This window comes from Pseudomonadota bacterium (genome assembly GCA_039028935.1).
Classification (GTDB): Bacteria; Pseudomonadota; Gammaproteobacteria; order Steroidobacterales; family SZUA-146; genus SZUA-146.
This window is the reverse complement of record JBCCHD010000034.1, coordinates 1-41602: the sequence shown is the minus strand read 5'-3', so window position 1 is coordinate 41602 and position 41602 is coordinate 1. Positions and strand designations below refer to the sequence as shown.

Annotated in this window: 33 protein-coding genes and 1 tRNA gene; 16 read left to right on the top strand and 18 right to left on the bottom strand. The window is 57.1% G+C overall.

Going from position 1 to position 41602, the window contains the following annotated elements; genetic code table 11:
- The 3 genes from AAF465_14050 to AAF465_14040 all read left to right on the top strand — a co-directional run.
- A partial coding sequence (locus tag AAF465_14050; protein ID MEM7083847.1) for a transglycosylase SLT domain-containing protein occupies positions 1-1943 on the top strand: 1943 nt, incomplete at its 5' end.
- A 143-nt stretch (positions 1944-2086) separates the two neighbouring features.
- On the top strand, positions 2087-3049 hold the full coding sequence (locus tag AAF465_14045; protein ID MEM7083846.1) for a complex I NDUFA9 subunit family protein: 963 nt from the start codon (positions 2087-2089) through the stop codon (positions 3047-3049).
- A gap of 142 nt (positions 3050-3191) precedes the next feature.
- On the top strand, positions 3192-3956 hold the full coding sequence (locus AAF465_14040; GenBank protein ID MEM7083845.1) for a HupE/UreJ family protein: 765 nt from the start codon (positions 3192-3194) through the stop codon (positions 3954-3956).
- 52 nt (positions 3957-4008) lie between these two features.
- Here AAF465_14040 and AAF465_14035 read toward each other — a convergent pair whose 3' ends face one another.
- The gene (locus AAF465_14035; GenBank protein MEM7083844.1) at positions 4009-6177 is read right to left on the bottom strand and encodes a M3 family metallopeptidase; all 2169 of its coding nucleotides are present in this window, start codon (positions 6175-6177) and stop codon (positions 4009-4011) included.
- A gap of 619 nt (positions 6178-6796) precedes the next feature.
- Between AAF465_14035 and AAF465_14030 the strand changes: the two genes are divergently transcribed.
- Entirely contained in the window at positions 6797-7564 is a 768-nt protein-coding gene (locus tag AAF465_14030) for a hypothetical protein (GenBank protein MEM7083843.1), read from the top strand.
- Positions 7565-7704: 140 nt separating this feature from the next.
- On the opposite strand, the gene AAF465_14025 is transcribed toward AAF465_14030, so the two are convergent.
- On the bottom strand, positions 7705-8775 hold the full coding sequence (locus tag AAF465_14025; protein ID MEM7083842.1) for an aminopeptidase: 1071 nt from the start codon (positions 8773-8775) through the stop codon (positions 7705-7707).
- 77 nt (positions 8776-8852) lie between these two features.
- On the opposite strand from AAF465_14025, the gene AAF465_14020 reads away from it, so the two are divergent.
- A complete protein-coding gene (locus AAF465_14020; GenBank protein MEM7083841.1) occupies positions 8853-10085 on the top strand; it encodes a multifunctional CCA addition/repair protein in 1233 nt (410 codons plus the stop codon).
- Here AAF465_14020 and AAF465_14015 read toward each other — a convergent pair.
- Complete coding sequence (locus tag AAF465_14015) at positions 10062-10859, bottom strand: undecaprenyl-diphosphate phosphatase (protein MEM7083840.1); 798 nt, start codon at positions 10857-10859, stop codon at positions 10062-10064. The genes AAF465_14020 and AAF465_14015 overlap by 24 nt on opposite strands.
- Before the next feature lie 54 nt (positions 10860-10913).
- Entirely contained in the window at positions 10914-12128 is a 1215-nt protein-coding gene (locus tag AAF465_14010; GenBank protein MEM7083839.1) for an SAM-dependent methyltransferase, read from the bottom strand.
- 98 nt (positions 12129-12226) lie between these two features.
- On the opposite strand from AAF465_14010, the gene AAF465_14005 reads away from it, so the two are divergent.
- A complete protein-coding gene (locus AAF465_14005; protein MEM7083838.1) occupies positions 12227-12991 on the top strand; it encodes a pteridine reductase in 765 nt (254 codons plus the stop codon).
- A 113-nt stretch (positions 12992-13104) separates the two neighbouring features.
- Here the strand turns inward: AAF465_14005 and AAF465_14000 are convergent, their stop codons facing one another.
- The 3 genes from AAF465_14000 to tsaD form a co-directional block, all read right to left on the bottom strand.
- The gene (locus AAF465_14000) at positions 13105-14433 is read right to left on the bottom strand and encodes a S41 family peptidase (protein MEM7083837.1); all 1329 of its coding nucleotides are present in this window, start codon (positions 14431-14433) and stop codon (positions 13105-13107) included.
- An 11-nt stretch (positions 14434-14444) separates the two neighbouring features.
- Positions 14445-15314, bottom strand: a complete 870-nt coding sequence (gene folK / locus AAF465_13995; protein ID MEM7083836.1) for a 2-amino-4-hydroxy-6-hydroxymethyldihydropteridine diphosphokinase — start codon at positions 15312-15314, stop codon at positions 14445-14447.
- A 114-nt stretch (positions 15315-15428) separates the two neighbouring features.
- Positions 15429-16445 (bottom strand): tRNA (adenosine(37)-N6)-threonylcarbamoyltransferase complex transferase subunit TsaD, encoded by a 1017-nt coding sequence (tsaD, locus tag AAF465_13990; GenBank protein MEM7083835.1) that lies wholly within the window; start codon positions 16443-16445, stop codon positions 15429-15431.
- Positions 16446-16596: 151 nt separating this feature from the next.
- On the opposite strand from tsaD, the gene rpsU reads away from it, so the two are divergent.
- A complete protein-coding gene (gene rpsU, locus AAF465_13985; protein MEM7083834.1) occupies positions 16597-16812 on the top strand; it encodes a 30S ribosomal protein S21 in 216 nt (71 codons plus the stop codon).
- 91 nt (positions 16813-16903) lie between these two features.
- Positions 16904-17347: a GatB/YqeY domain-containing protein gene (locus AAF465_13980; protein ID MEM7083833.1), complete on the top strand. Its 444-nt coding sequence runs from the start codon at positions 16904-16906 to the stop codon at positions 17345-17347.
- Between the two features lie 238 nt (positions 17348-17585).
- Here the strand turns inward: AAF465_13980 and AAF465_13975 are convergent, their stop codons facing one another.
- Positions 17586-19550: a S9 family peptidase gene (locus AAF465_13975; GenBank protein ID MEM7083832.1), complete on the bottom strand. Its 1965-nt coding sequence runs from the start codon at positions 19548-19550 to the stop codon at positions 17586-17588.
- Positions 19551-19722: 172 nt separating this feature from the next.
- Here AAF465_13975 and AAF465_13970 point away from each other — a divergent pair, with 172 nt between their 5' ends.
- Complete coding sequence (locus AAF465_13970; protein MEM7083831.1) at positions 19723-20457, top strand: SDR family NAD(P)-dependent oxidoreductase; 735 nt, start codon at positions 19723-19725, stop codon at positions 20455-20457.
- A 123-nt stretch (positions 20458-20580) separates the two neighbouring features.
- On the opposite strand, the gene nei is transcribed toward AAF465_13970, so the two are convergent.
- From nei to AAF465_13940, 6 genes are all read right to left on the bottom strand, one after another.
- Positions 20581-21405: an endonuclease VIII gene (gene nei, locus AAF465_13965; protein MEM7083830.1), complete on the bottom strand. Its 825-nt coding sequence runs from the start codon at positions 21403-21405 to the stop codon at positions 20581-20583.
- A gap of 119 nt (positions 21406-21524) precedes the next feature.
- Positions 21525-21842 (bottom strand): DUF2007 domain-containing protein, encoded by a 318-nt coding sequence (locus AAF465_13960; protein ID MEM7083829.1) that lies wholly within the window; start codon positions 21840-21842, stop codon positions 21525-21527.
- Positions 21843-21846: 4 nt separating this feature from the next.
- A complete protein-coding gene (locus AAF465_13955) occupies positions 21847-23145 on the bottom strand; it encodes an aminotransferase class III-fold pyridoxal phosphate-dependent enzyme (protein MEM7083828.1) in 1299 nt (432 codons plus the stop codon).
- Between the two features lie 13 nt (positions 23146-23158).
- Positions 23159-24283, bottom strand: coding sequence for a mandelate racemase/muconate lactonizing enzyme family protein (locus AAF465_13950; GenBank protein ID MEM7083827.1), 1125 nt, complete (start codon positions 24281-24283; stop codon positions 23159-23161).
- Entirely contained in the window at positions 24280-25380 is a 1101-nt protein-coding gene (locus AAF465_13945; GenBank protein MEM7083826.1) for an alcohol dehydrogenase family protein, read from the bottom strand. The genes AAF465_13950 and AAF465_13945 overlap by 4 nt, the downstream gene beginning before the upstream one ends.
- Before the next feature lie 106 nt (positions 25381-25486).
- Complete coding sequence (locus AAF465_13940) at positions 25487-27958, bottom strand: FAD-dependent oxidoreductase (GenBank protein ID MEM7083825.1); 2472 nt, start codon at positions 27956-27958, stop codon at positions 25487-25489.
- Between the two features lie 127 nt (positions 27959-28085).
- Between AAF465_13940 and AAF465_13935 the strand changes: the two genes are divergently transcribed.
- Positions 28086-28973 carry a MurR/RpiR family transcriptional regulator gene (locus AAF465_13935; protein MEM7083824.1) on the top strand — a complete coding sequence of 296 codons (888 nt, stop codon included), beginning with the start codon at positions 28086-28088 and terminating at the stop codon, positions 28971-28973.
- Positions 28970-30070 (top strand): aromatic ring-hydroxylating dioxygenase subunit alpha, encoded by a 1101-nt coding sequence (locus tag AAF465_13930; GenBank protein MEM7083823.1) that lies wholly within the window; start codon positions 28970-28972, stop codon positions 30068-30070. The genes AAF465_13935 and AAF465_13930 overlap by 4 nt, the downstream gene beginning before the upstream one ends.
- 292 nt (positions 30071-30362) lie before the next feature.
- Here AAF465_13930 and AAF465_13925 read toward each other — a convergent pair whose 3' ends face one another.
- A complete protein-coding gene (locus AAF465_13925) occupies positions 30363-32336 on the bottom strand; it encodes a S9 family peptidase (GenBank protein ID MEM7083822.1) in 1974 nt (657 codons plus the stop codon).
- A 242-nt stretch (positions 32337-32578) separates the two neighbouring features.
- Between AAF465_13925 and AAF465_13920 the strand changes: the two genes are divergently transcribed.
- Complete coding sequence (locus AAF465_13920; GenBank protein ID MEM7083821.1) at positions 32579-32971, top strand: carboxymuconolactone decarboxylase family protein; 393 nt, start codon at positions 32579-32581, stop codon at positions 32969-32971.
- A 17-nt stretch (positions 32972-32988) separates the two neighbouring features.
- Here AAF465_13920 and AAF465_13915 read toward each other — a convergent pair whose 3' ends face one another.
- A complete protein-coding gene (locus tag AAF465_13915) occupies positions 32989-33639 on the bottom strand; it encodes a class I SAM-dependent methyltransferase (GenBank protein ID MEM7083820.1) in 651 nt (216 codons plus the stop codon).
- 119 nt (positions 33640-33758) lie between these two features.
- Here AAF465_13915 and dnaG point away from each other — a divergent pair, with 119 nt between their 5' ends.
- A complete protein-coding gene (gene dnaG, locus AAF465_13910) occupies positions 33759-35525 on the top strand; it encodes a DNA primase (protein MEM7083819.1) in 1767 nt (588 codons plus the stop codon).
- Between the two features lie 102 nt (positions 35526-35627).
- Entirely contained in the window at positions 35628-37439 is a 1812-nt protein-coding gene (gene rpoD, locus AAF465_13905) for an RNA polymerase sigma factor RpoD (protein MEM7083818.1), read from the top strand.
- 116 nt (positions 37440-37555) lie between these two features.
- Here rpoD and AAF465_13900 read toward each other — a convergent pair whose 3' ends face one another.
- Together AAF465_13900 and AAF465_13895 are read right to left on the bottom strand one after the other, a co-directional pair.
- Positions 37556-38275, bottom strand: coding sequence for an HAD-IA family hydrolase (locus tag AAF465_13900; protein MEM7083817.1), 720 nt, complete (start codon positions 38273-38275; stop codon positions 37556-37558).
- 39 nt (positions 38276-38314) lie between these two features.
- Positions 38315-40018 (bottom strand): NAD-dependent malic enzyme, encoded by a 1704-nt coding sequence (locus AAF465_13895; GenBank protein MEM7083816.1) that lies wholly within the window; start codon positions 40016-40018, stop codon positions 38315-38317.
- A gap of 303 nt (positions 40019-40321) precedes the next feature.
- Here AAF465_13895 and AAF465_13890 point away from each other — a divergent pair, with 303 nt between their 5' ends.
- Complete coding sequence (locus AAF465_13890; GenBank protein MEM7083815.1) at positions 40322-41188, top strand: NAD-dependent protein deacetylase; 867 nt, start codon at positions 40322-40324, stop codon at positions 41186-41188.
- Between the two features lie 41 nt (positions 41189-41229).
- Positions 41230-41306, top strand: a tRNA-Ile gene (locus tag AAF465_13885).
- Positions 41307-41602 lie beyond the last annotated feature (296 nt).

Below are 41602 nucleotides of genomic sequence, written 5' to 3'. Positions count from 1 at the left end.
CTTTAACACTCTCAGTTGGGTGCATCCTGACTACGAACTCAGCGTTTGGCTTAGAAAACGGCTACAGCGACCAGGTACGCAGTGAGTTTCGCGAGGCGTATGCCCTAGCCTCCCAGGGGGACAGCCGCGCTCTGCGCAACGCCAGCAGCGACCTCAGGGCCTATCCGCTCTATATCGACATTCAGGCCACCTACTACCGCACTCGACTCGGCCATATCGACGACCACACCATTGAGCGACTCATCAACGAACACGCGGGCAAGGCATCGGTCAATAGTTTGCGCTATCGATTTGCCAGCCATCTGGCCAAACGCGGCAAATGGACTCAGCTCAATGCATTGCTCGATCGGCACTACGCCGATTCCGGAGACGACGTGATTCAGTGTCTCGCCGCACGCGCCAAACTGCGTGTGGCACCAGGTGCCGCCAGCCAGCAACGCGCACTCGATTTGTGGATGAACGGCGAATCACTACCGGATGAATGCGATCCGGTCTTCGCTCAACTTGAACAGGCAGAGCTACTCACTGTGAAGCGCCTGCGCCAACGCATCGACCTGGCGCTTAACGCCGGCAACACCAAGCTGGCCACGTATCTTGCCAAGTCAGCCCACCGAATTGATGCCGATCGTGTAAGCCGTTGGACCCGCATGCGACGCAATCCGCTTGCCGAGTTGGCGGCTTCACGCAAACTGCGTGACAACGCCGCAAATCGCAAGCTGGTTCTTTATGGGATAAAACGTGCGGCCAGACGCGACCCACAAACGACCTACAAGGTGTGGCCCGCATTCCGAGAGCGCTATCGATTTAGTCGCGAAGAGCAACGCGATGTCGAACGTGGACTGGCGCTATCGGCGGCACGTGACCATTTACCCGTCGCGCTCGATTGGATGGAAGCGATAAAGGATCACACCGATGATTCCGGTGCGTGGCATGTGCGGCGTGCCTTGGCCAGCGGAGACTGGCCGCGTGTCATGCGCGCGCTCGATGCCTTGCCAGAGAGCATCGCAGGAGACGCGACCTGGCAATACTGGCGCGCCCGCGCGCACGAAGCCACAGGGCAAAAATCCGCCGCGGCCGACATCTACGCCGCGCTGTCGAGCGAACGTTCTTACTATGGTTTTCTGGCCGCCGATCGATTGGGTGTGCCCTATGAATTTGGCCATGATCCACTCGAGCGGGACGAATCCACTCTCACACGCTTGCAACACGATCCGCGATTAATCCGCGCCCGTGAGCTGTTCGCAGTCGGTCGTAATGGCATGGCGCGATCGGAGTGGAACCGCGTGCTCAATTCGCTGTCGCGCACCGAGCGCGGACAAGCCGCACTGCTCGCACATCAATGGAACTGGCATTCGCGCGCCATCAACGCGCAGGCGCGCTCTGACGGTCGAGACGTAATGGTGTCATACCCGACCCCATACAAAGCACAGTTTGACGAAGGGGCACTGGCCAACGGCATCGAGCGCACTTGGGCATACGGAATAGCGCGCACGGAGAGTCTATTCATGCCAGACGTGCGCTCCAAGGCCAACGCCTATGGTTTAATGCAAATTATTCCAAGCACAGGTCGACTGACTGCAAAACAGGCACACATTCCCTACCGTGGTACAGCGACGCTACTCGATCCACATACCAATATTAAGCTCGGCACGCACTATCTTGGGCAGGTATTCAGTCGATTCGGCAGCAACATGGTCCTTGCTACGGCCGCCTATAACGCTGGCCCGCACCGGGTAAAAAGCTGGCTACCCGAATCCACCTGGCACGCGGACGTTTGGGTCGAGAACATCCCGTTCAACGAAACGCGACGCTACGTCAAAAAAGTGTTGGCGGCACAAGCGATATTTCATTGGCGACTGACCGGCAAAGAGCAGCGACTAGCCGGCATGATGCCGCCTATTCTGAACAACCCGGTGGACGCCAATCGTTTCGCACAGCGTTAAGGCAACGCCTTAGGCCCAATCCTAATTGCCACAGCGAGACACGCCGAGCCGACGGCGTGTTCGCGCTGTTACGCCGAATGCGCGGCTGTCAGTCGGCCAGAGTTGTTTTATACTGCGCGGCATAGCTCTTCGGAATTCATCACATGTCCGGTAAACACATCACCATTCTAGGCGGCAGCGGCTTTGTCGGTCGCAGCCTTGTGGCGCATCTGGCCAATCAAGGCTATGCGGTAAAAGTGCTCACGCGCTACCGTAACGCGTGTCGCCAATTGCTCGTGCAGCCGCAAGTACAGGTAGTTGAGGGAGACGTTTATAACGCTGCCTTCCTCACACGTGAGTTCACTGACACACATTGCGTGGTGAATCTGGTCGGCATTCTCAACGAGTTTGGCGGCAAAAACGAAAAATTTAAGCGCGCGCACATCGACCTCACAGAAGTGACCGTTGGCGCGTGCCTGGCGGCCGGCGTAGGACGCCTTGTTCATATGAGCGCCCTCAAGGCCGATGCGGAGGACGGGCCGAGTGCCTATCTGCGCAGCAAAGGCGAAGCCGAAAACGTGATTAAGCGACAGGCGACCACTCTGCGTTGGTCGATCGTACAGCCCTCGGTCATATTTGGCACGGAAGATTCGTTTGTGAATCGATTTGCCGGCCTGCTCAAACTGCCCGCTCCGTTTTTACCGCTGCCGCGTGCGCGGGCGCGATTTGCGCCGGTCTTCGTCGACGATGTGGTCAAGGCCATCCACGCCTGCATCACCCGAGACGACACACACGGTAAAACCTATCAGCTGTGTGGACCGCATGTGTATTCCTTGCACGAGATTGTGTCCAAAATCCGGGCTCAACTGGGTATTCGCCGTAAAATTGTAGAAATGCCCGATGTGCTTGCGCGCGTTCAGGCGCGGTTTATGGATTTTGTGCCGGGCAAACCGTTTTCATCCGACAACTATAAATCCCTGACTGTGCACAGTATTTGCGATACGGATGGCTTCGCTCGGCTCGACATCGCGCCGCAGTCACTGGATGCGGTAATGCCCACCTATCTGGGCGACGGCGTGAAGTCTCGACGATTTGGACGGATGCGCGCCAAAGCTGGGCGCGACTAATGGCTCGCGCCGACTGCCGAGCGGCACAACAGGCGCCAAACGCATTGGACTCCAAACCCTGTTGCTGTGGGTCGCTCTGCGCGTGTGTCATCGCGCTGTAGGGTAGACGAATCCAGTGAGGCCCTTTGAGTTACGTCACACCGTGCGAATAGCCGCGACTCTGCTTTTCGCTATGGTGGTGCTCTCGGCTCAGGCCCATCCAGAGGACGAATTCTGCACGCCAGGGGAATCGGCACTCGACCCCGCGCTGTGCGAGGCACTCAACGCAATGCAAAGCGGTGAACCCGTGCGGCCGCTGGTGGATGCGGACGGCAACGAGCGCAGTGCTTTCTCGACCATCGGCCTTTACACCCAGATTGGCATCGGTCATATCCTACCCGGCGGACTCGACCACATTCTTTTCGTACTGGCGCTGTTTTTAACGTCGACGCGATGGCGCGCATTGATACTGCAAATCACCATGTTTACGTTGGCGCACACGCTGACACTCGGATTAGCCGCCGCGGGACTGGTCACCGTCAATGCCGCCTGGGTGGAAGCGTTGATCGCCGCCACAATCGCGATTGTGGCAGTCGAAAACGTGTTTGTGAAAAGCCTGCCGCGCTGGCGACTGCCGGTTGTGTTTGTGTTCGGTCTGCTGCACGGACTGGGGTTTGCCGGATTCTTCGGGCAACTCAACCTGCCCGACAATCAGTTTGTTGCCGGTCTTATCGGCTTCAACATTGGCGGGGAAATCGGACAGATAGCCGTGCTGGCGCTAGCCTTTGTGCTGGCGGTGTTCATACGGCGGGGGATCGAAACCGATGCCACATCCGGTCGCTACCGCCGGTTTGTGGTGGTGCCCTGTTCGCTAGTGATCGCGCTAATCGGCTCACTCTGGGCGATTGAACGCCTCGCTTCGGTGTGACAGGCCGTCGCCGTGCGTGCGACGGCCTGCCCCAACGTTATCGCGTCAATCATTAGCCGCCGGTCGAGAATCCTCGTCCTTCCAGCAAAGGCTCAATGCTGGGATCTTTTCCGCGGAACTGACGGTACAACTCATCCGCCTCACGTAGTCCCCCAGACTCATAGATCCATTTCTTCAATCGCGCCGCCGTTTCCGGATCGAATATATCGCCGGTTTCAATGAACGCATTAAAGCCATCTGAATCCAAAATTTCGGACCAGAGGTACGCATAGTAGCCCGCTGAATAACCACCCGCGAAGATGTGAGAGAAATACTGTGAGCGGTAGCGAGGCTCGATCTCATCGATCAAGCCGTACTCGGCCAGCACCTTGTCTTCAAACGCCTTGGCATCGGTGATGGTATTGGCCTCTTCAGAACTCAGTAAATGCCAGCGAAGATCAAGCAGTGAAGCCGCGATAAACTCGGTCGTGGCAAATCCCTGATTGTGATTCGCCGCCGCGAGCAATCGCTCAACGAGTTCGTTGGGAATGACTTCACCGGTTTCATAATGCGTCGCGTAACTTTCCAGCATCATGGGCTGCGATGCCCAATGCTCGAGTATTTGCGCCGGGAACTCCGTGTAATCGGTCGGACCATCCAAGCCCGAGAAGGTGGGGTAATCGATACGCGTCAACAGTCCGTGTAAGCCATGCCCAAACTCATGAAACAGGGTTTCCACTTCTGAGAATCGCATCAGCGCAGCACCACCGGCGGGCGGTTTGGACAGGTTCATGTTGTTCGTCACGACCGGGCGAATACTATTGCCGTTAATATTGGAAGAAGAGCGATAGCTATTCATCCACGCCCCGCCTCGCTTCGAATCACGTGCGAACATATCCATCATGAACACGCCTAGGTGTTCATTGTTCTCGCCCGTAATTTCATACGCGGTCACGACATCGTTCCAAACCGGCACATCGATTTCTGTAAAGTCGACATTGAACAACCGCTTTGCCATATCAAACGCGCCCTGGCGCACGGCGCCCAGCTCGAAATACGGCTTCAGTTGATTCTCATCAAGATCGAATCGCTGCGCTCGCAGCTTTTCCGAGTAGTGCCACCAATCATGGCCTTCGAGCGCAAACTCGTCACCCACTAGCTCCTGCATGTCGGCGCGCTCTTGTTTCGCCTGTGCCAGACCCGGTTGCCAGACACGCAGTAGGAAGTCTTCCGCGCCTTTTGGCGTCTTGGCCATCCGCACATCGAGTTGGTAGTGCGCGTGCGACGCATAGCCCATGAGCTCGGCACGCTTTGCACGCAGCTGCGCGATTTCAATCAAAATGGGGCCGTTGTCAAATTCACCCGAATTGGCTCGATTGGTATAGCCGTCAAACAAGCGCTTGCGCAGCGCGCGATTCTGCGATTGCGTCATGAACGTTTCATAGACCGAGCGATTGAGACCCAAAACCCACGCTTGCTTGTCTTCGTTCCAGATGTTGGCTTTGAAGTCGTCTGACAGACCGACAGTATCGGCCTCGTCGGTCAGCTCGATCGAAAACGCTTTGGTGGCCGCGAGCAAATTCTGACCAAACTGCGTTGACAGCTGGGACAGTCGCGAATTGATGTCGGCAACTTGCTGCTTCGCGTCATCGGACAACGCCGCGCCCGAGCGAATAAACCGTCGATGCGCCAGTTCCAGCAGTCGCGCTTGCTGCTCATCGAGATCCAGTGAACCGCGTTGGTCATACACCGACTGCACGCGCTCGAACAGTTTTTCATTGAACGTGATTGCGTCCGTTTCGCGCGACCACATGGGTCCGATCTCACGCTGAAGGGCGCGCAGGTTGTCGTTGAGTTCCGTACCCGTCAGTGGATAGAACGTAAACAGCACCTTCCGCGCCGTATCGCCGGCGGTCTCCATCGCCAGAATCGTATTGTCGAATGTGGGCGGTTCGGGATTGTTGATAATCGCATCGTATTCCGCACGCAGATCCAAAATGGCTTGCTTGAACGCCGGCATGTAGTGCTCGTCTTTGATTTCGGAGAATGGCGGAACGCCGAACGGCGTATCCCACTCCTTAAAAAACGGATTACCTTCCAGCTCAGCCGCTGAAACAGAAATATCCGGAACCGCAGAGGAGGTCGGTGCCTCGCTGGTAACCGCCTCGTCGTCACCACCGCCGCTACACGCGACAAGTACAACGCACATCGATAGAACAGGAATTAGTCTCTTTAAAGTCATGATCGTATCCGTGTTGAATTCGGGCTGCCTCCAGAGAAGCCTGGAAGAGCTAATCGGTCATTTTGACAGAACTACCGAGCAGAAGGTACCCGTGAAAGCCGAAACTTTGCTCGCAAAACGGTCAATGGCGACTTCCCCGCGTCAAACGCCCGCGTTCGTGGCCGTATTATCGACGCCTGATGCCGCCTTCACGCGGCGCTCACCGGGTCTTTGGCCGAGGCACGAATCTCGAGATGCGATTTGAATGACTTTCATTCAAGGACCACCGTCGGCGGCGATGCGTGAATCAACGTATCGCGCAATTTATCGGCGAATAACGCCGTTGGGACCCTCGATAAAAAAAGAATCGTTTTTTTCTCGAGCAGATATTGGTATCAAACCCACTATTGTGTCTGCGCCACACCGACCATCCAATCACCAATTAAGCGACTGACGTAAGTGAAAAATTAGTGTCCTACAATATTTCTAGGTCACTAAGCTCACCCTGTTCGAGGTTTTTTTCCAACACAAAATGTCGCGGCGCAAAGCACATCGTTGCTGGAAATTTCACACCACAATCGGAACAATTTTGTACGCGATCACTCGTAGCCACTACTGACGCGACAAAGGACGAATGTTTATGGATCTGCCACACTCACAGCGACCGATCGGTGCTCTCCTGCTCGCTTTTGTCTTGATCTGCGGTGCGTGCAGTACCGAAACCACCGAATCTGAGAACATCGCCTCCCCCGGCATCTTCGCCCGCATCAATGTCGATGCGTTAAGCACCGGATCGTCAAAAGTCACGGTCGAACTCAATGTCGGCGGCTCAAACGGCACCAACATTTCTTTGACGGCGAACGAGCGACTTGAAGCCAGCAACGGCATCGAAACCAAAGTCATGAACCGCGACACCGATTTGTTCGATGTGGACTACGAAGTACGCTTCGATTCGTCAGAAAGCAGCATGCCCTACCGCGTGACGCTATTTCGGGCAAATGGCGAAATTATCGACGGCTCGTCGGTGTTTCTACCGCCCAATTTTAGCATTACGCTGCCGTCGGTCTCTGACACCTATTCGGTCAGTGACAATTTGCTGGTAGCGTGGTCGCCCCCCGACCCTGGGCGCTCCATCACGCTTGGTATCACCACCCGATGCACCAATAACGGGGGCTCGACGACAGTGTCATCCCAATTTTTTGATCTCAGTGACGACGGGTTCGAGAGTTTTCCGCTCAGTCAGCTCAGTGCCGCATCGTCTACCGAGGTCGATCGTACACGGGATTGCGACCTCAGCCTGTTTCTTGAGCGCACACGCTCTGGCAATGTTGACCCAGACTTTGGATCGGGCGGCACGATGAACGCTCGGCAGGTTCGCGAAGTGGAGGACATGACCCTCCGATTCTAGCGCGGCGTGGCGAGCGGCCGACTGCGCGACCAAGCCGACCACGCGCGGTGCGCCTATGCCAGCGACGTGGCAATCAGAACAACGGCGGTGTGCTGCACGCAGCGCGATGTGCGCGTCTTGTCCGATCGACTATATCGCCGCTAGGGAGCGGATCCCTCATACTGCGCGGCCTGAGACATCAATCGCTCCAGTTCGCGCGCTAGCGGTTCCGCGTCCATTTTTTCGAGTTCGGCACAGCGACGAAAAAACGCATCAAAATCATTATTCGACTCACGCAGTACTTGGGCGAATGCTGGCACAAATCGATTGTACGTCGCCACCGACGCCACATGCGCGTTGTTGAGCGGTCGATCAAACCAGCCGTCGTACCCTGCGTAGCCACCCCACTGCGCTTTGAGTGTCCGATAATCGTTTTTTAGCGACTCGAATGCGCGCACTTTGGCCTCACGCATCTGCGCAGGTGGCCATTCGCGCGCGTAAATATCCGCGAGCACGGTACGGGTTCGACTGACCAATTCAACAAACTGGGTGTTGCGCACTTCCGCTTGGCGGTAGACGTCGATCAACTCGGTATTGCCGGTCCTAAGCAGCCAGCGTCGCACACCCTCCATCTGCACAAATGACGCCAACGATTCACTGAACTCGCTGTCGCCGACCCGATACACCACTTGGTGTGTCAATTCATGAAACAACAGTCCCGCAAGCTCGGTATCACCACGACGGAGCATGGTGTTGAGGACCGGATCGTCAAAGCGGCCGAGGGTTGAATACGCGGCAACACCACCGACAAACGCGTCGTAGCCTTGCTCGGTGAGCCGTCGTCGCTCACGCTCGGCATCCGCCTCAGCGTAATAGCCACGATAGCCCAGACAGCCGACAAACCAATAGCACCACGTCGTCGGCACGACCGAAAACTCTGGGGTGGCGAACACGTTCCACACGACAAACGGCCGCTCAAGATCCGCATAGCTTCGATAACTGCCATTGTCGGGCAGCCGCAGTTCCGACACGGCGAATGCGCGCGCGTCGAGGACCTGGCTCAAGCGGGTTTTGAGCTGCGCATCAACCGTCGGATCGGCCAGCAGATCATCGATTGGCACCCGTCGCGACATCAGGTCGAGATGACCGCGTGTGACCTGACTGTAGTAGCGCACGCTCGTGCAGCCCTGAGCGAGGACCAGGACAACGAATAACAAAACGAATCGTTTCATGGTCCCAATGTGCAACATCCGGCGAGTAAGCGCTAGATAAAACGCGCATTTCTCCAATCAAACTTCTACAATGACGCATGGATGTTTACTTGGTCGGCGGCGCGGTGCGCGACAGATTACTTGGCATCGAGGTTGTCGACCGCGATTGGGTGGTGGTGGGCGCGACGGCTGCGGAGCTAGCGGCACTTGGCTATAAATCGGTCGGCAAGGACTTCCCAGTCTTTTTACATCCCGACAATCACGAAGAGTATGCGCTGGCTCGCACGGAACGGAAAACCGGACCCGGTTATGCTGGCTTTGAATTCGATGCGTCTGCCTCGGTGACGTTGGAAGATGACTTGTCGCGGCGCGATTTGACCATCAACGCGATCGCTCAAACGGCTGACGGCGCCCTGATCGATCCCTACAACGGCCAGCACGATCTCGATGCGGGGTTGTTGCGTCATGTGTCCCCAGCATTTAGCGAAGATCCGGTGCGAATCCTACGCGTCGCACGGTTTGCGGCGCGTTATCACGCACGAGGTTTCACCGTGCATGACTCGACGCTTGCGCTCATGAGCGAAATGGTGCGCAACGGCGAGGTGAATCATCTTGTGCCGGAACGGGTTTGGAGCGAAACCCAACGCGCATTGGCCGGCCCAACACCCAGTGTGTACTTCGACGTCTTACGCCGCTGTAATGCCCTGGCCGTGCTCTTCCCTGAGCTCGACGCGCTGTACGGCGTACCTCAACCGCCACGCTGGCATCCGGAAATCGACACGGGGGTGCACACGATGATGGTGATCGATCAGGCGGCGCAACTGAGCGACAACCCTGAAGTACGGTTTGCCGCGCTTGTGCACGACTTGGGCAAAGCGACAACACCGGCGGACATTCTCCCGAGCCACCATGGGCACGAGCAGCGCAGTGTCGATTTACTCAAAACACTGTGCGCGCGACTCACTGTGCCAAAACGCTATCGCGATCTGGCGATTCTCGTTGCGGCCCATCACGGCAAAGTCCATCGCGCTTTTGATCTCAAAGCCAGCACTGTGCTCAAGCTGCTTCTAGCAACCGATGCATTTCGCAAACCGGAGCGTTTTAAGGACTTTATCACCGCGTGCGAGGCCGACAGTCGTGGCCGCTTAGGACTTGAGAAGAACCCCTATCCTCAGGCGGACTATCTGCTCCACGCCCTGGCCGCCGCAAGTGCCATCAATCCACGCGATTTCATCACGCCTGACATGGAAGGCGAACAGATCGCTCAGCAGCTACATCGTCGTCGACTCAACGCGGTGAAACAGGTATCAAACGAGTACCCACAAAATTAAGGCACCGAGCGCCACGCGATAGAGCGCAAACGGCAAGAACCCAATTCGATCGATAAAACTCAGGAACAGGCGAATACACAGGTACGCCGCTACCGCCGAGCACACAACACCCAACAACAGCATCGACCAATCGACCGATTCATTGGCTTTGATCAGCTTAAGCACCTGCAGGCCGCTCGCCAACAGGATGATCGGAATACTCATCAGAAAGCTAAAACGCGCGGCCGCCTGACGACCCAGCCCCAGCGCTAGCCCGGCCGTCATGGTAATGCCGGATCGCGATGTGCCGGGTATCAGGGCCAGCGCCTGCGCCGCCCCTATGAGCAACGCGTCTTTGTAGGTCAGGTCGCGCTCGACTCGATGCTCGCGCTTGAACACGTCACTGAGCCAAAGCAATACACCGAATCCGATAGTGGTCATGGCAATGACAAAGGGCGATCGCAGAGACGTCTCAATAAAATCGCTCAACAGCAGGCCCGCTAATCCTGCCGGCACTGTCGCCAGCGCAACCCACATGAGCAAGCGCGCCGAAGGCGTAACCGGTTCACCGCGCAGCACCCCAATACCGGCACCAGCCATATCGATGATATCGCGACGGAAATACAGCATGACCGCAAACAGCGTGCCGAGGTGTACGGCGACGTCAAACGCCAAACCTTGGTCGCTCCAGCCTAAAAAGTGTGGCGTGAGAATCAGATGACCGGAGCTCGAGATGGGTAAAAACTCAGTGAGTCCCTGCACCAGGGCAAGCACAATAACTTGGAGTGACGTCATGATTCAGTCTGCCTTTTTGACATGGGCGTACGTGTGTTCGCACGCCCTCGCATCCTACAAGCGGTGCGTCAGCGATGTATGGTGTGGCGAGAAGACGCCGTTGTCCAGTCCCCGCCGCATCGAGAGTGCCTTAAATCGTTCGCCCATATCACCGGGCAGAGTCAACTGCCGCACTTCGCGAGCAAGTGCAGACTGCTCGGTGCGAGTTGCCTGCTCGAAGCGCGCACTCACCACGCTGTCCAAACCCGTATCAATGAGCATATGCGCTTGGGTTGTGTAGCCATCAATCGTGAGGCCCAGGTCATGCGCTGCGTTCGCCAACGCCGAAAAGTCGACCCAACTTGTGATGTCTTGAAGGCCCGGCCACAGCAGCGCATCGTCGTGCGCACGGTGTTGGAAATGACACAGCAGTGTGCCGCGCGACCGGTCACCGCGATAGAGCGCCAACTCGTCGGTGCCATAGTCAACGAACAGTGCCGCTCCGCGTGTAAGATGATCCGTGACGGTATGCAGCCAGCCCGTTAGTCCCGGTCGAAATTCATGCGTATAAAACGGCATCCAGACCTCATCCCGATCACGCAGGCGCGATTGCAATGCCAACACGCCCTCAGCAACCGCACGCGTGGGCGCGTGAGCGGTTAGCGTCAGCGCCTCAGGCTTTTCGCCCAGCTCCACCCGCGCCTGCACCACGTCTCCGTGCTCATTGATACCAAAGCGCTCCATCGGTAGTGCATCGATCACCTCATTGGCGAACACGACACCCTCGAACGGGGCCGAAGGTGGTGCATCCAGCCATTCGACGCGAGATGAAAGTTCAGAGGGCAAAGACTCGAGCCGTTCTTTTTGTCTGGTCTGCAAAGTTGGGCTGACTTCGAGGATTTGATAGCGCTGGGGCAACGCTTCCAAATGTTGCAGCGCTGTCAAACAATGCAGCGCAAACTCTCCGCTCCCCGCACCGAGCTCCAGTACCACTGACTTCGAGGACAATTGTCGAAGCACGCGCGCGATGCCGCGCGCAACACAATGCGCAAACACCGAACCCAATTCAGGCGCCGTAATGAAGTCACCCTGCGCGCCAAATTTCTGTGTGCCCGACGCGTAATACCCAAGACCCGGTCGGTACAGTGCCTCATGCACATAGGCACCAAACGTGAGTGGCCCGGACTGCGCAATGTCCGCCCGAAGTTGATCGACGAGCGTCGCACTGTGGGTCAGCGCCTCAGCAGGGGGAGTGGGCAGTCGAGAAGTGTCGGTGTTGGACTCAAACATCGGTTGTTTACCCGCCGCAATCGGTCTGGTCGCGTGGACAAACGACCGCGCGCAGCTTATAACAGCGACTATTCAGAAGCCAGAATGTCCACCGCACCATGCCAAACGATATCGCTCCGTCCCATTCGCTCGACAATAAGGTCGTGTTTATTACCGGCGCCGCGCGCCGTCTCGGCGCCGCGATGGCGGCGCAATGTCACGCCGATGGGGCACGGGTGATTATTCACTATCGCCACTCGGCAACGGACGCTGAGGCGCTGTGCGCGGAATTCAATGCCCAGCGCAGCGCATCAGCGCGCGCGCTTCAAGGCGATCTCGCTGATACCGGCGCTCTCGACACACTCGCTCGCACAGCCATAGACGTGTTTGGACGTGTCGATGCACTGATCAACAATGCGTCATCATTCTACCCAACGCCGATCGGTAGCGTGACGCTCGAACAGTGGGACGACCTAATGGCGAGCAACTTACGCGCGCCGTTTTTTCTCAGCCAAGCGCTGGCTAACGAACTGGCGGCGCGTCGGGGGGCCATCTTAAACATGGTCGATATTCATGCGTCTCGCCCGCTACATGAGCACCCCGTTTACTGTGCCGCAAAAGCAGGCTTGGTGATGTTGACTCAGTCACTGGCGAAGGAGCTTGGGCCGCAAGTCCGGGTCAATGCGATTGCGCCTGGGCCGGTAATGTGGCCGGAAAATGCGATGTCGGACGAGAGCAAAGATTCGATCGTTGACAGCACGCTGCTCAAACGCAGTGGCCACCCGCACGACATCGCGCGCGCAGCACTATTTTTGCTTCGCGATGCCACCTACACCACCGGCGAGATCATTGCGGTCGACGGCGGTCGACGCCTACGCAGTTAGGCCGGCGACGCGAGAACGAAGACACGCTCTGTGTGTCAGAATGGGAATGCACGCCGTCACAACAAACGCACTGCGCGCCGACGAGGCGGTGCGAAGGCGAGCATTCTGAAGCGTTAAAAGGCGCCGATCAGCGCCACAAATTCCGGTTCGCCGCGCAGCACGCGTTTGGCGCTTGAGCGGGGCATACCGTCGGCTTTGGCAGCGGTGGCACGCGTAGAGCAGCTACCGGTTGCCATGACCGTAATGGCCTCAGCCAGCATGCCTTCTTGCTCACTGCCGAGCGGCTCGGAGAGATCGTCTTCAGCCGGACAGTCCACTTCAAAGCCATCAAAATAGTCGCCCACGCCGACTGCGTTGACAAGATTGAAGGCGATCGGAACGGCGGTTTTGTCGCAAAAATCGTAACCGTACGAGCCCACAGGCTTGCCAAACGACTGTTCGCCGACCAACGTCACGTCCATAAAGGGCGCCAATCCATTGATCACCAGCTCACTGGCTGAGGCGGTCGAGCCGGAAGTGATCACAACCACTTTAGTGAGATTGAGTGCATTCACTTCGGTAGTGAAATTCGTGTCCTGATTGAGCGACGTATTGAGACGATTGTGGGCGCGACGCGCAAGCAATTCGCCATCGGTCGTAGAGCCACCCATCAAAGAGGAGAGGAAGCCGGCCACACTCAGCAACCCACCACCGTTGTAGCGCACATCCAAAATCATCTCGGTCGCGCCCTCATTGGCAAACAGTTCAAACGCCTCACGCAATGCATCAAACGAAGGCTGAACAAAATTGCGAAACCCCAGATAAGCCGTTGGCGTGTTGTTGATATCAATGACTTTGGCCGTGGTCACCGTTTCGATCGTTACGAGGGCTTTCGCAAAACTGACGCTCGCCTCACTGCCGGTCAGATCGCGGTAGCGAATATCAACGTTAACGCCAAGTTCGTTCGGTCCAAACGCGTCGCTCACGCTTTCGCCTGCGGCGATCATGGCTGCGACATTGCGGCCGTTAATCTCCAGCAGCTCGTAACCGCGCGCGAGTCCTGCTGCAGCGGCCGGACCATCACCGAACACCTGCGCCAGCAAGACCCGATCATCGTCGGTAAAGGAGAGGGTAATGCCCACACCGATAAACTGACTCTCCGAAAAAAAGGCATCGTTTGCCGCCTGATCGCGAATACCACTAAAACGGTCCAATGAGTCGAAGGTCATGGCGGCCATGGTCGCCGAGGGAGAATCGTAGTCTGCCGCACTAATGTTGGCAGGTAGCTCGTCCAGCCAAAAATAAATGTCGCGCATCAGGTCGATAACAAACTGATTTTGTTCGACGATCGTGCAACCGGCGACAGGCGGCGCAGCCGGTGCAGGTGCGTCGCCCCCACTCCCACCACACCCCGTAAGAAGGGCCATCAGAATAAGAGGATTCAGACGCTTAAATATTGTCATGACTGTACTCGTTACTCGTCGCTATCGAGATCCACTGGACGCATGGCATGGCCATCTTTCGTATCGTCGCGAAGTTCGGTCCACAGCTGCGCAAGGGTGTAGTCTAGCGTTGGATGCCGCAGATCGCCCGCAAGTTCCGCAAGGGGTCTTAACATAAAGGGAAATTTAAGAATCTCAGGGCGCGGAAGCAGCGTCGGCCCGCTGGTTATCACCGTGTCGCCGAACATCAACATATCGATGTCGAGCGTGCGCGGCGCAAATTTCTCCGCCCCCCGCACGCGGCCACAAACATCTTCAATGTCGGTAATGGTCTGACGAAGCGCATCGAGACTATGGCGGGTGCGAAAGCCCACGACCATGTTCAAAAAATCGTCGCCTTGGAATCCGACCGCTTTGTTTTGATACACCGTGGATTGACGCAAGGATCCGTAGTGTTTTACCAAAAGCTCCAGTGCGGTTTTTAGATGGCGCTTGGGTTCGATATTGCTGCCCAACGCCAGATAGACATCGTGTTGTCCTTTGTCATCTGTAACGCCTCGCCGTATTCGGATACCGACGTTTTTTGAGCCACGAATTGCGCCGGGTTTGCTGACGCTCACATCCACCCAGCTGACTTTAAATTCGTCGAGAATGATGGCCGCAACGCGCTCGACGAGAGTCTCAATAAGCTGAAACTCGGTGCCTTCCACATACGAGATAATGCGCTTGGCAATATCTTTGTAGTTGAGCGTATCGGAAATATCATCAGAACCCGATGCCCGTGAGGCATTTGCGGGCATTTGCAAATCCAAGCGAATGGTCTGCTTGGTGGTGCGCTCCCAATCGTAGATACCGATGATGCCCTCAATTTCGAGGGCCTCGAGAAAAATTATATCGCTCATGCTGTTTGTCCGAATAGTGGTGACGCGATGGCCAAGCGTTCGCCGCCAACATCGCGTTTGTTCAATAGATTCATAAAGAGTGTAGCGTACCTGCGGTGCAGAAGCGCTGCGTACTTACGTGAGCGCTTCAAGCGACCAACGAGCACGAACCGGCGCGTAATAATCGGCATGCAAACCGTCTCGCTGCAGTCGTAGCCATCCGGCATAGGCAATCATGGCACCGTTATCGGTGCAAAGCCGCATAGGGGGAAAATAGACGTTCGCGCCGATGTCGTCACACATTCCCGCCAGCGCTTCGCGCAAGCGCGTGTTCGCGCCCACGCCACCGGCGACCATTACGGTCGTATGGCCAGTCGACTGCAGTGCGCGCTTGACCTTGGTGGTTAACGTGTCGACGACCGCCTCCTGAAAACTCGCCGCAATGTCGGCACGGGTTTGTGGCAGCTGGTCGCTGGACTGCCACGTCAACAAAACGCTGGTTTTAAGTCCACTAAAACTGAAATCGTGTCCGGGTTTTTTGAGCATCGGCCGCGGAAAGTTGTAGCGCGCCGAATCACCCTCTTCGGCCAATTTCGCCAACTGGGGCCCACCTGGATAAGGAAGCCCCATGAGCTTGGCGGTTTTATCAAACGCCTCGCCCACCGCATCATCGAGAGACTGTCCAAGTACGCGATAGTGACCGTGCGCCTGTACATCGACCAGCAGGGTATGGCCACCGGAGACCAGCAACGCGACGAGCGGGAACGACGGCCGGTCCGCCGCGAGCATGGGGGACAGCAAATGGCCCTCCATGTGATGCACACCCATGGCGGGCACTTGCCAGCCGGCGGCCAGTGATTGCGCGACGGTCGCGCCGACAAGCAAGGCACCCACCAACCCGGGCCCCGCCGTATACGCCACCGCGTCGACCGGTGCGGCCGCTTCACGGGGCCCAGCTGCTCGTAACACCTTGTCTACTAAAGGTAAAACCTTGCGGATATGATCCCGAGACGCCAGTTCAGGGACCACCCCCCCATAACGGGCGTGCAGTGCCACCTGGCTATACAGCTCTTCAGCCATAAGTCCTTGTTCTGAATCGTAAATTGCGACGCCAGTCTCGTCGCATGAGGACTCGATCCCGAGCACCCGCATAGTTGTCTCCAAAGCCAATCGGCACGCGGCCTTTTCTTTTGCGAAGCCGCGTTTTAGAATGCGCCTCCTTTCCGGCTGGGTCGGCGGCGCCTTGGCGCGTCCGAATCAGGCGGAAACCACGAAACCTTAAACTAAAGACAGCGGACACACTATGCCCAGCGTACGAATTCGAGAAAACGAATATTTTGATTCAGCTTTGCGTCGTTTTAAGCGCGCCTGCGAAAAGGCCGGTATTCTCACCGAGCTGCGCCGACGTGAGTACTATGAAAAGCCCACACAGGAACGCAAGCGTAAGAAAGCAGCGGCCGTAAAACGCCATGCCAAAAAAGTGGCGGGCGAGGTCGCGCGCCGTAAGCGGCTGTACTAAGTTTGTTGTCTCGCCGGCCATCCTGGCCGGCTGAACGAACAAAACAGCATAACGACCCGTTTACGATACTCTCTTCCACTGTGCGTCCCCCATGACTTTGAAAGACACTCTGATCGCTGACATGAAAGCGGCTATGAAAGCCGCGGATAAAGAGCGCCTGAGTGTTATTCGAATGACCGTATCGGCCATCAAGCAAATCGAAATCGATACGCGCAAAGACCTCGAAGACGCCGGCACACTTGCTGTCGTTGAAAAACTGGTGAAGCAGCGTCGCGAGTCCGCCAAGCAATATCGCGATGCCGATCGACCGGAATTGGCTGACAAAGAAGAAGCGGAAATCGAGTTCCTGTCGCACTACCTGCCCGAACAGCTCAGTGACGACGAGGTGGGAGCGCTCATCGACGACATCATTGCCGCGACTGGCGCGAGCGAGATGAAAGACATGGGTAAGGTGATGGGCCAGCTCAAAGCCAACGCTCAAGGCCGCGTCGACATGAGCGCTGCCGGTGCGTTGGTTCGCGCCAAATTAGGCTAATCCCGCCCTACCCGCCTCCATTCGCCCGACGCCAAGTACGCCTGCCGCGAGCGATCCGCTCTGTGTATATCGAAAACCGTGATACACGTGCAGACTCGACCCGCCTGCGCACCACTATGGTCCATCGCCGCGAATAACACGATCTCATCGACAGCCATGCCCGTGCACCGTCACTGAGACGCAAGGGCGAGACCCAGACCGGAATGGCCGGGCGGTTTAGCACCCAATGAATGTGGGGTTATTCGCCCTTGATGTGGGTTTGGAGAAACGCTTCGATGCGCTCAAGCACCGTCCGCCGAGCCGCCGTGTTGTTCATGCTGTGTCCACCGAGATCCACAGTCACAAGCTCAACGGCTTTATCTAACTTACGCAGCTTTTTCTCCATACTGGTGGCGTGGTCAATGTTGACGATCGTGTCATCCTTGGACTGGATGAGCAGCAGTGGCGCCTCGATTTGCTCCGCCAAATGGTAAGGCGAGATGACCTCCAGCTTGTCGCCTTCCAATCCGATGTCGTGCACCCACGGTCGCCCACCGGTGGACTTGTTATCGTCGGCCACAAGTCGTGGCAAATCCAACACACCATTGATACTCACCGCACAACGATAGAGCTCAGGCGTTTGGGCTAACCCCATGGCAGCCGCGTAGCCTCCATAAGACCAACCCACAATGCAAATTTTCTCGGCCTGCGCGACGCCGGTCTCGATCAACCACTTGACGCCATCGGTCACGTCATCCTGCATGCGTCCGCCCCATTGGCCTTTGCCGGCCTGACGATGCGCCGCCCCATAGCCTGCGGATCCACGAAAATTGGGTTCGAACACCGCGTAACCGCGCGACACTAAGTACTGAGACAAATAATCGAACGACTGACTGACGCGAGAGGCCGGCCCGCCATGAGGAATCACGATAGTCGGCAGATCGCGCGCTGCTTGATTCAGCGGGGTGGTCAGATAGGCCGGTACCACGTAGCCATCGCGCGCCTTGTAAGAAACCGGTTTGACGGGGCTGAGTAACTCCGGCGCCAGACCCGGCATCAGCTCACTCACCACATCCATGCTCTTGTTCGATCGATCCCAAAAGTACAGGACACCTGGATCCGTATCCGATGACACTTTAACCAGCACTTTCTGTCGATCCGCAGAAAAACTAATTAGGCTTACATGCATGCCGCCAAATGCGTTGTCCACCGTGCGCTGAAGCTTATCGACGACCGCATCAAAGTACTTCACACGCGGCCGGTGATCGACGTACCGCACGCCAACCGGTCGACCCGACACGGTATCAAGCACAACACCACTGACGTCATAACCGTCGATCGAAAAAATGTCCTCAGTAAATTCACCGGTTTCGACGTTGAGTGTTTTGATGACGTCGAAACCATCCGCATCCGGGCCGATGACATACACCATCGCTGGATTGTCCGTAAACGCAATCGGCTGCCAACCATCACCCCACCAGGACGTGGCGGTCAGATCGATCCATTGCTCTTGCGCGCCCCAATACGTGGCAACAAATCCGTCTTCATCGTAGCCGTACCCGAGCCGCACCGCATCGCTCGAATCGGCAATCCAGTCCTGAACGCCGTCCAATCCTTGCCGCACAATCGTGTAATCGCCATTGTCGATGTTGATCCGTCGAACTTCGTCTTTTAGATCGAAATTCTCGTCGAGCGAAACCAAAATATGGTCGGGTTCATCGGCCAGCCAACTGATCACGTTATCTTGAATTTGAGGGGGAATATCGTGCGGCTTATCCGATGTTGAGTCCGATTCCGCGTCGGGCTGAGCAGGCTTAACAATCCAGACCAAATCCGAGCCATCGCTTTTGATCGAGCCAAGCCGAGTTTCAACGGTCTCTTGATTGAACCGTTCCCCTGAATACGCACCAGCAAACACGAGCCGCTCATTGTTCGCCCACTTCAACCAGCGAAAATCGAGCTCACCCACCGGCGGTACGATGCGTCGTTGATCTCCGTCTGCCAGCGGCTGCATGACAATATGATCCCGTCCTTCGAGCGGATAGAAATACGCCACAAAGCGACCATCTGGTGACAACTCGGCGTTGCGCATACGGGGTAATTGCGCGAACGATTCCAACGCGAGATCACTCGGCGACGCCGATACGGTCTCATCGTTCGCGACCGTCGCGGCCGACTCGCCCCACATCAAGGCGATCATCAGACCGCGCACCAGCGTTTTCATCAATTTTCTCGTTTTTTGGTTCATCTCGCCCTATGGTAGCAGACGTCGTCGCTCTCGCCTCCGCGTGGGTTCCTGCCGCTCACACGATGTTGACCTACGGCTCAGTAGTGTCGCCAGAGCGCCGCAGAAACGACGCATCGAAGGCCGGCTAGGCGGCATCAGAGGAACCAACATGACCGAGTTTAACAATGGCGCAAACGCGCTGGTTATTGGCGCAACCGGTGGTATTGGGCGCGCGCTGGTCGACGCGCTCGCCGCGTCCGGGCAATTTGAACGCGTGTTTGCAACAGGTCGACAGCCGCCCATCTTTACACTGCCCACGGTACGCGCGCTGGCGCTCGACCTAACGGATGAGTCCTCAATCCAAACGGCGATAGAACACGCCGCGCAGCAACCCATCTCCCTCGCTATTGTCGCCACGGGCCTGCTTCATGACGGTGCGTCAATGCGTCCGGAGAAAACCTGGCGCGCCATTTCGCCCGACGCCATGGCACGCGCGTTTGCCGTCAATTGCACCGGTCCGTCACTGGTTCTTAAGCACCTGCTGCCGACTCTTTCCCGAGACGCGCGTAGCGTCGTGGCGTGTTTATCCGCGCGTGTCGGGAGCATCGGCGACAACCGCCTTGGTGGCTGGTACGCCTATCGCAGCAGCAAAGCCGCCCTCAACATGATGATCAAAAGCGCGTCGATTGAACTGGCCCGCACACATCGTGCCGCCGTGCTGCTGGGGCTTCATCCCGGTACCGTCGACACACCGCTATCGAAGCCCTTTCAGGCCAACGTGCCCGACGAGGCACTGTTTTCCCCAGAACGGGCCGCTGAGCAACTGCTCGCAGTCCTGGAGGGCTGCACCCCCGCGCAAAGTGGTTTGGTGCTCGACTGGCAGGGTAAAGCGGTACCGCCCTAACGTGCGCGATGTCACCGCTCCCCTTGTCAGGTCTGCGGCGAACGTATGCGCGCCACTGGCATGACCCACACACGCGTGACACGCTGAGATAGCGCTCAACGGCGAACGCGTTGATCGGATGGACTACGCTTCGGATTGGCAGCTTGGGCAATGATAGAGCCGGCGGCCCGCCACCACCGACTTGATAATTGTATCCCCACACACGTGGCAGAGCTGACCGTCACGAGAAAACACATAGTGACGGTATTCGCCGCGCGTCCACCCCCGGTTCTTCAGGCGTTTCGCCAGCGCCGCTTCATTTGTGATGCCACCGGTTTGATACGCCCGCTCGGTCATCAGAATGATGTTGCGCGCCAGTCGGCGACGTCCGTGGCCATCCAAATCGCCCGGTTTGCACGACGGCAACAGACCCGCACCAAACAAAATTTCTGAACGCAGATAATTACCAATTCCGGCAACAAAGTGCTGATCGAGCAGCAGGCCACCCAGCGCTCGACGCGCAAATCGAGATTCGCCGACGTAATCGCTCAGGGCTTTAAGCGTAGGTTTATCCGACAACACATCCACGCCTGCTTTGGCTAAAAACGGATGCGAGTCGAGTTGATCAGACGGCAGAACATCAATATCTGAGGCGCTGTACAACAAGGCTGAGTGCGTCGGCGTATCCAGTCGCCACCGCACAGAGCGATTGGTTTTGGGCCGTTCACCGAATGGCTTGAAAAACCAGCGACCGTAGAGTTGATTGTGGCTATAGACTGTGAGACCACAGTCAAACTCTGTGAGCAGCGCCTTGCCTTTGGTGCGCACGGCCACCACTTTCGAGGCGCCAAGTGCGCGCTCGTACTGATGCAGATCAGGCCGAGCAAACCAAACCTCATTGAGAGGCTTGCCACACACGATGGCTTGAAGACGATCGGCCACTCGGCGGATTTCTGGCCCTTCAGGCATGGTTGTTGATCCGTCTATTTTTACCCACTGGCAGTATGGTGGGCGAGAAGTGAGCGGTCAGTGAAACAGGCGATCCACACGAGGCAACCTCGCACTCGTTGTGCGTTATCGAATGACGATCACGATCGCGAGGCGCGCGCGTCGGTCTGACAGTTCCAGCAAAAATCGAATGACGGATCGTTGCGCTCGCCACATTCGTGGCACAGCCACTCGGGCGCGTGCGAATCGCTGATCGAGGTCGACACGAGCGTGCGGGCCCGATTGTAATCGGCTTGATTAAATACCCACACTTCGAGCCAAACCTCAAAGGGCGAAATCTCCCCCATCGCGCCAACGGCATACTCGTTTCTCAGCAAGGTTTTAATCCCTTCGCGCTCAAGCAAGTTTTGCACGTTGAGTACCATCATGCGATTGGCATTGGTGTAGGCCAGCTTCATGACATCATAAATGCTGTGCCGCAATCGCCTCGGCCGCACCGCGCAACGCCCGTTCGGTGCGCTCAAGATCGTCCTCTGTAAGCGATACCGACGCGTAAAACTTGGTCGGCGATTTAAGTATGCCGCGCTGTCGAAGCTCGGTGTTAAACACCGCGGCCTGCTGGGCGTTCCCACTAATCGTGTGCCGATAGTTGGTCACGGGTTGATCGGTAAAGACGATGTCAAACAGCACGGGATCACCCACTATCTGATGGGCAATACCATGCTCGTTCAAGGCGCGGGTCGCCGCATCGATGACACGCTGACCGTTGGCACGCAATCGTTCGTACATCCCCTCGCGCGACAGAATCTCCATGGTTTTTAGGCCCGCCGCCGACGCCAACGGGTTACCGCTCAGCGTACCGATTTGCAGCGTGAACCCCTTAGCACCGACTTTGGCTTTGTCAAAATGCGCCATAATGTCGGCGCGGCCCGCTACGGCCGCCAGCGGCAAGCCGCCGCCGATGATCTTGCCCAACGTGCACAAATCGGGCACCACGCCATAATGCGCTTGCGCGCCCCCATAGGCTAGGCGAAAGCCTGTGACCACCTCGTCGAAAACAAGCACGATGCCCGCACGGTCTGAGAGTGCGCGCAGCCCTGCCAAAAAGCCGGGCGCGGGCGGCACAATACGCTGTAGCGGCTCGACCAAAATACAAGCGATATCCTGACCGTGTTCCGCGACCAGACGCTCGACGTAGTCAAGATCGTTGTAAGGCGCAATGAGCATCTCACGAGCGACGGCATCCGGAATGCCAGCGCTATCCGCTTGGGCATTGGGTAAGTCGGCGGCCTCGGTCGGAAACAAACTCATCAGCGCTTCACCGGACATACCGTGATAACCGCCCTCAAATTTGAGAACTTTGTCGCGGCCGGTAAAGGCCCGTGCGAGCCGCATCGCGTACATATCGGCTTCGCCGCCACTGCTAACAAACCGCACCTGATCGGCGCACGCCATCGCATTACAAATCGCTCCTGACAGCTCAATACCCAGCGGATTACTGGTAAAGAACGTCTGTCCTCGCGCCGCTTGCTCTTGAATCACCGCGACCACTTCAGGGTGAGAATGCCCGACCAGCATCGGACCAGAGCCAATCAGAAAATCGACATACTCCGTGCCATGGATGTCCCACACGCGGCTGCCTTTGCCGTAACTGATCACGACGCCCGGATCGAAATTACCAAAACCGCCCGCGGGGAGGGTTTGATGGGCTTGGTCCAATACCTGTTCAGCTAAGGTGGGATTGATCGGCTTGCTGCTCATAATTCACTCCGCATTAACGTACATGGACGGCAAAGGGTTCGCCAAGCCAGTCCTCTGGTGGCGCAATTCCCAAACCCGGCTCAGGTGCGAGCTGGATGTGACCGCCCACCGCGCGGGCACCCTGACCCGGCAAATAATCATCGGTCAGGTGTGCGTGACTTAGCCAAGACGCCAATCGATTGGGCGCGGGCGTCGACCACGCCAAATGCATCGCGGCGGTGTCCGCTAAGACAGTGCCACCCAAATCCTCCACATGCATTTGCCAACCGACACTCACCCCAAAGTCGCGCACTTGACGCGCCTTCGTGATGCCGCCCAGCCGGTTGGGTTTGACCTTCACGCCTTGGCAGACAGCTTGTCGCCACGCGCGCAGATGATCATCAAACGTGTGTAAGCACTCATCGAGCATGATTTTTTGCGTTGTATTGTGCGCGACGCTTTCGCACTGCGTTAGCGTGTCGCAAGGTTGCTCGAACCACTCTTGTGTCGTGACGGAATTCATGACTTCAATGGCGGTTGCCGGCATCCAAGCCCGATTCACATCAAAGGTCACGTGCTCGTCGTCTTGCGTGAAGGCGTCGATCGCGTTGATGCGAGCGATATCCAGCGCGGCATCCGAGCCACCGATTTTGGCCGAGTGCGTGCGATAGCCTTGGTCACGTGCGGTTTGAATATGAGCGATCATCTCGTCGGGCGTGCCGCTAGAAATCGAGGAATTAATCTCGACGGCGTCACCATCTGCGCCACCGAGCAGCGTGTAGAGCGGTACGCCGGCGCGTTTCGCAGCGATATCCCACAACGCAATATCCAGCGGCGACTTGGCATACAGATGGCCCGGGAGCTGAACGTCCATCGCCCGATTGAGCACATCGATGCCGCGCGCATCGGCGCCAATCAATACCGGTACCAATAATTCAATCGCGGCACGCAGTCCGGGCCCAAATGCAGGAAGATACGTGTGCCCCCACGGACAACCCTCACCCCAGCCGCTCAGTCCGTCAGCGCACTCCACGCGCACGATCGTCGAATCGAGCGCCTCTACCCGCAAGCGGCCACCCGATAGAGCGTACGGATGTGTGAGCGGCAGCACTTTATGCCAAACGGTCACGCGCTCGATGATCGAATCGCGCGAACTCACGGCTCAACCACTATGTTTCCGAGGTGTTCTTTCGCCACAAACGCTTTTTGAGCCTCATGTAGCGCCTGCAGCGGGAAAGTCTTGGCCAGCAGCGGCTGCACCTCGCCGCGCTCAATGTACGACACTAGTCGCGCAAATAAGCCCGGCGGAACAATTGTGGCGCCGGTAAAGGTCAGGTCTTTTAAATAAAACGTACGTAAGTCAAATTCGACAATCGGCCCGGCGATGGCGCCAGCGCACGTGAAACGCCCGCCGCGATCCAGCGCGTCGATGAGCTGACCAAACAGCATTCCGCCCACGACGTCCGCCACCACACTGACGCTGCGCACGCCAAGCGCGTCCTCCAGGGCGTCCGCTAAATGAACGGGCGAGCGTGGCAGAATGGCCGCCGGGTTCAACGCGGCGAGCTGTTCGTGCTTGCTCTCGCCGCTCAACGCCACCACGCGCGCGCCACGACGATGCGCCAATTGAATAAGCGCCGAACCCACACCACCCGACGCACCGGTCACCAACACTGTGTCACCGTCTGCAACGTTTGCGCGTTCCAGCATGTTTTCTGCCGTGATGTACGACGTCGCGAAGGTCGCAAGTTCGGCGTGACTCAGCGCGCAATCCACCACGTGAACATGGCGCTGATCGATTTTCGTGTACTGCGCATACCCACCATCGAGTTCGCTGCCGTAGTAGCCGGTGCGATTCATATCAAGGGGGTGATCCCAATCTCTAAGCCAGGTATCAATCATGACCCGTTGGCCAAGCAGCGACGGGTTGGCACCTTCGCCCAGCGCGACGACAGTACCGGCCACGTCGGCACCTTGAATACGTGGGAACGTAATCGATGTGCCGCCCCACCCCGCATCCTCATCGTCGGCGTTATCCTGAGCGGTATCGCTCGTGTTTGAGGTAACGCCTTTTGAATACCACGCTGTGCGCGTGTTGATATCGGTATTGTTCAGCCCACAGGCGTGCACCTGAATGAGCACTTCACCGGCCATGGGCACAGGCGTTGGCACGTCGTCACGAAAAACGAGTTTGTCGTAGCCGCCGTGTCCGGTCAGCAGCATGGCCTGCATGGTGGGTGGGACGGTCTGTTGCATCGTGTTGTTATCCCTGCATGAAGGCCATTAAAAATAATCGGGTGTGGCGGCAACAGCAAGCGCTACGGGTCGTTGGCATGCCAAGCGAGCCGCTTCCGCGCTTACGCTAGCCATCCACACGGGGCAACAGGCTCTCGGCATCATACGCAGGCTTATCGAGAACACGCGCAGCGCGGCGTTCGTTCATAATCAGCACCTCAAGCTCGGTGCCAGGACGTGCCGCATCGGGTTTGACGTAGGCGAACGCGAGGCCCATACCCACCGAGTGGCCAAACACCATGGAGCTTGTCGAGCCGACCGCCTGACCATTAAGTAGTACCGCCTCGCCACCGTGTCCATCGCTCATGAGTGCAGAATCCGTGGGTGGATCGATGCCTAAATACACGCATCGCCATGGCGGATTGGCATCTGCGGCACTGCGCTCCGTCGCCGCTTTGCCAACGAACGTCGGTTTGTCGAGTTTCACAAACCGCATGACATCGGCTTCGGGCAGTGTCACCTCATTGGTGAGTTCGCCGGCCCCTTTGAATCCCTTCTCCATACGCATGACATTCATCGCGAACGAGCCGTAGTCGACCATTCCGTGTGGCACTCCAGAATCGGCTAACGCGGTGTACACCGCGCCCATCGATTCGCGCGGTCCATGCAGTTCCCAACCAAGTTCCCCCGCGTACGACAGTCTCAATGCCCAAAGCGGATGGCCCGCCACCGAAATCTCTTGTGCTGTTAGCCAGCGAAAACCCGCGTTACTCAAATCGGACGAGGTGTTATCGGCCAACACGCTTCGACTTCTCGGTCCCTGCAGCGCCAACGCCGACCAGGTGCTTGAGCGATTGATGATGTCGACGTCTGGACCGGGCTCAAAGCGATGCAGATGATCGAGCAATCGCTGTTCGAAAAACGCGGCGCAGGTGAGGTAGTAACGAGCGTCTTCGAGACGCGCAATAGTGAGCTCGAGTTCAATGCGGCCGGCGTCACTGAGAAGGTGCGTCAAAATAATACCGCCCACCTTGCTCGGCAAGCGATTCGCAATCAGCGCATCGAGAAATTTCGCCGCTTCAGGACCGGCGACTTCGACCTTGGCAAACGCGGTGATATCCATGATCCCGACGCGCTCGCGAACGCCAGCCACTTCAGCCGCCACAATGTCATGTACAGCGTTGCGCTGAAACGAATATTGGTCCACCGGTTCGGTACCCGCTGGTGCAAACCAACGCGGCCGCTCATGACCAAACACCTCTTCAAACACCGCGCCTTTGTCTTTCAACACGTCATACATCGGACTTGGTTTGATCGGCCGTCCTTCAAGGCGGTTAAAGTGAGGAAACGGAATTTCGTGTCGCAGACAGTAGTCTTCTTTGGCCTTCACAATCTGCCAGTCGGGTGTGGCGTAGTCGCCAAATCGCCGCGGATCGAACTCGCGCATCGAGATGTTGGCGGCGCCATGGACCATCCAAGCTGCCAGTTCGCGCGTGAGACCCGGCCCCCAGCCGATGCCGATCTGCGTGCCACAGCAACACCAATAATTGGGTGCACCACCGACTGGACCGATAAGTGGATTACCGTCAGGCGGATGGGAAATCGCCCCATGCACATCCTGCTTAATGCCCACTTCGGCCAAAATCGGCATCCGATCCATGGCGTTCTCCAACCACGGCATAATGCGGTCGTAGTCCGCTTCAAAAAGCTCGTTCTCAGCCTCCCACGGACAATGCGTTTCCCACACGGTGTTGGGATCGGTTTTTTCATAGATACCGATAAGGCCTGACTTTTGCTCCATGCGAATGTAGCCGGACACCAAGCGGTCGTCGCGCACTACCGGCAACTCGTGCTCCAGGTCAACAAACTGTGGAACCGTATCGGTGATTAAATAGTGATGGGTCATGGACGTCATGGGCAGCTGTAGCCCAGACCACTCACCCATCTGTCGCGCATAGGTGCCGCCAGCGTTAACGACGTGCTCGCAACGGATTGACCCGCGCTCGGTATCCACCTGCCATTCGCCATTTGCGGTACGCGTGATATTGGTGGCGCGACAACGCGTCACGATGCGCGCACCAAGTTGTCGCGCACCTTTGGCCAACGCCTGCGTCACGCCTGACGGGTCGACATGACCATCCTCAGGCGTATGCAGCGCGCCCTGAACGCCGTCGAGGTTGTAAAACGGATGCAATTGACGAATGCGCTGCGGGCCCACCATCTCCATCGGAAAACCTAATGAGCTGCCGACACTCATGGTGTGGCGCAACCAGTCCATTTCGTCGTCGGTGTAGGCCAGGCGCAGCGATCCGCAACCATGCCAGGTGACCGATTGCCCGGTTTCTTCTTCCAACAAGCCCGAGTACAAGCCGATGTTGTAATCGACACACCGACCCAGCCCATAGCTCGATGTGGAGTGGGTGATCTGCCCAGCGGCGTGCCAAGTCGAACCCGATGTGAGCGCGGCTTTCTCCAGCAACACGATGTCTGTCCAGCCGGCGTGTGCCAAATGGTAGGCAAGCCCACACCCCATAATGCCGCCACCCACAATCACGACGCGTGCCTGCGATGGCACCGACTTACCGTTGTGTTCACTCACCCGCGAAAACTCCTGCCGCTACGCTTGCTGCCACCTGGACACGCTAATAGAACATTTGTACCATTGTCAACGAATAATAAAACATTTGTACTTTTACGGGACAGTCACAAGGCAGCCATTCACGACGATGACCACCGCCACGCTCGACGATACGCTCAGAGAACTCTTTGTGCAGCTTCCGGAAATGACCCCCGAGCTTCACAAAGCAGCGGTGTATGCCCTTGAAAATCCTAATGATGTTGGCGTGAGCTCCATTCGCGAATTAGCGGGCCTGGCGGCCGTCAAACCCAACACTTTAGTGCGTTTATCTCGGGCGTGCGGCTACAGCGGCTACGATGAGTTTCGCGCCCCGTTTCGTGAGGAGCTTCGACGCGGAGGCTTAAGTTTCCCCGACCGCGCCCGTTGGTTGCAGTCGCTTGCGCAAAACAGTCGTCTTGACGGTCTCTACGCCGCGATGGCCGATTCCGCTATGCATAACCTACAGCGCACGTTCGCGGCAACTGGCGCGCCGGATATTAAGGTCGCCGCCGACGCGATCATCGGTGCCCGCCATACCTTTGTGCTCGGCGTGGGCATCAACCACACGCTAGCCCGCCAGTTTGCCTATCTTGCCGACATGGCCCTCGACAACGTGCACGCCATCCCACGCGCCGGACAGCTCGCGACCGACGACATTGCGCGCGCGGGGCCAGAAGACGTGTTGCTCGTGATGACATTCAAACCCTACCGAGCGGAAGTTCTCAGCGCGGTTAAATTAGCGCGCGCCCGCGGTGTCCAAGTCATCGGTATTTCAGACAGTCCGGCGTCGCCTGTGGTCATGGGTAGCCCCATACGCTTTGTGGTACAAACGCAAACACCGCAGTTTTTTACATCGACGCTCGCCACAAGTGCGTTATTGGAAACGCTCATGGCGTTTGTCATCGCCGAAGCTGACCCCGACGTCGTTGACAAGATCGAACAGTTCCACGCCCGCCGCACTGAGCTTGGCGTTTACGTGGATGATGAGGACGCATGAACCATTCGCCCACCGAACCACGCAAAGCACTGGCGGCCCGGTACTACACCGATCCGGATGTGTACGCGCTGGAAAAAAATACGGTGCTGGCCTCCACCTGGCAGTTTGCCGCACACGAGAGCGAATTAACCAAGCCGGGCGACTATGTGAGCTTTACGGTGGCCGGCCAAGCGCTGTTTTGCGTTCGCGGTAAAGATAACCAGATCAATACGTTCTACAACGTGTGCCAGCATCGCGCCCACGAGCTGGTCAACGGCAATGGCAACGCCCGTCTGCTTGTGTGCCCGTATCACGCCTGGACATACGAACTGAGCGGTGAACTTCGCGCCGGTCCCAACATTAACGTGACCCCGGGCTTTGACAAAAGCCAGATCTGTTTGACGTCTGTTCGCACCGAGATCTTTTTGGGCTTTGTGTTTGTGAATCTCGATGAGAATGCGCGCCCGATGGATGAGTGGTTTCCTGGTGTGCGGGACGAGCTCAGTGCGTATGTGCCGCATCTTGACCAACTCAAACTCCAGCAATGGGTCAGTGTCGCGGAAGACTGCAACTGGAAAGTGTCGATCGAAAACTACTCGGAGTGTTACCACTGCGAACGCAATCACCCGACCTTTTCCAAGGGGGTGGTCAAGCCATCAACCTACGACATCCAGCCGCAAGGTCATTGCCTGCGCCACACGACCGAATGCCAAAACCTCGACAGCATGACCTACCCGATCGATCTGGACGGCCACGCAAAAGCCGGCAACTACTCTTCATGGTTCTTATGGCCCATGTTTTCGTTTCAGGTGTACCCCGGAAACGTGCTCAACACCTACCACTGGCGCGACCTGGGCGAAGCCCGCGTTGACGTGATTCGCGGATGGTATGAAGGTGGCCACATCGATCCCGACGTGGCTCGACAATTGGCCATTCAGGACCGCGACACGACCGTGGCCGAAGACATACGTCTTGTTGAATCCGTGCAGCGCGGCCTCAATAGCCGCGGCTATCGGCCGGGGCCGCTCGTGCTCGATCCCGCCGGCGGCGTGCGCTCTGAACATTCCATTCGCGCGTTGCATGATTGGTATCAACAAGGGCTGCCGGCCGACAGCTAGTTCGACGGATCGTCCGGCCACTATCCACCGCTATCACAGTCCGGCTGGACGCGCGCCGTCGGCGTCAATTTTCTCAGTCTGTCGCCGGCACGGAGACATAGTGGCGTACTGCCATTCGGAACGATTCTCTATCCGTTCAACAGACGAGCACGACGCCGTCTGCAAAAAAAGAAAAAAACTCAAACACCTTTGCCGCGGTGTCACACCGTCAGCACCACACGACTCACCACTATGCGCATAAAAAAAGCCGCGGCCTCGTAGGCCGCGGCCGCAGGTTGCGTAACTGGTTCCGTCAGGTGCCGATATTGCTATCGAGGAATCGTTCTACCGACTCCAAAATAATGGCTCGCGCGGGCTCGTTGTTCATGCTGTGCCCGCCGTGATCGACGGTAATGTACGTATGGGTTTTACCCAGCTTATCGAGACGCTTGGCCATACTCGAACCTTGCTCTTTATGCACGCGCGCGTCATCTTTGGCCTGGATAATCAGCATGGGTATGGTGATTTTCTCAGCCTGATGTAAAGGCGAAATATCCTTAAGGCTCGCCCCCTCCAGCGATATCGCTTCCGACCAGGCTTTACCACCGACGTATTTGCGACCGTCGTTCACCTGACGCGGAATATCCAACACGCCGTTTATGCTCGCGGCACAGCGAAATAGGTCCGGTGTTTTCACCGCGCCCATTGCGGCGGAATACCCACCATACGACCAGCCCACGATGCATATACGTTCGGGATCGGCAATCCCGCTACTGACAATCCACTTCGCGGCATCGGTGACATCATCCTGCATAAGACCGCCCCACTGCTTCGCACCGGCATTCTCGTGCGCGGCTCCGTATCCGGTCGAACCACGAAAATTGGGCTGAAGCACTGCATAACCCCGTGAGGCCAGAAACTGTGAGAGAAACCAAAAACTCTGATCATCTCGCGCACTCGGCCCACCGTGCGGCATAATCACAGTAGGCAGATTTTTATCGCCCTTGCCTTTCGGTAACGTCAAATAACCAGGAATGTCATAGCCATCGCGAGCGGCATAGCTTATCGGCTTAACCGAACTCAAGAGCTCTGGCAGCAGCCCGGGCATCATCTCCGACAGCACATCCATGCTCTTGTTTTCACGATCCCACATGTACATCACACCCGGATCATTGTCGCTTGAGACTTTGATGAGCAGTTGCTTTCGATCAGCCGAATGACTGACCTGCTGCACATTCATGCCGGCAAACGCTTTTTCAGCCGAACGCTGCAGCTTATCGAGTTCAGCGTCAAAGTACTTTGTTTGCGGAAAGTGCGACGTGTAGCGCACGCCCACAATACCCCCGGTATAGCCTTCGCTTAATAGATAGTCGGCATCGTATTGATCGTGGCTAAAGACCGGTTCTAGTACGTCTCCAGAGGAAATATTAATTTTAGAGTAAATGGCACGACCCTGGTCGTAGCCACTGGCGATAACCACCTCGGGATCGTCGGTAAACGCGCCGGGACGCCATCCTCGGTCCCACCAATCGGTGCGCACCGCACTTTTCCAGTCGCCATCTTGATTCAAGTAAATCACTTTGAATTCGGACTGGTCATAACCCCAACCTAAACGCACGACGTGGTCAGCGTCGGATTTCCAGTTCTGAACGCCCTCGAAGCCACCACGCACAATTTTGTAATCGCCGTTATTGACATTGACTTTGCGCACTTCCCAGCGCGCATCAAAATCCTCATCCAGCGCCACCAAAATATGGTCGGGATCACTCGGCAACCAGTCGATCACGTCGTCTTGCAGCTGTGGTGCCACGCTCTCGGCGGTTCGCGATAACCGAGACCCGGCTGTGGACTTCGGTGCCGCGGGTTTGATGATCCATTTCACATCCGTGCCATCGCGCTTGATCGACGCCAGTCGTGTTTCAACCGTCTCGACGTTTGAACGACGATCAAAATAATTGGCCACGAACACCAATCGCTCATCGTTCGCCCAGCGCAACCAATCAAACTCGAGCTCACCGGGCGGCGGAATGACTTTTCGCTGATCCGCATTGAACACGGGCTGAATCACGATGTGATTGCGTCCGTCGATGGGATACATAAACGCGATGTGCGTACCATCCGGCGAGAGCTCAACATCTTGCATCAGCGGAAGCTGAGCAAAGGCTTTGAGCGGTAGCTCAGCGGGTGACGACGGCCCTTCCCCCCAAGAAGGCACCGTCATTAACAGACTCAGCGCCAGTATGAGTGGCGCGTAAAGATATGTCGTTTCATTCGTTATTGTCTTCATGTTCTATTCTGCCCTCCATTATTTTTCTGTCGTGAGTCTAGCAGCAACACGGCAAGCGCAAAACGCTGCACTGCGACGCCCAACAGCCAGGCGCTGGGTCGTCGGGACTCATGTCGGCCAAAATATCTTGTGATAGTGAGCCTATCGGTATGGTGGCTATGCGCTGGACCGTGTGTCGACGCGCATTGCAAATCGCGTATAGTGTCGTCCACTCTTCGTAGACGCACACTGAGGATCACATTATGAGCAAGCAGTCATTGGACACCCTTTTTGACACCGGTCTCACGAAACGCAAAGCCACACTGGGTGCGGAGTATGTGGAAAACAACCTCGCCGCGGCCGACGACTTTACGCGACCCTTTCAGGAAGCCATGACCGCTTGGTGTTGGGGATTCGGATGGGGCGATGACGCCATCGATGAGAAGACCCGATCCATGATGAATCTCGCCATGATCGGCGCGCTAGGCAAAATGCACGAGTGGGAAATTCACTGTCGCGGCGCGCTGACCAATGGCGTCACGCCCGAACAGATTCGCGCGATCATCCACGTGGTGGGTATCTATGCGGGTGTACCTGCCGCACTGGAGTGCTTTCGCGTGGCACGCAAAGTGCTCGAGGAAAACGGCTTGCTTTGACCGTATCGCTGCGCACGTCAACGCGTGAGCAACGCCTGATACTTCAGCAAGTGCATTTTCCAGCCGCGTCCCAACATGTAGTCGATCACGAGCTTACCCTTACCGCCGGCGGGTAGATCGCAGTCGTCAATGAGCACAAAGGACCCGTCGTGAAGACGGGATTCAATCGCTTTGAATTCTTTGAGGTGGTGCTCTTGGCTCGCCTGCTGAATCGACGTGTCATGCCGGTGGTAGTCGTAGCTGTCGAGATACAGAAAATCGACCGGCTCATCGAACGCTTCGAGAAACGCGACCGAGTCAGAGGTATGCAGCTTGACACAATCAGTGAGATGCAGGCTATCGAGCGTGGTCTTAGCGGTGGCGATCGCGCCGCCGTCAATATCCACCGTATGAAGTCGCGCATCGTGCGCTTTCGCCCACAGCGCAAAAACGATGGTCGAGGCACCGTCACCCTTGGTTTTTTCCAGACCGTTGCGCGCAACGCCGGTTTCGACCAGCACACTGCAGCGACGCTCGGTCAGGAGCCGCAGCGTTTCACGCAGGGTTACTCCGCGTTTGCCAAAGTTGTATTTGCGTGGCAGCAGAGGACTTAAGTGACTGTAGCGCAAGCCCTTGCGGATGATCGCGGCAGCGGCCAAAGCCAGCAGCGATAGGATCACCATTCTCATGCGTCGCACTCCGTCTCAAAAATGGGCACCACCCTATCAGGGAATCTCGCGTCGGTCACCGCCACCCGATCAAATGTTTTATAGTCTGCCTGTGTTCCAGCCACTGTCCTCGCTAATCCATGGGTAAAATTCCTCAACACTTTATCGACGGCCTCATGGCCCGCGTCGACATTGTCGAGGTGATCGGCCAGCGCGTGCCGCTCAAAAAAGCGGGGCGAGAATTTAAGGCGTGCTGCCCGTTTCACGACGAAAAAACCCCTTCTTTTCACGTGGTACCTCACAAGCAGTTCTATCACTGCTTCGGCTGCGGGGCACACGGCACGGCGCTCGGTTTCTTAATGGACTACGAGCAGCTGAGTTTCGTCGAGGCCGTCGAGGACCTGGCCGGCCAACTGGGCATGGACGTGCCCCGCGAGCAGGGGCGTCGCGCCCCGAGTCAGCCCGAATTTGACCTGTATGGCCTCATGGACCAAGCCAGCGATTTTTTTCAGCGTGAGCTGCGAGACGCACCCGTCGCCATCGACTATCTAAAACGTCGTGGCTTATCCGGCAAAATCGCCAAGCGCTTTGCCGTCGGTTTTGCGCCAAAAGGCTGGGATGGACTGCTCAGGCACTTCGACCACATCGACAACCAGCACCTGGAGACCGCGGGGCTGATCATTGAGCGAGAGGAAAGCGGCGGCCACTACGATCGCTTCCGCAATCGCGTCATGTTTCCCATTCGAGATCCGCGCGGACGCACCATCGCCTTCGGTGGTCGGGTCATCGAAGACGAGAATCCAAAATACCTCAACTCACCCGAAACGCCGGTGTTTCAAAAAGGACGCGAACTCTACGGTCTATACGAAGCACGCCAGGCACGATTTGATTTGAGCACGGTGCTCATGGTGGAAGGGTATATGGATGTCGTGGCGCTGCACGAGGCCGGCATCGGCAACGTTGTGGCGACATTGGGCACGGCCTGCACGCGCGATCATCTGGTGAAACTGTTTCGCATTTCACAAGAAGTGGTGTTTTGCTTTGATGGCGACAATGCGGGCCGCAAGGCGGCATGGCGCGCGTTAGAGACATGCTTGCCAGAAGTGCGCGACGGTCGCACGCTGTCATTTTTGTTTTTGCCCGACGGTCATGATCCGGACAGTCTGGTCAAAGAGGAAGGCCGCGAGGCGTTTGAACGCCGCGTGCATCAGGCTACGCCACTATCCGAGTTTTTAATCAACCATTTAAGCGCCGACATCGACATGAGCCATCTCGACGGGCGCGCACGCTTTGCTGAGGCGGCCAAACCGCTCATCCAGCGGGTGCCCAACGGCATTTATCGGGACATGCTCATCGACAGCGTGGCCCGCGCTGCGTCCGTCTCCGCTCGTACCCTCACACAACATATTCCACAACAGGCGGCATCGCCCTCCTCGGCCAGGCGTCCCACGCCGCCCAAACCCGAGGCGCCGGGCAAGCTGAGCGGCTACCGCAAGTGGGTGCACGCCGCGATCGAACGAATCGTGCACTTCCCGCAGATTGCCGCCCGCTTAGAATGGCCGTCCAAACTCGAGGATCTACCCATACCCGGTATTCCCTTACTGATCGAGGTACTCGAGGAACTTCAGGAGTCCGACATTCATAATTCGGCCATGCTCGTGGAACGATGGCGGGACAGAGAGTCCAAGCATTATGAGTACCTGATGCGAATCGCGTCGAAGCGCTCAGAACTGGAGGCAACAGAAGAGACTGGCATAGAAATTGCAGAAACTTTTGACCGACTCGTGCAAACCTACGAAGCCGAAATTCGACGTGACGAATTGCAACAGCTGTTGTACACCGGCTCAATAACTAGTGAACAAAATCAGGAGCTTACACAGCTAAACCGGTTTTTAGCCCGGGCTTGAAAAATGCTTATTTTGTAGCCATTTATAAGCTGTTCCTATATCATGGCCGGCTTGGCTGAAGCACGGCTACGGCCCATGGCAGATTGAGGTAGAGCACACTCCATGCAACCAGAACAAACTAATGTGACGACTGACAAACAGTCGCAAATCAAACAGCTCATTGCCAACGGCAAGGAGCAAGGGTACCTGACCTACGGGCAGATCAACGATCACCTCCCCAACGACATAGTCGACCCGGAGCAGATTGAAGAAATCGTAAACATGATTAATGACATGGGCATTACCGTTTACGAAAAAGCCCCCGACGCCGACTCCATCGTGCTGTCTGACACCGCCGTCAACACCGACGACGATGCCGCTGTGGAAGCCGCAGCCGCGCTCGCAACGGCCGATAGCGAGTTTGGTCGTACGACGGATCCAGTTCGCATGTACATGCGCGAAATGGGCACCGTGGAGCTGCTCACACGCGAAGGCGAAATCGAGATCGCAAAGCGGATAGAGGACGGCCTCAATCAGGTGCGTCGCGCGATGGGTCGTTTTCCATCCAGCATCGATTTCCTACTCAACGCCTATCAAGAAACCGTGGATGGCGAAGGTCGACTGGCCGACATCATGACGGGCTTTTTGGATCCGCACGCACCTGATGAGCCGATTCCACCCGGCGGCGTGCAAAACGATGATGACGATGAGCCCGATACCGGCCCCGATCCGGCCGAGGTCAAGCGCCGCTTTGGAAAAATCAAGCGGCTGCACAACAAGATTCTGACCAACATCGAAAATGGCGAAGGCTCAGACCCCAAAACCGAAAAACTACGTGATCAGGTAGTCGACGAGCTCATGCACCTGAAACTGGCGCCGAAATGTTCGGATGCGCTGGCTGAGAAAGTGCGTTACGCGATCGACGAGATTCGCACCCATGAGCGTCAGGTCATGCGCTACTGCGTACAGCAGGCCGGCATGCCGCGCCGTGATTTCATCAGCAGCTTCCCGGCGAACGAAACCAACCTTGAGTGGATCGACAAACACATTCGCGCGAAGCGTAAGCACTCGTCGATTTTGTCCAAGCTCAAAACCGACATCCTGCGAGCACAGCGTAAGCTGGTGCTGATTCAGGAAGTGTCGCGCATGTCGATCAACGAGATCAAAGAGATCAACCGACAAATGTCGATTGGTAAGGCCAAAGCCCGTCGCGCCAAGAAGGAAATGGTGGAGGCGAACTTACGTCTGGTGATTTCGATTGCGAAAAAGTACACCAACCGCGGTTTGCAGTTTCTGGATCTCATTCAGGAAGGCAACATCGGCTTGATGAAAGCGGTCGATAAATTCGAATATCGTCGAGGCTATAAGTTCTCCACGTACGCAACGTGGTGGATCCGACAAGCCATCACGCGCTCGATCGCCGACCAGGCCCGCACGATCCGCATTCCGGTGCACATGATCGAAACGATCAATAAGCTCAACCGCATCTCGCGACAAATGCTCCAAGAAATGGGCCGCGAGCCCACACCCGAAGAGCTATCAGAGCGCATGGAAATGCCGGAAGACAAGGTGCGCAAGGTACTCAAGATCGCCAAAGAGCCCATCTCGATGGAGACACCGATTGGCGACGACGAAGATTCGCACCTCGGCGATTTCATTGAGGACACCGGCGCTGACAGCCCCATTATGTCGGCCACGTCCGAAGGGCTCAAAGAAACCACGCACGACGTGCTCGCCGGTCTTACCCCGCGCGAGGCCAAAGTGCTGCGCATGCGCTTCGGCATCGACATGAATACCGACCACACACTTGAAGAAGTGGGCAAGCAGTTCGATGTGACACGGGAACGTATTCGTCAGATTGAAGCAAAAGCGCTGCGCAAACTACGCCACCCAAGTCGTTCGGATCAGCTTCGCAGTTTCTTGCTTGAGGATTGATGGCAGCCCGCGAAGGAAACTGACTGCACGCCCACGGCGAGCCAATCTATCGGCGGCTCCCGGCGGCGACCCAGACAAAAAACGGAGGCTTCGGCTTCCGTTTTTTTTGCTCGACGCTAGCGCTGTTCGGTGGCGGCCAGAATATGGCCAAGCTGGGTCAGCGAATTAATCACAAAGTCAGGCCGAACATCCGACTCCGCTAACCATGGCCGGCCAAAGCGATTAACCCACACAGTCGGAATGGCGAGCTGGGCCGCCCCCTGCACGTCGCTATACAGATCATCCCCAATATGAAGCATCTCATCGGGGGCGAGCGTGTGCGCCGCAAGCGCTGTCTCAAACATTATCGGCTCCGGTTTAGCCGCGCCGACCTTAATGGCGTTGAGGTACGTGTCGAAGGTGTCTTTGAGCGGCGTGCGCGCCACGCTCGCATTGCCATTGGTGAGTGCAAGAAACACATAGCGCGACGCAAACTCGTCGAAGAATGGCACAACATCATCAAATAGCTCGATCGTGTTGCGCGCGTAGCAAAACGCTTCGAATGCACCGTCTACGCCCTCGCGCGTGTAGCCTGCGTCCTCGAGCACTCGACCAATGCATTCCTTGCGCAAAAAGCTCAAATCATGATGACGATCGGGATAGTCGGCTAACACCGCTTCGCGCAAGCTGAGTACGCTTTGCGTGGCAAAAAAGGAGGCGGTGTCGGGGTAATGGTCGAGCAACCAATCGCGCGACGCTTTCTCCGCTTGATGAATGATGGGCATGATGGCCCACAGCGTGTCGTCCAAATCAAAACTTAGCGCTTTGATCCTCGACAGATCGACTCGATTGCTCATCGAAGGGTCCGCATCGCTGTACGCTTACGCATCGAAAGACTACTCGGCAACGTATTCGCGGTAGAGCGGTTTCCACATCGCCGCTTCGACAAATGCCTCGATATTGTCGCCTGGCTGCGCACCCACGTTTTGTTCAACGGCCTCGCGAATCACGGCACAAGCAACCTGATGGCTCACCGCTCGAAGTCGCTCAACTCGCGGAAACAAGAGCCCTTGGTCGAGTTCGTCATCGGTCAGCGCCTGCGCTAAGGCATCGGCCGCCGCTGAGATCATCTCATCGGTTATCGACGTCGCGCCGCACAGCAGCGCGCCGAGCCCGACACCGGGAAAAATAAACGCATTGTTACCCTGTCCAACTTTGTACGTTCGGTCATTAAACGTCACGTCGGCAAACGGGCTTCCGGTGGCCACCAGCGCTCGACCATCGGTCCAATCGTACACGTCACGCGGCCGGGCTTCCGACAGATCATTGGGGTTCGAAAACGGCAAAATCACCGGGCGCTCCGTGTGGCTCGCCATGGTGGTGATCACGTCCTGCGTAAAAGCACCGGACTGACCAGATGAGCCAATGAGAACGGTCGGCCGGAAGTTCTGAACGACGCTCAATAGATCGCGATTGGATGGGTCCGAAAGGCCGTAGCGTGCGGCGATCTCTTCGGACCAGGCCATTTCCTTTTTGTATTCATCACGAAGCGGCGCGTCACTCACAATCAACCCACGACTGTCGAGCACCGCCACGGCAGCGGACTGCGCGTCGGCGTCGAGTCCCGCCTTCGCCAGGCCATTTTTGATTTGACGTGCGATGCCCAATCCCGCTGCGCCAGCGCCCAAAATGACGATGCGTTGCGCTGCGAGCGATTGCCCACTCACACGCAGCGCCGATTGGATACCGGCGAGCGCCACAGCGCCTGTGCCTTGAATATCATCATTAAAGGACGCGATGCGGTGGGTGTAACGATCGAGAATAGCCAGCGCGTTGTCTTTGCGAAAATCCTCCCACTGCAGCATGACATTGGGAAAGACCTCGTTCACCGCGTCGACAAACTCCTCAACGAGCGACTCGTATTCCTCGCCGCGCAGCCGCCGGTGACGCCACCCAAGATAGAGCGGATCATCGAGCAAGGAAGCGTTTTCGGTGCCCACATCCAGACTCACAGGCAGAGTCGTTGAAGGGTGTATGCCCGCCGCTGCGCAATAGAGCGCCAGCTTGCCCACAGAAATCGCCATGCCGCCGGCACCTTGGTCGCCAATACCCAATATGGACTCGTTATCCGTGACCACCATGAGTTTTACCTGGCGACCATGGGTGGCATTTTTCAACACCTCTCTAATGCGGCCACGGTGTTTTGGTGTAATCCAAACGCCACGCGCTCGGCGAAACACGTGGCTATACCGCTTCGTGGCTTGTCCGACAGTGGGCGTATAAATAATCGGCAGTAGCTCTTCGAGATAGGCGCACAGCACCGTATAAAAGAGATGCTCGTTGCGGTCCTGCAGCGCGGTAATCGATTCGTACTTGGCCAGGTCGTTGGGCAATTGCGACAGGCGTCGATATATGCGCTCGCGCTGCGTGTCCTGATCGTGAATCTCAAACGGCAACAAGCCCTCCAGCCCGAGCGCCTTGCGCTCTTTCCCGCTAAAGCCGGTGCCTTTATTCAGCAATGGATCGCGAATAACCTCGTATCCGCGCTTGGTCACGCGAATGGGTGTCATATCGGATGAAAACTTGACCGGCTCGCTCATGCGGGCTCCTGAAAACATGGCCGCTTAAAGAGAAGTGAGACTCTACGAGTCTGACGTTCAGACATCAAGGGATAACCGTTTCCCCTCACGCAACAAGCGCTCGATAATCGCCATCCTTCGACAATCCACCTAAGGGCCTGTCGCACGCTCGCTTTCAGTCGCCACGATTCTCTTTTACACTTTCGACGAGATGAGTCGCTTTATTTCTCAATTATCATTCGATGCGCAGCATCTCTCGTCACGCGGATGGCCGCTCTCTCAAGACCGGGCGCTTCACCGCCACTCGCGATCATCGGCCGCATCATGACGTCGCAACATGCCCAAACGCTCGCCGACTTTTTGAGCGATCCTACCCCGCTGCTGGTGCTGACAGGCGCGGGCATCAGCACCGCGTCCGGCATACCCGAATACCGCGATGCCGACGGCAACTGGAAGCACGCTAAGCCAGTGCAATATCGTGAATTCATGGACAGCGACTTTATCTACCGCCGATACTGGGCGCGTAGCTCGGTTGGTTGGCGCACGATGGGCAGCGCCGACCCCAACGCAGCCCACCAAGCGCTCGCCGAACTCGAGGCCCGCGCACGATTGCACACACTGATTACACAGAATGTCGACGGCCTTCACGAACGCGCCGGCTCCCAGCGCCTAATCAACTTACACGGACGCCTGGGCACCGTATCGTGCCAATCCTGCGGCAATCGCCATGATCGCGATACGCTACAAGCGGTTATCCGCGACAACAATCAGCAGTGGTTGGCGCAACACGAGGCGCGTCGCGCCTACAACCTGGCCAACCGCAAACCCGATGGTGACGTCGAACTGCGCGATGATGCCTATGCTGGATTCAACCCTCCATGGTGCGAACGATGCGGCGGCCGGCTCAAACCCGACGTGGTGTTCTTTGGCGAGACCATCCCCGCCGACACGGTGCGCAACACGCAGGCGGCGCAGGCCGCCACCCGCCGCCTGCTCGTGATCGGGTCATCATTGATTGTCTTCTCTGGGTTTCGCATTGCCCGTGACTTCCACCAGCGCGGCCTGCCGGTCGTGATCATCAACCAGGGCATGACGCGGGCCGATGACCTGGCCACCCTTAAATTTGCTGACGATGCCAACACGTTGCTGCCGGCCGCGGTGGCGCGCATGCCCAAGCCACAAGACGCATAGCGGTTTTCGCGCGCGCCCGCTATACTTGCCGTCCGCACAAAGGGCCTGTAGCTCAGTTGGTTAGAGCAGGGGACTCATAATCCCTTGGTCGTAGGTTCAAGTCCTACAGGGCCCACCAATTTTTTCGAACCGTTCGATTCGGCTGAATACAAAACGACGCGAACAACGCCGAAATGACAAAGACGCGCGATGAAATTCATCGTTCACCCGCTCAGGACATGTCCAAGAGCGCGTTGCTCAGCAAGCCAATATCTGTTTTAGGTAATAGGTGAACGCTTGATTCAATCAGCGAACTTGTGTCGGCATTTTATGCTCCGCAATGGGAGCAACTTCGGAGTGCGACCTAACAGAGCCTTCGAGTGGACGGGTAACAATTCGCGAGGACTTGGACACTAGGCTTCATTAGGGTCAGCG

Excerpts from the sequence above, each read along its gene's own strand:
- AAF465_13970 (MEM7083831.1), top strand. The coding sequence starts at position 19,723 with ATGACCGAGTTTAACAATGGCGCAAACGCGCTGGTTATTGGCGCAACC.
- AAF465_13915 (MEM7083820.1), bottom strand. The coding sequence starts at position 33,639 with ATGAGAATGGTGATCCTATCGCTGCTGGCTTTGGCCGCTGCCGCGATC.
- AAF465_14020 (MEM7083841.1), top strand. The coding sequence starts at position 8,853 with ATGGATGTTTACTTGGTCGGCGGCGCGGTGCGCGACAGATTACTTGGC.
- AAF465_14045 (MEM7083846.1), top strand. The coding sequence starts at position 2,087 with ATGTCCGGTAAACACATCACCATTCTAGGCGGCAGCGGCTTTGTCGGT.
- AAF465_14005 (MEM7083838.1), top strand. The coding sequence starts at position 12,227 with ATGCCAAACGATATCGCTCCGTCCCATTCGCTCGACAATAAGGTCGTG.
- AAF465_13960 (MEM7083829.1), bottom strand. The coding sequence starts at position 21,842 with ATGAAGCTGGCCTACACCAATGCCAATCGCATGATGGTACTCAACGTG.
- AAF465_13920 (MEM7083821.1), top strand. The coding sequence starts at position 32,579 with ATGAGCAAGCAGTCATTGGACACCCTTTTTGACACCGGTCTCACGAAA.
- tsaD (MEM7083835.1), bottom strand. The coding sequence starts at position 16,445 with ATGCGGGTGCTCGGGATCGAGTCCTCATGCGACGAGACTGGCGTCGCA.
- rpsU (MEM7083834.1), top strand. The coding sequence starts at position 16,597 with ATGCCCAGCGTACGAATTCGAGAAAACGAATATTTTGATTCAGCTTTG.
- AAF465_13935 (MEM7083824.1), top strand. The coding sequence starts at position 28,086 with ATGACCACCGCCACGCTCGACGATACGCTCAGAGAACTCTTTGTGCAG.
- AAF465_13955 (MEM7083828.1), bottom strand. The coding sequence starts at position 23,145 with ATGAGCAGCAAGCCGATCAATCCCACCTTAGCTGAACAGGTATTGGAC.
- folK (MEM7083836.1), bottom strand. The coding sequence starts at position 15,314 with ATGAGCGATATAATTTTTCTCGAGGCCCTCGAAATTGAGGGCATCATC.
- AAF465_14030 (MEM7083843.1), top strand. The coding sequence starts at position 6,797 with ATGGATCTGCCACACTCACAGCGACCGATCGGTGCTCTCCTGCTCGCT.
- AAF465_13890 (MEM7083815.1), top strand. The coding sequence starts at position 40,322 with ATGACGTCGCAACATGCCCAAACGCTCGCCGACTTTTTGAGCGATCCT.
- AAF465_13945 (MEM7083826.1), bottom strand. The coding sequence starts at position 25,380 with ATGCAACAGACCGTCCCACCCACCATGCAGGCCATGCTGCTGACCGGA.
- AAF465_14035 (MEM7083844.1), bottom strand. The coding sequence starts at position 6,177 with ATGACTTTAAAGAGACTAATTCCTGTTCTATCGATGTGCGTTGTACTT.
- AAF465_13975 (MEM7083832.1), bottom strand. The coding sequence starts at position 19,550 with ATGAAAACGCTGGTGCGCGGTCTGATGATCGCCTTGATGTGGGGCGAG.
- AAF465_13930 (MEM7083823.1), top strand. The coding sequence starts at position 28,970 with ATGAACCATTCGCCCACCGAACCACGCAAAGCACTGGCGGCCCGGTAC.
- AAF465_14025 (MEM7083842.1), bottom strand. The coding sequence starts at position 8,775 with ATGAAACGATTCGTTTTGTTATTCGTTGTCCTGGTCCTCGCTCAGGGC.
- nei (MEM7083830.1), bottom strand. The coding sequence starts at position 21,405 with ATGCCTGAAGGGCCAGAAATCCGCCGAGTGGCCGATCGTCTTCAAGCC.
- AAF465_13925 (MEM7083822.1), bottom strand. The coding sequence starts at position 32,336 with ATGAAGACAATAACGAATGAAACGACATATCTTTACGCGCCACTCATA.
- AAF465_13980 (MEM7083833.1), top strand. The coding sequence starts at position 16,904 with ATGACTTTGAAAGACACTCTGATCGCTGACATGAAAGCGGCTATGAAA.
- AAF465_14000 (MEM7083837.1), bottom strand. The coding sequence starts at position 14,433 with ATGACAATATTTAAGCGTCTGAATCCTCTTATTCTGATGGCCCTTCTT.
- AAF465_14010 (MEM7083839.1), bottom strand. The coding sequence starts at position 12,128 with ATGTTTGAGTCCAACACCGACACTTCTCGACTGCCCACTCCCCCTGCT.
- AAF465_13895 (MEM7083816.1), bottom strand. The coding sequence starts at position 40,018 with ATGAGCGAGCCGGTCAAGTTTTCATCCGATATGACACCCATTCGCGTG.
- dnaG (MEM7083819.1), top strand. The coding sequence starts at position 33,759 with ATGGGTAAAATTCCTCAACACTTTATCGACGGCCTCATGGCCCGCGTC.
- rpoD (MEM7083818.1), top strand. The coding sequence starts at position 35,628 with ATGCAACCAGAACAAACTAATGTGACGACTGACAAACAGTCGCAAATC.
- AAF465_13900 (MEM7083817.1), bottom strand. The coding sequence starts at position 38,275 with ATGAGCAATCGAGTCGATCTGTCGAGGATCAAAGCGCTAAGTTTTGAT.
- AAF465_14015 (MEM7083840.1), bottom strand. The coding sequence starts at position 10,859 with ATGACGTCACTCCAAGTTATTGTGCTTGCCCTGGTGCAGGGACTCACT.